This window comes from Aeromonas rivuli, from assembly GCF_020149575.1.
Classification (GTDB): domain Bacteria; phylum Pseudomonadota; class Gammaproteobacteria; order Enterobacterales; family Aeromonadaceae; genus Aeromonas; species Aeromonas rivuli.
In genome coordinates, this window is record NZ_CP079742.1 from 3,962,358 (window position 1) to 4,012,500 (window position 50,143).

At 61.1% G+C, this 50,143-nt stretch carries 43 protein-coding genes, 1 tRNA gene, 2 rRNA genes and 1 pseudogene (2 of these 47 only partly in view); 20 read left to right on the top strand and 27 right to left on the bottom strand.

Annotated elements, in window-relative coordinates:
* The 6 genes from KYK33_RS18205 to recC all read right to left on the bottom strand — a co-directional run.
* A protein-coding gene (locus tag KYK33_RS18205; RefSeq protein ID WP_224431424.1) for a sensor domain-containing diguanylate cyclase crosses the window boundary here: on the bottom strand, nt 1-355 show its start. 656 nt of this gene lie to the left of the window's left edge; 355 of the gene's 1,011 nt are visible here — the first part of the coding sequence; it begins with the start codon at nt 353-355; its stop codon lies off the left edge, out of view.
* A gap of 348 nt (nt 356-703) precedes the next feature.
* Nucleotides 704-1,417 (bottom strand): SIMPL domain-containing protein, encoded by a 714-nt coding sequence (locus KYK33_RS18210; protein ID WP_224431425.1) that lies wholly within the window; start codon nt 1,415-1,417, stop codon nt 704-706.
* Nucleotides 1,418-1,491: 74 nt separating this feature from the next.
* The gene (locus tag KYK33_RS18215) at nt 1,492-3,048 is read right to left on the bottom strand and encodes a hypothetical protein (RefSeq protein ID WP_224431426.1); all 1,557 of its coding nucleotides are present in this window, start codon (nt 3,046-3,048) and stop codon (nt 1,492-1,494) included.
* Between the two features lie 42 nt (nt 3,049-3,090).
* Nucleotides 3,091-5,130, bottom strand: coding sequence for an exodeoxyribonuclease V subunit alpha (gene recD, locus KYK33_RS18220; protein ID WP_224431427.1), 2,040 nt, complete (start codon nt 5,128-5,130; stop codon nt 3,091-3,093).
* A gap of 8 nt (nt 5,131-5,138) precedes the next feature.
* Nucleotides 5,139-8,741, bottom strand: coding sequence for an exodeoxyribonuclease V subunit beta (recB, locus tag KYK33_RS18225; RefSeq protein ID WP_224431428.1), 3,603 nt, complete (start codon nt 8,739-8,741; stop codon nt 5,139-5,141).
* Nucleotides 8,741-12,169, bottom strand: a complete 3,429-nt coding sequence (gene recC / locus KYK33_RS18230; protein WP_224431429.1) for an exodeoxyribonuclease V subunit gamma — start codon at nt 12,167-12,169, stop codon at nt 8,741-8,743. The genes recB and recC overlap by 1 nt, the downstream gene beginning before the upstream one ends.
* Here recC and KYK33_RS18235 point away from each other — a divergent pair.
* On the top strand, nt 12,168-12,401 hold the full coding sequence (locus KYK33_RS18235; protein ID WP_224431430.1) for a hypothetical protein: 234 nt from the start codon (nt 12,168-12,170) through the stop codon (nt 12,399-12,401). The two genes, recC and KYK33_RS18235, sit on opposite strands and share 2 nt — an antisense overlap.
* 12 nt (nt 12,402-12,413) lie before the next feature.
* Here the strand turns inward: KYK33_RS18235 and KYK33_RS18240 are convergent, their stop codons facing one another.
* The 3 genes from KYK33_RS18240 to KYK33_RS18250 all read right to left on the bottom strand — a co-directional run bounded on the left by KYK33_RS18240 (nt 12,414) and on the right by KYK33_RS18250 (nt 13,940).
* Nucleotides 12,414-12,806, bottom strand: coding sequence for a DoxX family protein (locus KYK33_RS18240; RefSeq protein ID WP_042044371.1), 393 nt, complete (start codon nt 12,804-12,806; stop codon nt 12,414-12,416).
* Between the two features lie 85 nt (nt 12,807-12,891).
* Complete coding sequence (locus KYK33_RS18245) at nt 12,892-13,578, bottom strand: pirin family protein (RefSeq protein ID WP_042044372.1); 687 nt, start codon at nt 13,576-13,578, stop codon at nt 12,892-12,894.
* 29 nt (nt 13,579-13,607) lie between these two features.
* Entirely contained in the window at nt 13,608-13,940 is a 333-nt protein-coding gene (locus KYK33_RS18250) for a hypothetical protein (protein ID WP_042044373.1), read from the bottom strand.
* 257 nt (nt 13,941-14,197) lie between these two features.
* On the opposite strand from KYK33_RS18250, the gene KYK33_RS18255 reads away from it, so the two are divergent.
* Both KYK33_RS18255 and KYK33_RS18260 read left to right on the top strand, forming a co-directional pair.
* On the top strand, nt 14,198-15,097 hold the full coding sequence (locus tag KYK33_RS18255) for a LysR family transcriptional regulator (protein ID WP_224431431.1): 900 nt from the start codon (nt 14,198-14,200) through the stop codon (nt 15,095-15,097).
* Between the two features lie 401 nt (nt 15,098-15,498).
* On the top strand, nt 15,499-16,263 hold the full coding sequence (locus KYK33_RS18260) for a helix-turn-helix domain-containing protein (RefSeq protein WP_042044375.1): 765 nt from the start codon (nt 15,499-15,501) through the stop codon (nt 16,261-16,263).
* Between the two features lie 285 nt (nt 16,264-16,548).
* On the opposite strand, the gene KYK33_RS18265 is transcribed toward KYK33_RS18260, so the two are convergent.
* On the bottom strand, nt 16,549-17,274 hold the full coding sequence (locus KYK33_RS18265; RefSeq protein ID WP_224431432.1) for a UTRA domain-containing protein: 726 nt from the start codon (nt 17,272-17,274) through the stop codon (nt 16,549-16,551).
* Nucleotides 17,275-17,461: 187 nt separating this feature from the next.
* On the opposite strand from KYK33_RS18265, the gene KYK33_RS18270 reads away from it, so the two are divergent.
* The 6 genes from KYK33_RS18270 (at nt 17,462) to KYK33_RS18295 (ending at nt 22,805) form a co-directional block, all read left to right on the top strand.
* The gene (locus KYK33_RS18270) at nt 17,462-18,523 is read left to right on the top strand and encodes an ABC transporter substrate-binding protein (protein ID WP_224431433.1); all 1,062 of its coding nucleotides are present in this window, start codon (nt 17,462-17,464) and stop codon (nt 18,521-18,523) included.
* Nucleotides 18,524-18,532: 9 nt separating this feature from the next.
* The gene (locus tag KYK33_RS18275; protein ID WP_224431434.1) at nt 18,533-19,366 is read left to right on the top strand and encodes an alkaline phosphatase family protein; all 834 of its coding nucleotides are present in this window, start codon (nt 18,533-18,535) and stop codon (nt 19,364-19,366) included.
* Nucleotides 19,366-20,265, top strand: a complete 900-nt coding sequence (locus KYK33_RS18280; RefSeq protein WP_224431435.1) for an ABC transporter permease — start codon at nt 19,366-19,368, stop codon at nt 20,263-20,265. Before KYK33_RS18275 ends, KYK33_RS18280 begins: the two co-directional genes overlap by 1 nt.
* Nucleotides 20,258-21,034: an ABC transporter permease gene (locus KYK33_RS18285; RefSeq protein WP_224431436.1), complete on the top strand. Its 777-nt coding sequence runs from the start codon at nt 20,258-20,260 to the stop codon at nt 21,032-21,034. Before KYK33_RS18280 ends, KYK33_RS18285 begins: the two co-directional genes overlap by 8 nt.
* A 6-nt stretch (nt 21,035-21,040) precedes the next feature.
* On the top strand, nt 21,041-22,048 hold the full coding sequence (locus tag KYK33_RS18290; RefSeq protein WP_224431437.1) for an ABC transporter ATP-binding protein: 1,008 nt from the start codon (nt 21,041-21,043) through the stop codon (nt 22,046-22,048).
* Nucleotides 22,049-22,133: 85 nt separating this feature from the next.
* Complete coding sequence (locus KYK33_RS18295; RefSeq protein WP_224431438.1) at nt 22,134-22,805, top strand: HAD family hydrolase; 672 nt, start codon at nt 22,134-22,136, stop codon at nt 22,803-22,805.
* Nucleotides 22,806-22,910: 105 nt separating this feature from the next.
* Here KYK33_RS18295 and KYK33_RS18300 read toward each other — a convergent pair whose 3' ends face one another.
* Nucleotides 22,911-24,494: a sensor domain-containing diguanylate cyclase gene (locus KYK33_RS18300; protein WP_396021368.1), complete on the bottom strand. Its 1,584-nt coding sequence runs from the start codon at nt 24,492-24,494 to the stop codon at nt 22,911-22,913.
* A 102-nt stretch (nt 24,495-24,596) separates the two neighbouring features.
* On the opposite strand from KYK33_RS18300, the gene KYK33_RS18305 reads away from it, so the two are divergent.
* The 3 genes and pseudogenes from KYK33_RS18305 to KYK33_RS20215 all read left to right on the top strand — a co-directional run.
* A complete protein-coding gene (locus KYK33_RS18305) occupies nt 24,597-25,037 on the top strand; it encodes a DUF2214 family protein (RefSeq protein ID WP_042044383.1) in 441 nt (146 codons plus the stop codon).
* 123 nt (nt 25,038-25,160) lie between these two features.
* A complete protein-coding gene (locus KYK33_RS18310; RefSeq protein WP_224431439.1) occupies nt 25,161-26,066 on the top strand; it encodes a DMT family transporter in 906 nt (301 codons plus the stop codon).
* A gap of 17 nt (nt 26,067-26,083) precedes the next feature.
* Nucleotides 26,084-26,182 (top strand): annotated as a pseudogene (locus tag KYK33_RS20215) (EamA family transporter); the annotation flags it as partial.
* A 45-nt stretch (nt 26,183-26,227) separates the two neighbouring features.
* Here the strand turns inward: KYK33_RS20215 and KYK33_RS18315 are convergent.
* Entirely contained in the window at nt 26,228-27,088 is an 861-nt protein-coding gene (locus KYK33_RS18315) for an AraC family transcriptional regulator (RefSeq protein WP_224431440.1), read from the bottom strand.
* Nucleotides 27,085-27,576 carry a GNAT family N-acetyltransferase gene (locus KYK33_RS18320; RefSeq protein WP_224431441.1) on the bottom strand — a complete coding sequence of 164 codons (492 nt, stop codon included), beginning with the start codon at nt 27,574-27,576 and terminating at the stop codon, nt 27,085-27,087. The genes KYK33_RS18315 and KYK33_RS18320 overlap by 4 nt, the downstream gene beginning before the upstream one ends.
* A 160-nt stretch (nt 27,577-27,736) precedes the next feature.
* Here KYK33_RS18320 and KYK33_RS18325 point away from each other — a divergent pair, with 160 nt between their 5' ends.
* The gene (locus KYK33_RS18325; RefSeq protein ID WP_224431442.1) at nt 27,737-29,185 is read left to right on the top strand and encodes a catalase; all 1,449 of its coding nucleotides are present in this window, start codon (nt 27,737-27,739) and stop codon (nt 29,183-29,185) included.
* 328 nt (nt 29,186-29,513) lie between these two features.
* Here the strand turns inward: KYK33_RS18325 and KYK33_RS18330 are convergent, their stop codons facing one another.
* Nucleotides 29,514-29,828 carry a DUF1496 domain-containing protein gene (locus KYK33_RS18330; protein WP_224431443.1) on the bottom strand — a complete coding sequence of 105 codons (315 nt, stop codon included), beginning with the start codon at nt 29,826-29,828 and terminating at the stop codon, nt 29,514-29,516.
* 211 nt (nt 29,829-30,039) lie between these two features.
* On the opposite strand from KYK33_RS18330, the gene KYK33_RS18335 reads away from it, so the two are divergent.
* Nucleotides 30,040-31,125: a hypothetical protein gene (locus KYK33_RS18335; protein WP_224431444.1), complete on the top strand. Its 1,086-nt coding sequence runs from the start codon at nt 30,040-30,042 to the stop codon at nt 31,123-31,125.
* Between the two features lie 70 nt (nt 31,126-31,195).
* The gene (locus KYK33_RS18340) at nt 31,196-31,978 is read left to right on the top strand and encodes a substrate-binding periplasmic protein (protein ID WP_224431445.1); all 783 of its coding nucleotides are present in this window, start codon (nt 31,196-31,198) and stop codon (nt 31,976-31,978) included.
* Nucleotides 31,979-32,057: 79 nt separating this feature from the next.
* Here KYK33_RS18340 and KYK33_RS18345 read toward each other — a convergent pair whose 3' ends face one another.
* On the bottom strand, nt 32,058-32,438 hold the full coding sequence (locus KYK33_RS18345; RefSeq protein WP_224431446.1) for a hypothetical protein: 381 nt from the start codon (nt 32,436-32,438) through the stop codon (nt 32,058-32,060).
* A gap of 184 nt (nt 32,439-32,622) precedes the next feature.
* On the opposite strand from KYK33_RS18345, the gene KYK33_RS18350 reads away from it, so the two are divergent.
* Both KYK33_RS18350 and ydiK read left to right on the top strand, forming a co-directional pair.
* Nucleotides 32,623-34,011, top strand: a complete 1,389-nt coding sequence (locus KYK33_RS18350; protein ID WP_224431447.1) for a phosphatase PAP2 family protein — start codon at nt 32,623-32,625, stop codon at nt 34,009-34,011.
* Entirely contained in the window at nt 34,001-35,092 is a 1,092-nt protein-coding gene (gene ydiK / locus KYK33_RS18355) for an AI-2E family transporter YdiK (RefSeq protein ID WP_224431448.1), read from the top strand. Before KYK33_RS18350 ends, ydiK begins: the two co-directional genes overlap by 11 nt.
* Before the next feature lie 320 nt (nt 35,093-35,412).
* Here the strand turns inward: ydiK and KYK33_RS18360 are convergent, their stop codons facing one another.
* The 5 genes from KYK33_RS18360 to KYK33_RS18380 form a co-directional block, all read right to left on the bottom strand.
* Nucleotides 35,413-35,826: a hypothetical protein gene (locus KYK33_RS18360; RefSeq protein ID WP_131245261.1), complete on the bottom strand. Its 414-nt coding sequence runs from the start codon at nt 35,824-35,826 to the stop codon at nt 35,413-35,415.
* Complete coding sequence (locus KYK33_RS18365; RefSeq protein ID WP_224431449.1) at nt 35,810-36,694, bottom strand: hypothetical protein; 885 nt, start codon at nt 36,692-36,694, stop codon at nt 35,810-35,812. Before KYK33_RS18365 ends, KYK33_RS18360 begins: the two co-directional genes overlap by 17 nt.
* 414 nt (nt 36,695-37,108) lie before the next feature.
* Entirely contained in the window at nt 37,109-38,233 is a 1,125-nt protein-coding gene (locus KYK33_RS18370) for an agmatine deiminase family protein (protein ID WP_224431450.1), read from the bottom strand.
* An 18-nt stretch (nt 38,234-38,251) separates the two neighbouring features.
* Nucleotides 38,252-39,364, bottom strand: coding sequence for an extracellular solute-binding protein (locus tag KYK33_RS18375; RefSeq protein WP_224431451.1), 1,113 nt, complete (start codon nt 39,362-39,364; stop codon nt 38,252-38,254).
* Nucleotides 39,365-39,371: 7 nt separating this feature from the next.
* Nucleotides 39,372-40,448, bottom strand: coding sequence for an agmatine deiminase family protein (locus KYK33_RS18380; RefSeq protein ID WP_224431452.1), 1,077 nt, complete (start codon nt 40,446-40,448; stop codon nt 39,372-39,374).
* Nucleotides 40,449-40,563: 115 nt separating this feature from the next.
* Between KYK33_RS18380 and KYK33_RS18385 the strand changes: the two genes are divergently transcribed.
* Nucleotides 40,564-41,463 carry a LysR substrate-binding domain-containing protein gene (locus KYK33_RS18385; RefSeq protein WP_224431453.1) on the top strand — a complete coding sequence of 300 codons (900 nt, stop codon included), beginning with the start codon at nt 40,564-40,566 and terminating at the stop codon, nt 41,461-41,463.
* A gap of 247 nt (nt 41,464-41,710) precedes the next feature.
* The gene (gene dhaR, locus KYK33_RS18390; RefSeq protein WP_224431454.1) at nt 41,711-43,612 is read left to right on the top strand and encodes a dihydroxyacetone kinase operon transcriptional regulator DhaR; all 1,902 of its coding nucleotides are present in this window, start codon (nt 41,711-41,713) and stop codon (nt 43,610-43,612) included.
* A gap of 95 nt (nt 43,613-43,707) precedes the next feature.
* On the opposite strand, the gene dhaM is transcribed toward dhaR, so the two are convergent.
* The 4 genes from dhaM to KYK33_RS18410 all read right to left on the bottom strand — a co-directional run bounded on the left by dhaM (nt 43,708) and on the right by KYK33_RS18410 (nt 47,723).
* Nucleotides 43,708-44,424, bottom strand: coding sequence for a dihydroxyacetone kinase phosphoryl donor subunit DhaM (dhaM, locus tag KYK33_RS18395; RefSeq protein ID WP_224431455.1), 717 nt, complete (start codon nt 44,422-44,424; stop codon nt 43,708-43,710).
* A 1-nt stretch (nt 44,425) separates the two neighbouring features.
* Nucleotides 44,426-45,055, bottom strand: a complete 630-nt coding sequence (gene dhaL, locus KYK33_RS18400) for a dihydroxyacetone kinase subunit DhaL (protein ID WP_224431456.1) — start codon at nt 45,053-45,055, stop codon at nt 44,426-44,428.
* A 9-nt stretch (nt 45,056-45,064) separates the two neighbouring features.
* Complete coding sequence (gene dhaK / locus KYK33_RS18405; RefSeq protein WP_224431457.1) at nt 45,065-46,135, bottom strand: dihydroxyacetone kinase subunit DhaK; 1,071 nt, start codon at nt 46,133-46,135, stop codon at nt 45,065-45,067.
* A 229-nt stretch (nt 46,136-46,364) separates the two neighbouring features.
* On the bottom strand, nt 46,365-47,723 hold the full coding sequence (locus tag KYK33_RS18410; RefSeq protein ID WP_042044403.1) for an NCS2 family permease: 1,359 nt from the start codon (nt 47,721-47,723) through the stop codon (nt 46,365-46,367).
* Nucleotides 47,724-47,925: 202 nt separating this feature from the next.
* On the opposite strand from KYK33_RS18410, the gene KYK33_RS18415 reads away from it, so the two are divergent.
* Nucleotides 47,926-48,258, top strand: a complete 333-nt coding sequence (locus tag KYK33_RS18415) for a cupin domain-containing protein (protein WP_042044404.1) — start codon at nt 47,926-47,928, stop codon at nt 48,256-48,258.
* 307 nt (nt 48,259-48,565) lie between these two features.
* On the opposite strand, the gene KYK33_RS18420 is transcribed toward KYK33_RS18415, so the two are convergent.
* The 3 genes from KYK33_RS18420 to KYK33_RS18430 all read right to left on the bottom strand — a co-directional run.
* Nucleotides 48,566-48,642: transfer RNA gene (locus tag KYK33_RS18420), tRNA-Asp, on the bottom strand.
* 97 nt (nt 48,643-48,739) lie between these two features.
* Nucleotides 48,740-48,854, bottom strand: a 5S ribosomal RNA gene (gene rrf / locus KYK33_RS18425).
* A gap of 125 nt (nt 48,855-48,979) precedes the next feature.
* A 23S ribosomal RNA gene (locus KYK33_RS18430) occupies nt 48,980-50,143 on the bottom strand; it runs 1,726 nt beyond the window's last position.

Sequence of the window (50,143 nt, forward strand, 5' to 3'; positions counted from 1 at the left end):
GGCGAGTGACAATATGGGCGCAGTCCTCTATCCAGAGATAATCCCCGCCACTGGTGCGGCAGCGGTACTCGATGCGATAGCAGGATGAACGTCCGCTCAGGTAGTCATCGAAGTGGAGCATGACCCGGGTCAGATCCTCGGGGTGGATCAGGGACTCCCAGGTCAATACGTCATTGTCCAGACTGTGGGGTTCATAGCCCAGCATCCGGTACCAACCCGAGTTGCGATAGACATAGCCTGTGTCTATGTGCCAATCCCAGATGCCATCACTGACCAGATCGATGATGGCTTGCACCACATCGTCCGTCACATCAGGCAGTTGTTGGTACTGCTGTCGATAGCTGTCCTCATTCATGATGCCATCCTTGCTCACACTCATGGGGCCACTTAGTGGGATCAAGTGTAGGGGCATCAGGGTGAAAAATACCTGCGCTGGCGCCCCGAATACTCAAAATCACACTTTTTTGGGACGGTGTGATTCGAACGGCACAGCGCGTGGAAAGCGGCTTCCCGGCCATCGACAGCGGGATGCGAGCCGCGATATGACGCTGGATAGACAACTGGCGTCATGATGACTCCCGACGCTCGCCATGCCCATGCATCCACTGAACCCATCAATTCAAGACTTCAACCCCATGCTTCAAGCCAGGGCGTCAGCTAGTCGAACACGAACCAGCCACGGCTGACTGGCGCCGGGCCGGGATCAGTCGGAGAGGTAATATTCCACCGTCGAGACCACTCGCACCTTCTTGATGTAGGGGGTGCTGGAGTCACGATTCTCCACGGTGAACTGGCCCTGATTGGCGGTACGGATCTTGCCGAGCCGGCTGTCGGAGTCCTTGGCAAACTTGTCGGCGACTTCCCGTGCCGAACGAGTCGCTTCCTCCACCATCAGCGGCTTGAGTTCGTTGAGCTTGGTGAAGATAAACTCGGTCTGCTGGTAATCCTGCCCCCCGAAGACGATGCCCTGCTGACCCAGTTCGGCGATGCCGTTCATCAATTGGCGGACGCGTTCCACCTGAGCGGATCGCACCGTGATGGTCTGGGCCGCGGTGTAACGGAAGGCGCCCGACTCGGCGCCACCATAGGGCTGAGCCAGCTTGTCGGTGACCGCGGGGGGCGCAATCAGTATCTCCTCCTCCGCCACCCCGTTGAGCTTGAGGTAGGCCAGCACGGCGGCGGCGCTCTTGCCCATCTCACTATAAAGAGCAGGCAACTCGTTGCTGGCCCCGGAGAAGCGGATCGGCCAGACCACGATATCGGCCTGCACCTCTTTCTCCGACAAGCCCTTCACCGACACCCGCCGCTCAAGTTCCTTGGCCTTGAGCAGGCTGCTGCCACCTATCCAGGCCATGCCAAGCAGCCCGACCAGCAGCAGGCTGCCGAGGGCGAGGGAAGATTTCACGCTCTGTTCCATAACAAACTCCGCATCAGTGGTGTCTTGTGACAAGACGTTCCCTAGTTGTATTGAAAAATGTAATTTGACAGTTTTTATGCTGCCTGCTCTGGTCGTGAATCTTTGGATGCTGTATTTTTAGCCTCTTCATTTTCCGCGCCATCTACATCAGAGTTCAGAACTGCATTAATTTTATCTGATTTATCGGCAACAATCTGATTTGCTTGATCATCTAGCTTTTTAGCAATGGCAGAGAAACCAGGTATTTTAGACAGTTTGGTTACAGCATCGGCAAGTTGTGCACTTTTATCGAGAGCATCCATAAGCGGGTGGTCTGATTTATCATAATTTGAAATCAACTTCCCTGGGTTTTCTGTGTTCACAGATACGATATTGAAGAGAAGCTTAACTCTGAGCTCCTCAGATATTGCCTGATCTTCTAACTCATCAATTTGGTGAGATAAACCCTCAAATGTCTTACTGACAACACCTTTATGAGTATATTCCTCAATTAGTCTCTTAGATAACTTATAACTTTTGTTCGTTGTATAGGCCAGCCACAATACAGGGATATACAATGGCAACATTGCGCTTAATAAATATGGAGTGTCTTTAATAATAACAATTAAGTTATCCCCACTGGATAACAGTCTATATGCATTTATAGCGAATGGAAGAAGTGATATTAACACAAGATAAAAAATTGACCAATTGAATGATTTCTCATGCTTTTGCTGTTCGATTATTTCTTTATCTATTTTTTCATTATATGCAGATGCAAGGCCCGCCGTCATAGCTTGAGGTAGCAATCTTTTTATGTTATGCAATACTTCATTATATGAATCATGGCAACCTGAGATGTATTTATCATAATTACCCTCAGCTTCTGACTTTAATTTAGATAGAAAATCACTAGTGTTAGACTTATGACTTTCAATATCTGTTGTCATTTTTGATAGTTCAGTTCGCAATTCTTTATATGTCTTATTTAATTTATCTAACAATCCCTCTACCCGCGTCTCTTCCTCACTTCCTTCCGCAGTACTGTCATAGCCAAATATTTCATCATGGATATTATCAATATCCCTTTTCAACATCGCACTTTGTGATAACAGCGACTTTATCTTCCCATGATTTGACTCACTATCTTTTCTATATTCCTGAATCGACTCAACAGTATTAACAAGCTCATCATGCTCCTGAATTATCTCTTTTATTTTATCGATAACTTCGGTTGACTCATCATAAGCTATTGTTAATCCATCATGCTTTAACGTTGCATCTTTCAGTAACGCCTTTAGATTATCATGGATATTTGAGGCTTGTAGATCAATATCAGTAACACGACCAAAAGCAGATTCTGCGTCTGCTTTAAACTTATCAATTAACCCTTTTGATTTCTCAGCCTCTTCCTTAGCTTCTTTAGCTCTATTTCTAAACTCAGAGGTTCTCTTGGATGCTTGTGTTGCATCCTTCAAGCTTTCAGGAATAGTCATTGCTAGCTTATTCAATTCTTCAGCATTAGCTTTTTTATCCATCTCCAATGTTATTTCAGAGATTTTCTTCCATATATAATCTTTCTCTCTGTTAAACTCTGCTTTATCCATCTCATTCCCCTTTAACCCCATAAATGACAATATTTCATTCTTCATAGCTTTACTCATTTAAAGCTTGGATATACCTACCATTTAAAATCACTCCCCCAACCTCTCCGCCAGTCCGGAATAGCGCTCGGTCTTTTTCCGCACGGCCTGAGCCAGCAGGGCGCGATCGCCGTAGAGATCGAGGTGCGCCTTGGCGCGGGTGATACCGGTATAGACCAGCTCGCGGGTCAGCAGGGGGCTGGGGCTGTCGGGCAGCACCAGCACCGTATGGGCAAACTCCGAGCCCTGGGATTTGTGGATGGTCATGGCGTAGACAGTCTCGTGGGGCGGCAATCGGCTTGGCAAGAGCGCGCGCAGGCTGCCGTCCGGCTGCTCGAACCACACCTTGAGGCGGCCGGTTTCGTCCGGCAGGCAGAGCCCCATGTCGCCGTTGTAGAGGCCGATGCCGTGGTCGTTGCGCACCACCATCACGGGGCGGCCCGCATACCAGTCGCCGTCGCGCTGGATCAGCCCCGCCCTGGAGAGGGCCAATTCGAGGCGCTCGTTGAGACCCAGCACCCCGAAGGGGCCGTCCCGCAGGGCGCAGAGGATCTGGAAGCCGTTGAACGCCTTGAACACGGCAGACGCCTCTTCTCCGGCGCGGGCGGCCTTCAGATAGCTGCCATAACCGGCCACCCCCTGGGCAATCAGGGCCTCGTAGGCCTCCCCCGCCCAAGGGTGCAGGCTGATGTCCTTGAATCCCGCACTCCAGACCGATTCCACCGCGGCGGCATCGCCGTCGTTGCAGGCCCGCGCCAGCTGGCCTATGCCGGAGTGCTGATCGAAGCGCCAGCTCTTGGAAAGCAAACAGAGGCTGTCGCGCACCGGTGCACCGGCAGGCGAACCCTGCAGGCGGTAGCCGGTCTGGCGGGAGAGCCAATCCGCCTGAGCGGGGCTGATGCCCTGTTCGATAAAGCTGCAGATATCCCCGAGCACGGCCCCCGCCTCTACCGAGGCGAGCTGATCCTTGTCGCCGAGCAGGATGAGGCGGGCGTGGCTCGGCAGCGCATCGAGCAGGCGCGCCATCATGGGCAGGTCGACCATGGAGGCCTCGTCCACCACCAGCAAGTCGAGGTGCAGCGGGTTGCCCGCGTGGTGGCGGAACTGGCTGCGCCCCGGGATCACCCCGAGCAGCCGGTGCAGGGTGCCCGCCTCTGTGGGGATGGCCTGGGCCCACTCCGGGGGCAAATCCAGCGCCTGCAAAGCAGAGCCAATGCTCTCGGTGAGGCGCGCCGCCGCCTTGCCGGTGGGGGCCACCAGCCGGATCGCCGGGGCCTTGCCTGCTTGCAGGCCTGTCTCCACCAGAATGGCCAGGAGCTTGGCCACAGTGGTGGTCTTGCCGGTACCGGGGCCGCCTGAGATCACCGCGAAGGGGCGCGCCGCCGCCGTGGCCGCCGCCAGCTTCTGGCCGTTGCAGCAGAGCGACTCGGGCACCAGGGTATCCAGCTTGCCAAGATCGCTCGCCGCCTGGGCGCTCCCCAGCAGCGCCTCTATGGCGGGCCAATCCACCTCGTCGGGGAACACCAGATCCAGATACTTCTCGACGAAGTGGCGGGCCGAGAAGTCGGGGGCGAGGCGGGCCTTGAGCAGTGCATCGAACACCAGCCCGTAGTCGCGGGCAAAGAGGCGCGACAGGGCCGGGGCTATCTCGGGCCATTCGGCACGTTCACTTAAGGCACGCAGGTGGCGAGCCACCCCCAGCTCAAAATCGTGGTAGCGGGTGAGGTAGAGGCGCCCGTGCCAGAGCCGCAGCGGCCAGCGCGGGGCAAGCCCGCCATTCTGCTCGGTGCCAACCAAGGGGCTTGCCGCAAAGAGGGTGGGCCAGCTCGCAGGATCCGCGAGATCCCCCAGCAGATCCCGGCTCTGATCCGGATCCAGTCCGAAAGGGCGCAGGGATCCGGCAGCGAGCATGTCAAGCGGCAGGCAGACATGGCCGCGCCCAAGCTCGAAGCAGGCGAGCGCGGCCCCCAGCACCAGCTCGGGGCCGCCGCCCAGATCGGCCACCAGTTTGGCAAATTGCAGATCCAGCTGGCGGATACGCCCCGCCAGCGCCAGGGCTTTCAGCCGTTCGATCATACCGTCGCTCTTCATCTCGCCCCTCATGCCTCTGCCTTGTTTGGTTTTTCTAAACGATGATCGTCAGGCATCACACCTTTACTAAACAACTTGTCGAGCCCCAGCACCAGTTCACGGCTCGGACGGGTATGGAATACCCCCCCTTGCGGCATGCCGCGCAGGAACAGATAGAAGACCCCGCCAAAGTGCTGGTCAAAGTCGTAGCCCGGCAGCCGCAACGAGAGCAGCCGGTGCAGCGCCAGGGAATAGAGCTGGTATTGCAGGTCGTAGCGATGATCACACATGGCCCGCTCCAGCGCCGGACGGCTGTAATCGGCCGGGCTCATGCCGAGGTGGTTGGATTTGTAGTCGAGCAGATACCAGCGCCCCTGCCACTCGAACACCAGATCGATAAAGCCCTTGAGCATCCCCTGCACAGTGGCGAAGCCCAGCGGCTTGTTGCCCCGCGACAGGGGGTCGTGCTGCTGGCAGAGGGCGGTGAGCGCCAGCGCCGTCACCCGCCCCATGGGCAGGAAGAACTCCAGCTCCACCTGCTTGCGATCGGGGGCCAGATCCCTCAGCCGCACCGGCTCGTCAAAGCCGGTATCCAGCGGGGTATCGAGCACCGCCTCCACCTGCTGTTGCAGCACCGGGGCCCAGCTCTCGTCAAAACCATCCTGCGCCAGCAGGGTGGCGATATGCTGTGCCAGCGGCTCACCAGCGGCGCTCTCGAAGTCTATGGTCTCGAACAGGCTGTGCAGCAGGGTGCCGGGGCGGGCCCCTTTCGGGAAGGTGAAGATGGAGGGCTGGGGCGCCTCCTCTTCCTGCGCAGCGGCAGCCGCCTCGGTCACTACCTCGTCATCGAAGCCGGGGTTCGCCAAGACCCCCTTGCCGTGGCCGTTCCCCTGGGCAGCCAGCCCGGAGTAGGAGCTGATCCACCAGTCCCGTTCGAGGGAACCGGTAAAGTGGCGCACCTGGGGCTCGCCCAGCTGCTCCTCCTCTGGCGGCAGCGGGGCCGGACGGGTGAGCGAGGGCTCACAGACCACCACCCCGGGCAGCGCCTGGGCAAGGTCGGTGAGGGCGGTCGCCAGGGTCTCGGCGTTCCCCTCTTCCCCCTTTTGCAGCAGGTAGCCGATGGCGGTGTGGTGCAGCTCTGTCTTCTCCGACTTGCCGTTGCCCGAGCGCACCGGCGCCAGCCCCAGCCAGGTGGCATAGACGCCCCGGGTCAGCGCCACGTAGAGCAGTCGCAAATCTTCGGCGAGGCGCTCCTTGTCCGCTTCGGCCAGCGAATGGTCGGCACCGGTCAGGTCGAGAATGGTGCGATTGCCCGCCTCATCCGCCTCGTGATAGAGGGGGGTCTCGGCGGTTCTGTGGCTGCAGATGAAGGGCAGGAACACCAGGGGGTACTCCAGCCCCTTGGATTTGTGGATGGTGACGATCTGCACCAGCTTGCGCTCGGATTCGAGCCGCAGTACTTGCTCAGCATCCTGGCCGCCCGGGCGGCTCACCGCCTCCCCCAGCCAGCGCAGCAGGGCGTATTCCCCGTCCAGCTCGCTGCTCACCTGTTGCAGCAGCTCGCCGAGATGGAGGAAGTTGGTCAGCCGCCGCTCGCCGTAGGGGCTCGCCAGCAGGGAGGAGGCGAGATTGCGGCGGTGCAGCAGGGCCCGCAGCATGGCCAGCACGCCGCGGCGATGCCAGATCTGCCGGTACTCCATAAACTCCTGCACCGCGCTCTCCCAGGCCCGCTCGTCCGAGGCCAGCGCATCGAGCGCCCGGGCATCCAGATCGAACAGCCCGGTCGCCAGCGCCGCCCGCAGGCTGCGCTCTTCGCTCGGGTTCTGGCAGGCGTGCAGGATCAGCAGTATCTCTCGCGCCTCCACCTGCTCCAGCACGCTCTCGCGGTTCGACAGATAGACAGACGCGATGGCGAGCCGTGCCAGCTCCTGCTGCACCAGCTTGCCCTCGGCGCCAGTGCGCACCAGCACGGCGATATCCCCGGCCTTCACCGCCTTGTCACCTATCTGTGCCTTGCCCTCGCGGGCCAGGGTCAGCAGGCGGTGGATCTCGGCGGCGGTGGCGCGGGCCATCTTGCTCTGGTAATCCCCCCGGTTGAAGGTGGGCTGGCCGCTCAGCTGCCAGCAGTGGAGCACGGGTGCGGTAACGCCACCCAGCAGCAGCGCCTTGCTCTTGCCCTGCGCCTCCACCGGCAGGAAGGGGATATCCGCCTCGTAGATAAAGGGATCCTTGGCCCGCTCGAACAGGCCATTGACCGCCCCCACCAGCGCACCGCTGGAACGGTAGTTGCGCCCCAGGGTGTAGTGGGCGCTCACATTTCGCCGCGCCTGGATGTAGGTAAAGATGTCGGCGCCGCGAAAGCCGTAGATGGCCTGCTTGGGGTCACCGATCATCAAGAGCGCCGTGTCTGTGTGACCGCCGTAAAGACGGTGGAAGATGCGGTACTGCTGGGGGTCTGTATCCTGAAATTCATCTATCATCGCCACCCGGTAGGTGGCGCGAATGCGATCGCAGAGCCGCTCGCCAAGGCTGGAGCCCAGCGCCCCGTCGAGATCCTTGAGCAGGTCATCGAAGGAGAGCTGATGGGCTTGGCGCTTGCTGGCCTGCATCCGGCTGCGCACCACCTTGGCGGCCCGTTGCAGGATCAGGTCGCGAATACCGGGGCGGCTCGCCAGCAGTTGGTCGATCTCGCTGAACAGCGGCAGGGTCGGCACTGCGCCCCCCTTCTTGAGGTTCTCCTCCAGCACGCGTTGGCCGAAGCGCTCCAGCTCCTTGGGAATGGCGTAGCCGCTTTGCTCGTCCTGCGCCCAGTCGCCTATCTTGGCGAGCCAGCCTTCGTAGTTCTTGCCGGTGTAGCGGCTTACTTGCCCATCCGTCTGGCGGCGGATCTCGTCCCCTTGCGCCAGCCATTCGCTCTTCACTGCCGCGATGCGACTCATGGCCGCCTGATGGCGGGCAGCGAGGGTCTCGTCCCCCAATGCCGGGTGTATCTCCAGCTCGCTGTTGTCGAGCCAGCCGTTCATCTCCCGCAGCAGGGCGGCGGGGCTAGGCCAGAGCGCGCGCACCGAGCTGGCGAGAGTTTTATCCACCGGATAGAACTCGGCGCGCCAGTAGTCGCTCACCGCCTGCAGCCGGAGCTGGCTGTCGTCGGTCAAAAATTCGGTCTCGAAGAGGGCGCCCGACTCGAAGGCGTTCTGCTTGAGCATCCGCTGGCAGAAGCCGTGGATGGTGAAGACCGCCGCCTCGTCCATCTGCCGCTCGGCGGCCAGCAGGCGGCGGGCCGCCAGTTCGTGATCCTCCACCTCGATCAGCAACTGGGCCAGCAAGTCATCCTTGCTCTCACCCCGCATAAAGGCGAGGCGCGCCTCGTGGATGCGACCGCGGATCCGCCCCCGCAGCTCGGCGGTGGCCGCCTCGGTAAAGGTCACCACCAGGATCTCGGTCACCGAGAGCGGCCGCTCGTGGGCACTGGATTGACCCACATCGGCGCCTTCTTCGATGAGCGGGCCGTGGCCCAGCAGCAGGCGCAGGTAGAGGCCGGCTATGGTGTAGGTCTTGCCGGTCCCGGCGGAGGCTTCGATCAGTCGTTCACCATGGAGGGGAAAACGCAGGGTATTGAGCGGGTTGGCCATTATTTCAGCTCCTCCAGGGTCTTGAGCAGCGGGGTCAGGTGTTCGCGGGACAGCGCCTGCAACTGCCCCAGCACGGCGTCATCCAGCTCGGGGAAGCAGCGGGCGACGTAAGGGTCTGCCCCTTCCCCATTGATCATCCAGCCGCCGTTGAAACGGGTGAGGGCCGCCTTGTCGGCCGCCTCCGGTTTGTCCGGATCCTTCTCGATCGCCCTGAGCCAATCCCAGGCGGTGTTGGGGAAGAAGGGCAGCGGCCGCTTCATCCCCTGGGCCCAGAGGGAGACCAGGGCCGCCAGCCTGGGCCGCGCCTCCTCGGCCGGAAGAGCTGGCAGCCGCAGACTCTGCTTGGCATCGAACAGCAGGGTGTCGCCGGGTGCGTCGCTCAGGGAGAGGCAGAGGTGCTGGATCCAGCCCAGCAGCAGATCCTTGCCGTTGAAGCTGCCGGGCTTGACCACCAGCAAGCGTCCCTTCTGGGTGTCGATCCACCCTTGCAGCTGGCCCTGTGCCAGCGAGATATCGATCTCCACCGCCCGTTTTTCTGCCTCATTGGCCGCAACCCAGGGTCTCAGCCGATCCGCAAGCTTGCCCATCTCGGCGTCCAGATCCTCCAGCAGCAGGCTGCCGAACCAGCCTTGCGGCAGCAGGCCGGTGAGCTGCAACCGCTCGCGCCGCACGGCACTGTCACCCTCCGCCAGATGGGCATCGAGCAGCAGGGCCTTGAGCTGGTAGTGCTGCAAGCCGTCCAGCTCGAACGGCTCGCTGTCCTCGATGTTGGCTTCGTTCAGTTCGAACCACACCTTGAGGCGACGGTTGAGGAAATACTTGGTGGGCTGCCGGTAGAAGCGCAGCAGCTCCGCCAGCTCCAGCCCTTGCTCCTTGCCCCATTCGGGGGGCAGCGGCAGCTCGCCGCTCTGGAAGTTGGCCGCGCCACGCACCGGATTGAGGGCAGGCAGCCAGTCGGCGGCATAGGTAAAGAGCCGCGAACCCGCCTCCGGATAGAAGTAGTTGCGGCTGTAGGGGGTGAGCGGGTGCGGCACTATCAGGTGCTGAAGCAGCCGCTTGCCGGAGGCTTCGTCGTCGAGCGCCTCATCCCCCGCCAGCACGAAGCCCTGGCGCACATAGTCGATCAGTTCCGCCAGCAGCACCGAGGGCACCTTGTCGCTGTTGTCCTGGGCGCTGAAGCCCTGATAGCTGATGTAGAGCCCCTGCTGGGCGCTCAGCAGCGCCTCGAGGAAGAGGTAGCGGTCATCGTCCCGGCGGGATCTATCACCTCGTCGCCCCGCCACCGCCATCAGATCGAAGCCCATGGGGGCCAGGGTGCGCGGGTAGACGCCGTCGTTCATCCCGAGCAGGCAGACCTGCTTGAAGGGGATGGAGCGCATCGGCATCAGGGTGCAGAAGTTGACCTGACCGGCGAGGAAACGCTGGCTGGAGCGGGACTCCCCCAGCACGCTGCCGAGGTAATCCTGCAACAGGTCGGCGGTGATGGGCTGCTCGAAGCGGGCCTCGCCAAGCTGGGTCTGCCAGTCGGCCAGCTGGCTGCGAATGAGCTGGAGCTGACGCTCTTCATCTTCGTCGGCCAGATAGAAGCGCTCCAGCAGCGCCAGCAGGCAGGCGTTCCACTCGGCCAGCGGCTGCGCCTGTTGCAGCCGGGGCAAAAATTCTGCCAGGGAGTCGACAAACCAGGCGAGCTTGCCGAGCGCCAGTCCCTGCTGACCCTCGATCTCTGGGTAGGGCAAGATACTGGCCAAGGGCCCCTGCTGACCCCCCATGTTGTCGGCACAAGACAAGATGCCAGCCACCGGCTCCCCATCCCCCATGGCAAAGCCGAGCAGCATGCGGCGCAGGCCAAACAGCCAGCTGTTGCCGGACATGGGCGGCAGATCGAAGCGGACGGGGTAGCCGTCATCCAGCCCCCAGCGGATGCCGGTCTCCTGCACCCAGACCCGCAGCTGGTTGAACTCGTCGTCATCCAGCTCGAAACGGCGCAGCACGGCGGGCACCTCCAGAATGGCCAGCAGCTCGCCGGCACCGAGGCGGGCGTTGGGCAGGTGCAGCAGGGCGAGGAAGCTTTGCAGCAGCGGGCTCTCCTGGCTGGCGGCCCGATCCGACACCGCGAACGGGATCTGGCCACGGGCACCACTCCTCTCTTTGCCAAAGACGGCCTGAATGTAGGGGCCGTAGCTGTTCACGTCCGGCATCATCACCACCACATCTTTCGGGGTGAGGGACGGGTCCTGCTCGAACAGCGCCAGCAGCCGGTCGTGCAGCACCTCGAGTTCCCGCATCGGGCCGTGGCAGGCGTGGATCTGCAGGGATCCATCCGCCGGGCTGATGGGGCTCTTGTGATGGCTGCTGTCGAGACTGAACTGACCGGCGCCCCGTTCTGCCAGCTCCAGCACATCTTTCTGGATGGCGCGCAGCAGGCTGACATTGCCCTGCTCATCCACCTCGTCGATATCGACGAAGGCCTCGATTTGCGGCACCTCCAGCTCCATCAGCTGATGCAGGTAGTCGCGCCCCAGCTTGCCCATGGAGGCGAGCAGCGGGTTGGCGGGCCCTTGCAGGGTCTCGATGTCGGTACCGGGCTTGAGCCTGGTTTCGAGGCGCGCCAGGGTTTTTCTGTCCAGCAGATCCCCCCAGTAGTAGCGGCAGGGGTTGGTGACGAACAGGTGCACCTCCACCTCGGGTCGGCTGCCGAGGGCCAGCAGGGCCTCCACATAGCGCGGTGGCAGCGCCGAGATGCCGAACACGAAGACCCGCTGGGGCAGCTTGCCCGGCAGATCCCGGGTGCGCGCCAACTCGTGGATAAACTCCTCGTAGAGGTTGGCTCTGTGGTAGCCGCTGGGCGCGAGGGCCAGGGTGCGGGCCACCAGCTCGCGCCACAGTTCGGGCTGCCAATCCTGACCGCTCACCCCGGCCAGCTCCTGGCTGTTGCCATCAACCAATCCCCCCCCCGCTTCCCAGCGGGCTATCCAGTCCGGCCGGTAGACCAGATACTGGTCGAACAGATCCGCTACCTTCTGGCAGAGCTGCCAGAGCCGCACCTGTTCGGGATCCTGGGCAGGATCCTCGTCATCTCCCCCCAGATAGGCGGCCAGCGGCGCGAAGGCGGGCCTGTCCAGCAGGGCGGGCAAAATGGTCATCAGCTGCCAGCTCATGGATCCCTTGTTGTAGGGGCTCTGGCGGGGCACATCTGCCAGCACCTGGGTGAACATCTCCCAGATGAAGCTGGCGGGCAGCGGGAAGTCGATATTGGCGGCGATGCCGAAGGCCTTGGCCAGTTCCAGCTTGAGCCACTGGGCCATGCCGGGGCTCTGCACCAGGATCTGCTCGTGCTCGAAGGGGTGAGAGAGGGGCGCCTGCCGGATATGGTTCACCAGCAACTCTTTGAGCAGATCCAGCTGATTGGAGTGGTAGAGGGTAAACATGGGCAAGTCCCGCCAATTAAAAAGAGGGGTGCGCGCAGGAAAAGATGAACAAATCCCGTCACTTCACCAGACATTGGATTGTCAGGGATCGGGGGGGAAGATGCAAAAGACCCTTGTAGCAGCAGAGCGGGCCGCCATCACACTACCGACATTGGCGGTGGCAAATCACGGACACAAAAAAGCCGGCGCTGCTGCGCCGGCTAAAAACATGGGAACTTTATGGAAAATATGACGTATCAGGGTATTACCAGCACTTGCCTAAACGGCCATCCACACTGAAGGCACCGGCACCCGCTGCCGCCAGGGCCAGGAAGCCACCAGCCACTGAAACGTTCTTCATAAACATCAACATCTGCATCTGCTCCGCAGGCTGGTAATGGAAGAGGAAGGCCGCCATCAGGGTAAAGCCGGCCATCAGCACGGCGATGCTACGGGTAAAGAGGCCCAGCATGATGGCGAGACCACCGCCCAGCTCCAGCAGGATCACCAGGGGCAACAGGGCACCGGGCACTCCCATGGCCTCCATATAACCTTGGGTGCCAGCGTAGCCGCCGATCTTGCCCCAGCCTGCGACCACAAACATCAGGGCCAGCAGAATACGACCAACCAGCAGTGCCACATCTCTCATCTTGTCCATCTTCAGATTCCTTTGATTACCAATTCACAGTGTTAATAGTGTAAGACCGATTTACTAACTCATTCATTTCGCCGAGATTTATTTATCAAGGCAGATCAAACAACAGAGCCTCGCTCCCTTGGGAGGCGCTCAGTGTCCAGTTATCTTCATCACGACTGAGTACCCCGTCGCCAGGCTGGGCAGCCAGACCGTTTGCGGTCAAGCTCCCTGAAATCATATGCAGGTAACCATGACGCCCTTGCAATGCCCATTTGAGGGTCTCCCCTTCGGCGAGTTGCAGTCGCCATACCCGGGCCTGCTGGCGAATGCTGAAGGATCCGGCCTCGCCATCCGGCGATGCCACCAACGTCATGCCTGGCTGGTTTTCTATCCGCTTCTGCTGATAACCGGGGGTCGTACCGAACTCGTTCGGCTCGATCCAGATCTGCAGCAGTTGCAGCGGTTCGCTCTGAGAGGGGTTGTATTCGCTGTGGCGAATGCCTGAACCCGCACTCATCAACTGGAAATCCCCAGCCGGGATCTGCTCGGCATGACCCAGGCTGTCCCTGTGTTCTATGGTGCCCTTGAGCACACAGGTGAGGATCTCCATGTTGGCGTGAGGGTGGGTGGCGAAACCGCCACCCGCTGCCACCATGTCGTCGTTGATGACCCGCAAGGCTGAGTGCCCCATCCACTCCGGGTCGTAGTAGTGACCGAAGGAAAAACTGTGGTGAGTATCGAGCCAGCCAAAATTGGCGTGACCTCGATCTGCTGCGGCTCTCAATTGCATCATGGTGTGCTCCTTACGCTATAAAGCTGTGGTTAACGCTGGCGACCATCACCCAGACCGAAGGGGATCCGGTACTCACTGGACTCGTCACCCAGGCTCACCGTCAGGTTGCCCTGGGTGCGACTCGGCAGTTTGACCCGCTGGGTGCCCATCAGATCGGCATGGACAGAGGCCAGCAGATCGCCGGACTCGTCACGCACCTCCAGCATGGGGTTGGACTTGCCGTCGATGACAGCGCTGGCTTGCCAGTTGACGAGCAGGGAGCCCGGGGTGGCGCTGAAATCAGCTGGCACGCTGGCCTGGGCCAGACCGGAACTCATCAGGCCTGCAACGGCCAACATCTTGATTACGTTTTTCATGTTCAATTCTCTCTTGGATTTTTATGTCATTGATAGGCCGTCAGGCCTGGGCCAATGCCTCCATGCAAGAGACTACGTCAAATATTATGTTGTTCTTTTACTGAAAGCTGACCTCCTCATTTTGAAGGGGTCACAGCCTGGAACTGCACTTATTTGGCCACTGAGCCATCCTGCTCAAGCGATGATTGAATATTAAACCTGTATGGCTTAAGTTGTTAGCGAGATAATCTGGCGATCATATTCAAAATATTTGAAGGTTACCCATGAGCAAAGAGCGCGCACTGACCCTGGAAGCCATTCGGGTGCTGGATGCCATAGAGAGACGGGGCAGCTTCGCCGCCGCCGCGGAGGAGTTGGGCAAGGTGCCCTCGGCACTGAGCTACACGGTGCAAAAACTGGAAGATGAACTGGATGCCATGCTGTTTGACCGCAGCGGCCATAGAACCAGGTTCACTCCGGCCGGTCGCATGCTGCTCGAACAGGGTCGCTTGCTATTGCAAGCGGCCGAGCATCTGGTGGGGGAGACCCGTGCTCTGGCGCGGGGTTGGGAGACCGACATCACCATAGCCGTGGATGCCCTGGTACCGGTGCAGGCGCTCTATCCGCTGGTGGATCGACTGGCCGAGTTGACCGATACCCGCTTGCGACTGCGGGCCGAGGTCTTGGCGGGGAGTTGGGAGAGTCTGGAAGATGGCCGTGCCGATCTGCTTATCTCTTCCCTCAATCCCGATCTCATGCTGACCGGCATCAAACACCAACTGCTGCAGGAGGAGGTGATGCTCTACGTCGCCCATCCGGATCACCCGCTGCATCAGGAGCCGGAGCCCCTGGCGGACGAGACCCTGCGTCGCTACCGCGCCATCGCCATCGCCGACTCGGCGCGGCGCAAACCCGCCCTCACCTATCGCCTGCTCGACAAGCAACCCAGACTCACCGTCAGCACCATGGCCGAGAAGCGCGATGCCCTGTTGGCGGGGATCGGGGTCGGCACCATGCCGCTGAACTGGATCGAGGAGGACATCAAGGCGGGGCGCCTCAAGGTGATAGGCCCCGAGTATCGCCATCAGGTGCAGGTCGTGCTGGCTTGGCGGCGGGACAGCATGGGCAAGGCCAAGAGCTGGCTGGTGCGGGAGATCCCCAAGCTGTTTATGGCCAAGGCGTAATGCGTCACAACTTGACGCCAGGGGCAAATTAGGGGAAAAGAAAAAAGCGGAACCCTGACGGGATCCGCTCAATTTGCCAGGAAAGAATAAAAACCTTTCGGTTTAAAAAAACCCTTAAATTGGAAGCAAACAATCGATTTCGCAACCAGGAAAGTCTCGAATTCGATTCGTGTTCGATTATGCGCGAACTGTTATTCCTCGCCAGCACTATGTTGCAGAGTTGAAGGATGTGCACCGCCCGGTGTCATTTTCTGCAACCTTTGCCCCAAACTGGTCAGATCATCCCGCTTATTTCGGCCGCTTGCTTTCTCCTGGTTTTTTAAAGTGGCAATATCTGAGCCCGAACCATGGAAAAGGTACACTTTTTGGCGGTTCATCAAATGCACATAAAGGAATGACGCATGACCTATAGCCAGACCCTGGCCATTAACATTCTCGACACCCTCAAGAAGACGCTGATCGACAAGGGGATCCGTTATCAGACCCTGGCGGAGGCGATGAATGTCTCCATCGCGACCATCAAACGGATGATGAACAAGCCATCACTGCCCTTTGATACCCTGTTGGAGATCTGCCATCTGGTGGGTCTGTCATTCGAAGAGCTGCTCGAACGCACTCAGGAGGCCCAGAGCCGCCGCGCCGTCTTCACCCAGGAACAAGATGAGTCCTTCCACAACGAGCCCGGCCTCTACGCCTTCCTCGCCAACATCTTCTGGCGTGACAAGACCCTCATCGACCTGAAGCGGGAGTACGGCCTGACCGACGCCTCCTGCTACCTCTATCTACGCAAGCTGGAGAAGCTTGGCATCCTGCAGCTCGGCATCGACAACAGCTTCCATTTCCTCATCAGCGAGCGGATCAACTTCGAGCAGCACAGCCGCTTCGCCCGCCAGCAGGCACGCCAGGCCATGTCGGTCCTGGGTGATTACCTAGTGGAAAACATGCACAAACAGAACAACTACATGGCGCTCTGTCAGCTGCATCTGGACGAGAGCGAGGCGTTCGCCCTGATCGAGCGGATGAAGGAGTACTGGCATCAGGAGCTCAAGCTCAACCGCCCCGCCATCGGCCAACGGGAAGACACCAAGACCTACACCATGTCGCTGCAGCTGGCGGACTGCGGTTACCAGAGCTTCGACGATCTCATCCCCAACATCGACGGATGAGGCTTAGCGCAGACCTCGCCCTGCGGGGGGAGGTCTATTTCCCTCAAACGCCAGCGATCAGCCATAGCTGACAGGACGGGTATCCAGCGCGATGCAGATTGCCATAGCGCTGACGCCAGTGCTCAACCAGCGATCAGCCATAGCTGACAGGACGGGTATCCAGCGCGATGCAGATTGTCATAGCGCTGACGCCAGTGCTCAACCAGCGATCAGCCATGGCGGACAGGCCTGGTATCCAGCGCGATGCAGATTGCCATGGCGCTGACGCCAGTGCTCAACCAGCGATCAGCCACGGCTAACAGGACGGGTATCCAGCGCGATGCAGATTGCATCGGGACGCCAGTGCTCTATATCACAGTCGATCAAGGCGCCCGCTTGGTCATAGTTGACCCGCACCAACCGCAGCACGGGGCTGCCCTGGGCCAGGTTGAGCACCCGCGCAATCTCTCCCCGTGCCGCCACCGGTGTCACCTCCAGCCGTGCGCCCCCCTGCCCCATGCCATATTCGCGCAGATAGAGCTCGGTGAGCGACCCCGCCAGCGGTTGACTCTCGATACCAGGAAAACGGGTCGCCAGCAGATGATGGCTGACGTGGAGCACGGGGCGGCCATCGATGAGGCGCTGACGGCGGATCCCGAACAGCGGGGTGAAGGGGGTGATGGCCATCCAGCGACAGAGATCGCTGCTGGCCAGTTCGCTGCCCTGACCGAGCAAGCGGGTCTCGGCGCTGCGCTGCTGCTCGGCGATCCACTGATGAAAGTGGGTGTGACGAACCGGGTCATAGACGAGCCTGGGGGGCGCCACGAACCAGCCGCGCCGCTCGGCCCGGTAGATGATCCCCTCGGCCTCCAGGGTCGAGAGCGCCTCCTTGACCGTGATGCGGGTGGTGGCGAAGCGCTCGCTCAAGGCTCGCTCGGCGGGCAATTGCTGGCCCGCCGTCAGTTGCCCACTCGCGATGTAGCGGTGCAGCGTCTGGCAAATTTGTTCACTCTTGGTGAGCAGTCTGGTCACGAGCCTGTCCTGGCATAGTCCAACGAATCGAATGCCACGCTTATATCCCGCCCAGATGAAGCTGCCATGACAGTGGCTCAGGCAAGAAAATGTCATCCAATCGCCACAAAAGCGCCCCGCCACCGTCACATTCCCCCCCTAGCATCGTCCTCGAACCTTAACTGACCTAGTCCAGAGGGATGGGATGATGAAAACCTTGATCGCAAGTGCACTGGCCATCGCGGCCATCAGTCAGCCGTTTTTTGCAACCAATAGCTATGCCGCCGAAAATATCGCGGATCTGGAAAAGGCCGCCCGTGGCGAAGGCCAGCTCAACAGCATCGGCATGCCCGACAGCTGGGCGAACTGGAAAGACACCTGGCAGCAGATCGGCAGCGTCTACGGCATCAAGCATCAGGATACCGACATGAGCTCGGCCCAGGAGATCGCCAAGTTCGCCGCCGAGAAGGCCAATGCCACCGCCGACATCGGTGACGTGGGCGGCGCCTTCGGCCCGGTTGCGGTCAAGCAGGGGGTTACCCAGCCCTACAAACCCTCCACCTGGGCAGACATTCCCAACTGGGCCAAGGATGCGGACGGTCACTGGATGCTGGCCTATACCGGCACCATCGCCTTCCTGATCAACAAGGATCTGGTCAAGGCCGCCCCCACCAGCTGGCAATCCCTGCTGGGTGGCGACTACAAGGTGACCCTGGGTGACGTGGGCGTCGCCTCTCAGGCCAACAACGGCGTGCTGGCGGCGGCCTATGCCACCGGCGGCAGCGAGAAGAACCTCAAGCCTGCGCTGGATCTGTTCGGCCAGCTGGCCAAGCAGGGTCGCCTCTCCCTGAACGACCCGACCATCGCCAACATCGAGAAGGGCGAAGTGGAAGTGGGGGTGCTGTGGGACTTCAACGCCCTGAACTACCGCGACCAGATCGACCCCAACAAGTTTGAGGTGGTGATCCCGAGCGACGGCTCCGTCATCGCCGGTTACACCACCATCATCAACAAGTGGGCCAAGAATCCCAACGCCGCCAAGCTGGCCCGTGAATACATCCTCTCCGATGCCGGTCAAATCAACCTGGCCCGTGGCTACGCCCGCCCCATCCGCAGCAATGTGACCCTGCCGGATGACGTGAAAGCCAAGCTGCTGCCCGCCGAGCAGTATGCCAATGCCAAGCCGGTGCAGGATCATGCAGCCTGGGAGCAGAGCTCCAAGGCCCTGCCGCGCCAGTGGCAAGAAACCGTCATGATCAACATGCAGTAAGGGGATCCAGTGCAACACAAGGTGATAGTGGTACTTGTGGATGGCCTGGCAGCAGAGGTAGCCCATTGCATGGGCTACCTTTTCGGCATGGTGGAGGCGGGACGGGGCCTGCATACGACCCTGAGCTCTGCCCTGCCCTCACTCTCCCGGCCCCTCTACGAGTGCATCCTGACCGGCGTGCCGCCGGTGGCAAGCGGCATCACCCACAACGGGGTGAGTCGCCTCAGCCAGCATGACTCCATCTTCCATCTGGCCCGCGCGGCAGGCAAAGGCACAGCAGCGGCGGCCTATTACTGGGTGAGCGAGCTTTACAACCAGAGCCCCTGGCTGGGGTTGCGGGATCGCTATACCCATGACGAGCAACTGCCCATCCAGCACGGCTGCTTCTACTGGGATGACAACTACCCCGACAGCCATCTGCTGATGGATGGCGAGTGGCTCAGAACCCAACATGATCCCGATTTTCTGCTGATCCACCCCATGGGAGTGGATGACGCCGGCCACAAGTTTGGCCTCGATTCACGCCAGTACCGCAATCAGGCGCGCCGGATGGACAGCCTGTTGGCCGATCTGCTGCCCCTGTGGCTAGGAGAGGGGTATCAGGTGGTGATCACCTCGGATCACGGCATGAACGAGGATCTCAGCCACGGCGGCACTCTGCCCGAAGAGCGCACCGTGCCGCTCTGGCTGTTTGGTGATGCCTTCGTCGAACACTGGCCGGATGGGGTGGTGATCGCCCAGACCCAGCTCTGCGCCCTGATGGCCGACCTGCTGAGGGTTCCTCACGACAAGCCGGTGGCTCCCCCGCTGCTCAAGGCGGCCTTTATGCGCGAGGTGCACTGATGATGCCTGCAACCACCGAGATCCTGCTGGATCAACCCGCAGCAACCCGGCGCCAGGCGCGCCGCCACTGGCTGCCCGCCCTGGTGCTGCTGCCCTTTGTCCTCTTGATGATCCTGTTCCAGCTCGCCCCCATGGTCTGGGTGCTGGTGGGCAGTTTTCAAACCCCCGATGGCTGGGGCCTCGCCCATTACCGGGAGATTTTGAGCTCCCCCTTCTACCTGCAATCCTTCACCAACTCCTTACGCATCGCCGGCATCGCCAGTCTAGGGGGGCTTGCCATCGGCACCCTGGGGGCGGCGGCGCTGCGCCACAGCGGCGAGCGGGTCAAACGGCTGCTGCTGGCCTTTGTCACCATGACCGGCAACTTCAGCGGGGTGCCGCTGGCGTTCGCCTTCATCATCATTCTCGGCATCAACGGTGCCGTCACCCTGTTGCTGAAATCCTGGGGGCTGATCGACGGCTTCAACCTCTACTCGGGGTCTGGCCTTATCCTCATCTACACCTACTTCCAGATCCCCCTCGCCCTGCTGCTGCTCTATCCGGCCTTCGATGCGCTGCAGGATGAGTGGCCCCAGGCCGCCGCCCTGCTTGGCGCCAGCAAGAGGCAGTATGTGTGGCACGTGGCGCTGCCGGTGCTCACCCCCGCCCTGCTCGGCACCCTGATCATCCTGTTTGCCAATGCGGTGGGGGCCTATGCCTCCGCCTACGCCCTCACCACGGGCAACTTCAATCTGGTGACCATACGGGTGGCGAGCCTGGTCTCCGGCGACATCTTCCTCGAGCCCAATCTGGCGGCGGCGCTGGCGGTGATCCTGATGGTGCTGCTGGGGGTGGTGACGGCCGCCAACCAGTGGCTGCTGAAAAAGAGCTATGTGAACAAGGGGAACCAGCATGCGTGACCTGAAACCGAGCTGGCCACGCTGGGTGCTGGGAGCGCTGGTCGCCACCCTGCTGCTGCCGCTGCTGGCCACTTTTCTCTACTCCATCTCCACCCGCTGGGGGGCGACCCTGCTGCCGGATGGCTTCACCCTCGACTGGTATCTCAAGCTGTGGGGTGACCCGCGCTTTCTGGCGGCCTTTGGCCGAAGCCTGCTGGTCTGCTTCGCCACCCTGCTGCTGGGGACCCTGGTGCTGGTGCCCACCGTACTGGTGGTGGCCTACTACTTCCCCAGGCTGGATCCCTGGATGAACCTGCTGATCCTGCTGCCCTTCGCGGTGCCGCCCGTGGTCTCGTCGGTGGGGTTGCTGCAGATCTACGCCGACGGCCCGCTGCCCATTATCGGCACGCCGTGGATCCTGATCGGCACCTGGTTCACCGTCGTGTTGCCCTTTATGTACCGGGCGCTGGCCAACAGCCTGCAAGGGGTACCGCTCAGGGATCTGATGGATGCTGCCCATCTGCTGGGGGCGAGCAGCGCCCGTGCCTTTCTGCTGGTGGTGATCCCCTGCCTGCGCAAGGGGCTGCTGGCGGCGCTGTTTCTCTCCCTCTCCTTCCTGCTCGGTGAGTTCGTGTTTGCCAACATGCTGGTGGGCACCCGCTACGAGACCCTGCAGGTCTATCTCTACAACATGAGGTCCACCTCGGGCCACTTCACCAGTGCGTTGGTGATGAGCTACTTCCTGCTGACCCTGCTGCTCACCTGGGCGGCCAACAGATTTCATCGGTGATCCAAGATGTTTCATTTAGAAGTCAATCAGTTGCACAAATCCTACGGCGACACCAAGGTGTTCGAGGGGATCGAATTCGGCATCCGCAAGGGGGAGCTGGTGACCCTGCTCGGCCCCTCCGGCTGCGGAAAGTCCACCCTGTTGCGGGCGCTGGCGGGACTCACCCCGGTGGATGGCGGTCAGGTGCGGGTCGCCGGGGAAGACATTACCTGGCAGGCGCCCCAGAAGCGGGGCATCGGCATGGTGTTCCAGAGCTATGCGCTCTTCCCCAACATGACGGTGTGGGACAACGTCGCCTTCGGCCTCAAGATGAAGCCCCAGCCGGGGCGGGAGCTGGCGGCCAGCGTGAAAGAGGCTCTGGCGCTGGTGGAGCTGACCGGCTTCGAGCGCCGCTATCCGGGGGAGCTCTCCGGCGGTCAGCGCCAGCGGGTGGCACTGGCGCGCGCCTTGGTGGTACGGCCACGGATCCTGCTGCTGGACGAGCCGCTCTCGGCGCTGGATGCCCGCATCCGCCGCAGCCTGCGCCAGCAGATCCGCGAGATCCAGCAGCGCCTCGAGCTCACCACCATCTTCGTCACCCACGATCAGGAGGAGGCGCTGACCCTGTCGGATCGGGTGTTCCTGATGAACAAGGGGTCCATCGTCCAGAGCGGCACGCCTGAGCAGATCTACACCCAGCCCGCCGATGAGTTCGTGGCGAGCTTTATCGGCCATTACAACCTGCTGGCTCCCGAACAGGCCAACAAGTGGCTGGGGGGAACACGCAGCACCAAGCTGGCACTGCGTCCCGAGGCCATTGCGCTATTGCCTCAGGAGGCCTGCCCTCCCGAGCCCCATCTGCCGGGAGTGATACGCCACCAGCAGTTGCTCGGCAACATCATCCGCTATCAGGTGGCGTGCGAGGCCGGGTTGCTGACGGTGGACGTCCTCAACCGCTCGGCCCGGGATCTGCTGCCGGTCGGCAGCGCCGTCACCCTGGCGGTGGCCCGGGATCAACTGTGTGAGGTAGCATAAGCCGAGGGTTTGCATGCTCTTTTCAGCGGTGGCGCGGCCAGGGTGCCGCCCCGCCAGCCCCCCGTATTCATAGCAAGGAGCCGAGATGGCACTGGCACTGTTTGATTTGGACGAGACCCTGATTGCCGGGGATTCCGCCAGCCTCTGGCTGGAGTACATGGTAGCCGAGGAGCTTGCCCCGGCGGGCATGGTGGCCGAGGAGCAGGCCATGATGTCCCTCTACCATCAGGGCAAGTTGGACATGCACCAATACATGGCCTTCACCCTGCAACCCCTGGCGGGCAAATCCAGAGCCTGGCTCGATGGCCAGTGCCAGCACTTTGCCGAGCAGGTGTTGCGCGAGCGGATCTATCCCCAAGGGCTGGCCCGCATCGACTGGCATCGAAAACAGGGGGATACCCTGGTGCTGATCTCCGCCTCCGGCGAGCATCTGGTCGCCCCCATGGCGCGCATGTTGGGCATGGATCACTGCATCGCCATCCTGCTCGACGAAGAGGAAGGCCTGCTGACCGGCCAGACCCGGGGTACCCTGAGCTTTCGAGAGGGCAAGGTGGCGCGCATCAACCAGCTGTTTGGCGGGCTTGACGACCCCTGGCAGGAGAGTTTTGGTTACAGCGACTCCCACAACGATCTGCCCATGCTGCAGGCTGTGACTCATCCCCATGGGGTCAATCCTGCCCCCCGCCTTCGCCAAGCCGCCGAGCAGGCGGGTTGGCCCTGCCTGCAGTGGCAACTCGCCGAGACAAAGGTGCCGTAACGGACAGGGGCAGAGACAGCCTGACGCCCCATGAAAAAGGAGAGGAGGCCAGCGCTCTCCTCTCCTTGTTCCATCCAGCAGCCGGCGAAAACAGCCTGGCCCTGACTATACCTGCCTGAGCAGGGGTTCGGGGTCAGAGGCCGGCTCTCCCGCTTGATAGCAGCGATTCTTGCCCGCCCGCTTGGCGCGATAGACCTCGGCATCCGCCGCGACGATCAACTCCTTGGCCTCCCGGGCCTGGCCACTGGCCACCAGACCGCCGCTCAGGGTGACCCGCAACCCGGGTTCACGCCACGTCAGGCTGGCTACCCGCTCACGAAACTCGTCGAGCAGGGCGAAGATCATGCGCTGATCCTCCCCCGTCAGCAGGGCCACCAGCTCCTCGCCACCATAGCGACAGACCCAGCCCCGCTCGCCCAACTGCTCCATGGCCAGGGTGGCAACCCGCTTGAGCACCATGTCCCCGGTGTGGTGACCAAAGGTGTCGTTGACCCCTTTGAAGTCGTCGAGGTCGAACATGGCGAGGAAGAAGGGCTCCCTCTCGCTCAGCAATTCAGCCAACTGGTCATCGAAGAAACGGCGGTTGTAGAGGCCGGTCAGCTTGTCGAGGTTCGCCAGCTGGCGTACTTCATGAAGATCCTGACTGGTTGCGGCCAGCTCGGCATAGATATGTTTCAGCTCCTGTATGCTGCCCACCTGGGTCGCAGAGGGATCATGCCGGCTGTAGCGGATCATCCGGGCAATCTCGTTGAGCATGCGCCTGAAATAGCGGGTCCAGACGATGGCCAGTACCAGGTAGAGCACGGAGGCCAGCACCACCATGAGCTGCACGTTGAGGGAGGCGCGGGCCACCGTCTGATTCAGGCTGGCCGCAGGCTTGACACTGACCAGCACCCACCCCTGCTCCGGCAAGTGGCTGTAGGAGACAAACTGGCGATTTTCTTCGTCGAAGAAGAGCCCCCTGTCGTCGGTAAAGCGCCTGAGCCAACCGGGATGGGGCATCATCTTGAACAGCTGCTTGGGATCAGGGTGGGCCAGCTGGCGACCCGAGGCACTGATGATGCTCTGATAGCCATCTTCACCGGGCCGATTGAGCAGGAGTGAAAGGGGCTGCAACTGGGAGTCGATTGCAAAGACACCCAGGATCTTGCCCTGCTCGTCGGTGAGCGTCTTCGCGATGGAGATCAGCAAATTTCCCGTGGTGTAATCGTAATAGGGTTCGGTCCAGACCCGCTGACCCGGGTGCGCCAAGGCCAGTTGATACCAGGGCCGGGTACGGGGGTCATAGTCAGGGTTATGATCCCAGTCCGGGTAGCTGAGCACCAGGCGCCGCTCGGTGCCGAGGTAGATGGCGATAATATCCGAGGCCAACCCCTTGTAGAGCTGCCAGTCATGGCGGTAGCTGTGGGTGTTGCCGAGTTCACTGCCGCTGACATCCCCGGCCTTCACTTGGTCATAGATAAGGGTAAACTGTCGTTCCAGCTCGGCCAGGTAGGGCTCAACCAGGCTCTCACGCAGCTGGCTGTTATTGGCGCTGAGCCGCTGCTCCAGCTCCTGCTGCAGGCTACGGGCCATGTGCAGATAGTAAATGCCCCCCAACACCAGCACGGGAATAAAGAGCACAAGCAGGCCCAGCCGCATGCGGCTCACCAGAGACCAGTACTTTTTGGTGGTAGGAGACTTGCTCAAGCTTGACTCCGGTGACAGGGAAATTTGAGCCAGATTAACAGCCCGTCACGACGGCGTCCAAAGGAAGAGAGAGATGTGCACTGACCCACAACCTGCGCTGCCATGCTGACTCACGACAACTGGATCGCGGTGCATTTTTGCGCCCTGATCCTGCTCACCGGCGCCCTCACCTCCGAGTATTTTCTGTTCAGGCGCGGCATGTCCATCGAGCAGGTGCGCAAGTTGCTGATCGCCGATGGTCTGGCGGCGCTGGCCCTGCTGCTGCTGTTCATCAGTGGCCTGATGCAACTCTACGCAGAGCCTCAGGGCCCAATCGCACTGCTGCAATTGCCCAGCTACCGGCTCAAACTGGTGCTCTTCATGCTGATGGCGCTGAGTTTCGGCTATCCGAGCCGCCTCTTCTATCGCTGGCGCCAATCCCTGCGGCGGGGCAGGGCTCCCATGGTGTCGACGCAACAGCAGCTGTGGGTGATCTGGATACTGCGCATCGACCTGTTACTGCTGATGCTGATCCCGCTGCTGGCCCATAGCTCCAGCTCCTGACCCATTCAATACTCGCAGCCAGTCACAGGGGCCTGTCTGAGCTCGGCCAAGACAAACGCCATGGCTGTCGGTATGGTGGCACAGGAAGGAAGTTCAACTTTTTGATTTCAGGGATGAAACCTTATGCGTTCTAACATGATGTTGCTGATGGCCGCCGCCATCTGGGGGCTGGGCTTCGTCGCCCAGCGGCTGGGCATGGATCACATGGGGCCTTACACCTTCAATGGCCTGCGCTTCCTGCTCGGGGCCCTCTCGCTCCTGCCCCTGCTCTGGTGGCTAAAATCCCGTCAACCGACGCAACCTCGCGCTGAGGATAACCCGCGCCTGCTGCTGATCGGCGGCACCCTGGCGGGGGGCGTGCTGTTTTGCGCCGCCTCCCTGCAACAGGTGGGCCTGCTCTATACCACGGCCGCCAAGGCAGGCTTCATCACCGGTCTCTACATCATATTGGTGCCGGTGCTCGGCTTGGCGCTGCGCCACAAGACGGGGGCCAACACCTGGGTCGGCGCCCTCATCGCCATGGTCGGGCTCTATGTGCTCAGCGTGACCGATGATTTCACCATCGGCTATGGCGACCTGCTGCAGGTGATCGGCGCCCTGTTCTGGGCCATTCACCTGCTGGTGCTGGATCACTACTCGAACCGGGTCGCCCCTATCCGTCTGGCCGGGGTGCAATTCGTGGTGTGCGGCCTGCTCAGTCTTGGCACGGCTTTCGTCATCGAAACCCCGACCCTGAGCGGTGCCGTGGCGGGTTGGCAGGCCCTGCTCTACGCGGGGCTGGTCTCGGTCGGCATCGGCTACACCCTGCAGGTGGTCGGCCAGCGCGGTGCCCATCCGGCCCACGCCGCCATCATTCTCAGCCTGGAGACAGTGTTCGCCGCCATCGGTGGTGTGCTGCTGCTCGGCGAGATCCTCGATGAACGCGCCGTCATCGGCTGCATCCTGATGCTGATCGGTATGCTTCTCTCCCAGATCAGACTGCGCTGGTGGTGGAAATCCCGCCGGGACAAGGTGCCCAGCCAGTCTTGACGAGCGCGTCATCATCGGTCGGTTGCAACCTGATGCTGGCGGGCATGCTCATCTACAAGATCCGGCTGCGCTGGTGGTGGAAATCCCGCCGGGACAAGATGCCCAGCCAGTCCTGAATGCAACGAGGCGCCCGTGGGCGCCTCGTTGCTGTCGGGAGCGGTCTAGCCCCTGACGCTGGAGCAGAAGCTGACATCGTCCTGCAGGGGATCGTTGCTCACGCTGTGATAGAGCTCGAAGCAGGGGCCGCTGCCAAACTCCAGCCCGGCGGACACTATGTCGCCTATGTGTTCCTGCCAGCGCGGCCCGTACTGGTTGCGATCCGTGATGAGGTAGCGGGACTGGGCGTAGCGCCCGGCGGGGATAAGCTGGGTTTCCACCTCCCCCGTCCCCTGGGTCCCCACCGGCACCGTGACACCTATGTCGGTGCGACACTGGGCCGGCGGTGTCACTTGCGGGTTGTCATGGTAGATGAAGATCCACTCCCCCCCTTCCAGAGCGCGGGGCGCGGCCCACTGGTGCAGGCGGTTGCAGACGGCGTCATAGCCTTCGCCATAGGGGCCTGTGACCCGGATATAGGCCAGGGTGCGGGCATCCATCTCGACGGTTTTCATGGTGTTGCTCCTTGCTGATGAGTGGCCTTCAGCATAAGGGAGGGGGTCGTTCCATGCGTGTCCATCCTTGCGCTCATGGTGTCCGTTCTTGCCCTTGTCACGGCGAAACTCCCCCGGGGTGCAGCCATAGTGACGGCGAAACGCCTTGGCAAAGGCCTGGGAGCTGGCGAGCCCCGCCCCCAGGGCGATGGCGGTGACGCTGGCATCCGTGTAGCAGAGCTGCCAGGCCGCCCGCTGCATGCGCAGCCGCCGGCACATCTCCCCCGGCGCCTCCCCCACCACTGCGGTGAACACCCGGTGGAAGTGATAGAGGGAGAGGCAGGCGCGGCTCGCCAGCTCCTCGATGGAGAGATCCGGCTCCTGCTCCAGCGCCCGCAGCACGGGAGTCAGGCGCTCGCGATAGTCGATCATGACAGACGGACCCGCCCCATATGCAGGGCATCGACGAAGCGCCCTTCACGAAACGCATAGGCGGGTGAGCAACCTTCCTGCTCGAAGCCGAACTTGCGGTAGAGCGCGATGGCGGCCGCGTTGTCGCTGTAGACCGTCAGCTCGAGCCGCTGCAGGTTGAGCCAGTTGTCCGCCAGATCCACCGCCGCCCCCAGCAGGGCCGAGCCCACCCCGCGGCCGGCCCAGTCATCCCGGACCCCCATGCCGATGCCAGCCACATGGCGACGACGTGGATTCGGCTCGAGCCAGAGCCCCAGATCGCCGACCAGTAGCTCATCCACTATGGCCACCAGGCCGTAGCCGCTACGCTCGGCCAACCGTTTCTGCCACATGGCCAGGGTCGGATAGGGCATCTGCAGGGTGCCTGCCTGAGCCTTTGGCATGGCATAGAGATCCCGCAACCCCTGGGCATCCCCGACCTCAGCCTGACGAATCCTGATATCAACCATCCCCTCTCCTCCCTGATCCGTGAACGTCCGTCCAAAATAGCGCCCTTTGTGTCCGTAGCCAACTCCATTAGGGCCACCTATCAAACACTTAGAGCTGACCGATTGGCCCCGCTCGCGCCCCTTGCCGTATCGTGCCTCCATCATCACAAGGAGATGCCCCATGACTGACAAGACTCTGCACAGCGCCAACGGTGCCCCCGTCGTCGACAACAACAACAGCCTCACCGCCGGCCCCCGCGGCCCGGTGCTGATGCAAGACATCTGGTTGATGGAGAAACTCGCCCACTTCGACCGCGAGCGTATTCCCGAGCGAGTGGTTCACGCTAAGGGCTCCGGCGCCTACGGCACCTTTACCCTGACCCACGACATCAGCCAATTCAGCAAGGCGGATCTCTTCAACACAGTCGGCAAGCAGACCCCTGTCTTCCTGCGCTTCTCCACAGTGGCCGGTGAGAAGGGCGCCGCCGATGCCGAGCGCGACGTGCGCGGCTTCGCCCTCAAGTTCTATACCGAGCAGGGCAATTGGGATCTGGTGGGTAACAACACCCCCGTCTTCTTCATTCGCGATCCCCTGAAATTCCCCGACTTCATCCACACCCAGAAGCGGGATCCGCGCACCAACCTGCGCAGCGCCACCGCCGCCTGGGACTTCTGGTCACGCCACCCGGAATCCCTGCATCAGGTCACCATCTTGTTCAGCGATCGCGGCATCCCCAAGAGCCTGCGGGAGATGAACGGCTACGGCAGCCACACCTTCAGCTTTATCAACTCGGCCGATGAGCGCTTCTGGGTCAAGTTCCACTTCAAGACAGAGCAGGGCCACAGCTTCTACACAGATGAAGAGGCGGCCGATGTCGTCGGGCAGGATAGGGAGACCAGCCAGGCGGATCTGTTCAACGCCATAGAGCGGGGCGACTTCCCGCGCTGGAAGGTCTATGTGCAGGTGATGCCGGAGGCCGAAGCCCAGACTTACAAAATCCACCCGTTCGACCTTACCAAGGTGTGGCCGCACAGCGACTATCCGCTGATCCCGGTCGGCGTGCTGGAGCTCAACCAGAACCCGGACAACTACTTCGCCCACGTGGAGCAGGCCGCCTTCACCCCGGCCAACGTGGTGCCCGGTATCGGCTTCTCGCCGGATCGCATGCTGCAGGGGCGGCTGTTCTCCTACGGTGACACCCAGCGCTATCGCCTCGGCGTCAACCACGGCCTGCTGCCGGTCAACGCCCCGCGCTGCCCCTTCCACCACGGCGCCCATCGTGATGGCGCCATGCGCGCGGACAGCAACGGTGGCGCCAGCCCCAACTACCAGCCGAACCGCTTCGGCACCCAGCAGCCGAGCGAGCAGCACGAACCGGCCCTGAGTCTGGAAGGGGCCGCCCTGCACCATGACTTCCGTGACCATGACAGCGACTACTACAGCCAGCCGGGCAACCTGTTCCGCATCATGGACGAGGGGCAGCGTGCTCGCCTCGCCGCCAACCTGGCGCGCTCTCTCATCCATGTGGAGGATGACGCCATAGTCGCGGCCCAGCTCAAACACTTCGAGCAGGCCGATCCCGAATACGCCAAGCGGGTCGAGCTGGCCCTGGCCGCCCTGCAACGCTGAGCCGCAGGCAGCAAAGTAAAAACGGGGCCTGCAGGCCCCGCTTCCATCAATGACGCCCAATATTCAGCGCCCATGCCACCGAGAGATAAATAAAAAACGGGAACCCTGGGGTTCCCGTTTCTCATCAATCTGTCTCAATCCCGAACGGACCGCGCTTCGCGCTCTTCCCGCTCCCTGACCAACAGGCGTTTGTACCACCAACTATTGCGACGACGTTGAATATTAGAAGAGCGACGAGCCATAGTCTTGGGTCCCATGCCAATTGTGAGCGAGGGCACATTATGCGATAGCCATCCCGCCCCTGTCTTTAACTGGATCAAGAAAAGCCTCAGCGAGGGGTCTGAATGCGCTCAATCTGTGCATCGGGTAGCGCCTCGTCACTCGGCTGCTGTTGCACGGAGCGCCAAGCCAGCGGGCCATTGCTCTCCTGACTGTTGATGGGGGCACAGACCAGCCAGGATCCCCCCTGCTCAAGCTGGGCGCCAAGGGAATACTTCTGATCCGCAAACCAGCAGACTCGCTCCGGCAATGAGCCCAGTGGCAGCAGCAGATCCGTGCCCACCCGGGTCGAATGGCGCAAGGGCTCGGCCACCGCCACTGTACTCAGGCCCCACAGGGCCAGCATGATGCCGACTGATTTCATAACGACTCCTTGGTTACCCCTTGCAGGCGACCAGAACGGGGGAAAACTTGATTAATAAGTAGTGGGCCAGCTGGTATTCCGGAACCATTATGGTAGCCTGCCAGCGCCCCGCTTGCCTGTACAGGAAGTGGCCGCCACAACCCCTGGAAACCTGGCCATGACGAGGCCTAGATTACCTTAGTTATCAAATCGTTATCTGGATTTTCTCCTAATGCGTATCATGACCTTCCTCAAGGCCGCTTGCCTGAGCCTGATGTTATCCGCCTGTGTCGCCCCCCTGCTGCTGATGGGCCCCTCCAGCCAGCTGATGTGGGCCCTCCTCAAACCCCTGGTTGGCTTCGATCCCAATGAGGTCAACCTGTTCGAACAGCCCCTCATCAAGGACAGGATGACGGCCCTGCTCGGCCCCAACTATGACACCACCGTTGCCCTGCTCAAGACCGCTGGCGAGCTGCAGCAAGAGGGTCCGCTCTTCTATGTGGTATCCCGCTATACCCCGGTGCCCGACATGGCTCAGAAGGCAGGTCTGGTCTGGAACTCGGACACCAACCAGATGGCGGTCAAGCTGCTCAAGGGGGATGTGGTCGAGGTCTTTGGCGAACAACTGGGTCAGATGACGCCAAGCTGGCCGAGCGAGATGGATGGCTGGCAGCATACCAGTGCAAATGCCCTCAAGGGGGCCATGACCGGCTCCGCCAGTGCGGCGCTCGATGGTGCCGTGCAGGGTGCCAGCAAGTCGGTAACAGAGAGCGCCAACAAGGCCATCAGTGATCAGACCAAGGCGGTCACCGACAGCGCCAACAAGGCCATCAGTGATCAGAGCAAAGCCGTCACCGACAGCGCCAGCAAGGCCGTCAGCGATCAGAGCAAAGCCATCACCGACAGCGCCAACAAGGCCATCAGCGATCAGACCAAGGCGGTCACCGACAGTGCCAACAAGGCCGTCAGCGATCAGAGCAAAACCATCACCGACAGCGCCAGCAAGGCCGTCAGCGAGCAGAGCAAAGCCGTCACCGGCAGCGCCAGCAAGGCCGTCAGCGATCAAACCAAGGCCGTGACCGACAGCGCCAGCAAGGCCGTCAGCGATCAGAGCAAAGCCGTCACCGACAGTGCCAGCAAGGCCATCAGTGAGCAGAGCAACGCCGTCACCGGCAGTGCCAGCAAGGCCGTCAGTGAGCAGAGCAACGCCGTGACCGACAGCGCCAGCAAGGCCGTCAGCGGTGCGCTGCCGACTCAGGATCCCCAGGCTGCTGCCCGCGCGGCCGCCGAAGCCGAGCTGGAAAACCTGTTGAAATGATGCTGCCTGGCACTCACCCCCAGAGCACAGCGCCCGGATCTACACTCTTCGTCAAGGAACTGGCGCGGGGATGACGCTCATGATGCAACTGTTTGCCTCACTCGGGCTGCTGGCCGCCTTGGCTGGCACGCCAGCCGCGGCGCTGACTTACTATTCCGAGCAGAATCTGCCCTTCAATGGCGTCGATGAACAGGGCCGCAGTAGCGGTTTCAGCATAGAGTTATTGCGCTTGATGTGGCAGGAGCTGGGGCAAGAGGAAGCGCCCATCCAATTCTTGCCCTGGTCCAAGGCCTGGTATCTGCTGACTCAGCAGCCCGATGCCGTCCTGCTCACCACGGCCCATACCTTGCCCCGCTCCCACCACCTGCAATGGGTCTGCCCCATCAGCCGCTCGCGCATCGTGTTGATGGCCAGGGCCGATCACCTGCCCCGGATCCGCCACAGGGCCGACCTGCTCACCCTGAAGATAGGAGCCATGCAGGCCGATGTGGGCGAGCAGTTACTGCTCAACCGCGGCATGCCACCGGCCCAGCTGATGACGGTGCCGCGCATGGATCTGGTGGTACGCCAGTTGTTGCTTGCCCGCACCGATCTGGTCGCAGGTAACGAGACCATGTTGCGCTATCAGATCCGCCAGCTTGGCTATGAGCCACGGCAGTTCGTCACAGTGGCCGTATTGGCCGAGCAGGATAACTGCTTCGCCTTCAATCCCGCCGTGGATCCGGCCGAAGTGGCACTGTTGCAACAAGCCCTCGACCGGGTGCGCCAGGGTCCGGCTTTTCAAGCCCTGCAGGCCCGCTACGAAGATATGCTGAACCCGAGCACCCATGAACGACTGCCGGAAATAGAGTGAGGTACGCTCAATCCGGCCGCCAACCCACCATAAGCGAAGAGGCCACCCCAGGGTGGCCTCTTCGTTGCACCGACCAGGGTTATTTGTAGAGGTTGTCCTGCTCGTTATCCTTGTTGGCCGCAGCTCCGCTGTGCTCGATGGCGGTACGGATCAGATCCACCCCGGCGCGGATGATGAGCACCCCCATGTTGACCAGCTTGACGCAGACCCACATGAAAGTGATCAGCAGTATCAGCTTGAGCACCGTCTGGAATGCCTCCAGGAAGTTCTGCTCCAGCTGGCCGGTCAAGCCATTGGCACTGCTCATCAGCCAGGTGTAGACCTCGCGCACGAAGGGGATACGACTTGGCATCTCTAGTACATCCAGCGCCGCTGGCAGAGCCTGGCAGATGACAATACTGCCGAACAGTACCAGGATGACGCCGAGGCCGATGCCGAGATAGAAGCCGAACTGTTTCATATGAGATCCCAAGAGTTGCTGCATGGAGAGTGAGGATAGCTGCCAATAGTAGGCACAGCCGCGCCCCAGAGCAATCTCGGCGGGAGAAACCCCAAGGATCCCAGGCCTGTTTCGCAACGGAAGTCGTTGCCCAAGCCACTGATTTCTGTGACGCTTCTCATACCGCCCCTGGAAACGGACTCCCATGCTCAGATACCCTTGTTGCCTGCTGCTCGCCCTCATGCTCGCGACGCCCCTTTGGGCCGCCCAATCCAAAGCACGGGGAGCCGTGTGCGTCATCAAACAGCAGGAGAGGGTGCTGCTGGTGCAAGACAGAGTCTCGTCCCGCTACAGCCTGACGGGCGGCTATATCGATCCCGGCGAGACGCCGCCTCAGGCGGCCCTGCGCGAGCTGTTCGAGGAGACAGGCCTGGCGGGGCGCATCATCGCCCCCCTTGGTCGCTGGCAATCGGCAGACATCTTTGCCTGCCAGACCCTGACCCCCATAGTGGCGCAGCAAGGTTCGGGGGCCGTCTCCCTGCTGCATGCCCCCAATCGGGATGGGGAGGTGCTCAGCGCCCTGCTGATCCCCCCCAGTGCCCTGCCCCATGAACTGAGGCGCTTTCCGGCCCAGCTCGACTGGTTGATCCCGCAACTCCCCCGGATCCCTGATAGCGAGGTGAGTTGGCGAACCGATTTCAGTGCCGAGGCCAATGCGCTGCACCGTCAGGAACTGCCGCTGATCCGCCAGCTGCAAGCGCTGCTTGGCCCACACAACCTCTGGCTCCAGCTCGCCAACCTCGCCGGATCTGCGCCCTTCATGCTGTTACTGGTGCCTCTGCTGCTGCCCCTGCTCGGCTGGCACAGAGCCCTGCAGTTGCTGTTTGTCATGCTGTGGCTGAGTCTGCTGGTGCAACTCACCAAGATGGGCATCGGCTGGCCACGCCCCTTCAACTTCCAGCCCGAACTCGCCCTGCGCGCCGTGTCCGGTTTTGGCATGCCGAGCGGCCACTCGGCCACGGCCATGCTCGGCTGGGGCCTGCTGCTAGGCTGGGCCTGGCCGGGACGGCGCTGGCTGGCGATATGCCTGGCCCTGCTGCTGGCAAGCGCCACCGGCCTTGCCCGCGTCTGGCTCGGAGTGCATTTTATCTCGGACGTGGTGGCCGGCATGCTGCTTGGCCTCGGCCTGCTGCTGTTGTTCCCCTGGTTGCAGCCCCTTGCCTCGCGCCAGCTCCCCTGGCTGCTACTCGCCAGCCTGGCCGGTGTCGCCGCTGCCGTGCTGCAATCCCCCGCCCTCGCCGCCATCGGCATTCTCAGCCTGACACTGCTGCTCGGCAGTCGATACGGGGTCGAACGGAGCAGGCGCCGCCCCTGGCTGACCGGCTTTGTCGCCCTGGCGGGTTGCCTGCTGCTGGGACTACTCAGCGCAAGCTTGCCACTGTTGATCACCAGTTCCCTGTTGATCCTGACCGGACAAGGGATACTCTATGGACTCTTGGGACTCTGGTTGAGCTCGGGCCTCTGGTGGCTGATCTCCCTGACCGACGACCACAATCGGGGTGCAACCCCACGCAAGGAATACAATGATTATTAAGAAACCGGATCTGGCCAAGCTCACCCTAGGAGTCTTGTTTCTCAGCATCTTGATCGCGTCCTGCTTCCTGGTGCTACGCCCCTTCCTGCCTGCCTTGGTGTGGGCCACCATGATCACCATAGCCACCTGGCCGCTGATGCTGATGATGCAGCGCCTGCTGTGGGGAAAACGGACTCTGGCGGCCTTCGTCATGACCCTGATACTGCTGCTGATCTTCGTGATCCCGCTGTTCATGACCCTGGCCAATGTGGCGGAGAAGGCCCCCATGCTGATCGATCTGGCCACCACCATCAGCAAATCCCCGCCCCCCGAGCTGCTCTGGCTCCAGCAGATACCGCTGGCAGGGGACAAACTCTTTGAGCTGTGGCAGCAGATCCTGGCCAGCGGTGGTCAGGTACTGTTCGCCAAATTGGCACCCTATTTCGGCCAGACCGCCCGCTGGCTCGCCTCCCAAGCCGGTAACCTGGGGCTCTTGTTCGTCCACTTCCTGCTGACCGTGGGGATCTGCGGCCTGCTCTATCACTCGGGGGAAACTGTCGCTGTCGGCATCCGTCGCTTCGCCCACAGGCTGGCCGGTGAGCGGGGAGACAACGCCACTGTGCTGGCCTCCCAGGCCATCCGCGCCGTGGCCATGGGGGTGGTGGTGACCGCCCTGGTACAATCCTCGGTGGCCGGGATAGGCCTGCTGATTGCCGGCATTCCCTACGTCATGATCCTGGTGGTGTTGATGTTCCTGCTGATCGTCGCCCAGATCGGCCCCTTCCCGGTGCTGCTGGCCAGCGTCGGTTACCTCTACTGGAGCGGCGATACTACCTGGGGCACCTTCCTGCTGGTCTGGTCGCTGCTGGCGGGCACCATGGACAACTTCCTGCGCCCCTTCCTCATCAAGCGCGGCGCGGATCTGCCCCTGATCCTGATCCTGGTTGGCGTCATCGGCGGCCTGCTGGCGATGGGGATCATCGGCCTGTTCATCGGCCCAGTGGTGCTGGCGGTGGGCTACACCCTGCTCGATGCCTGGATCAAGGAAGGTGATCTGCAGCCAGAGGCGGCCGCCATCGCGGCGCCTCCCAAGGCCGAGTGAGGGTTCGGTAACAAGACGATTCAGCCATAAACTGCTGATGCAAAGAGCCGCCCATAATGGCGGCTCTGTTATTTGTGGTGATTGGATTATGGCGATCGTGTCAGGCTAGCTGATCCGCGCCAACCTGCATTCACCGCATATTAGCGTCCCATGTAGGTTCGATTAGCGAAGCGTAATCGGACGAACGAGATGCCGCTGTCCCGGTTTTATCCGTGAGTCAGCGGCACCTGTCAGAGGGGAAATACGGGTGGCCGTTATCGCGGGGGGAATTGATTTACGCGAACGTCCGATTACGCCTTACGGCTAATCGAACCCACGGGCTATGCTTTCTCTGTTGCAGACTCAATATAATTTACAGCCGATCCGATTACAAAGTGACAAGCAGTAGCCAGCCCAAACAGTATTATTTGAGTTTTTCCTAATACTTCGTTGGGAATAACTAGCATTAAAATATTTATGACCACATTTACTACTAAACCAAATGCAATGAGTACAGTTAAATAAAAGTTAACCGCTGAAGTTTTCTTTGGCTTATTAGTTTTAGCTAATGCTGTAGCAAGCTTAACGATTAACTGTCCATATACGATAGTTGCTGCAATACCCCAATCGGGTAGCATATAAAAAGATCCATTAGCACCTTGTGCACTTCGCACAATCAGAATTATGACAAAAGGTAGTATTACGAAGATGTAGTCAGCAATTAAAGCAAGAACATTACTATTTGCTGTCTTCACGAGACTTCTCCGCTTCTTCAATACGAATTTGCAGCTCTTTTCCTTTTACGACTCGCTCAACATGTAAGACTCGGTGCAATTTATTAATATATGTTTTTGAGCCTTTTAATCTAATCGCTTGGTAGCCAACATAAGCAATCAATGCATCTCCTGGGTCTAAGTGTCCCATGTTGCAACTTTGATAGCGCTCCAACCATTCCTTGTGCTCAATGGGAGCTGAAAATGAAAGATTTCTTTCTACACTTTTGAAATCCCACTGAGAATCACCTAAAAATACGGGTTTTTTGACTAGTAAGGTTTCAATTTTTTTTACTTCAATGCTATCTGTACCGAATAATTCATCAACGTCCTTTTCAAACCTAACTTTCGTATTTAGATATGTAACGTTATTATCCTTAGGTGTACGAATATCGACTGTTTCCCCATCAGCAAGTAACTCTGCAGCCTTGCAAAGGTTTTTTATATCCTTGGCATACTGATAACGATCAATATTAACCTGATTAGGGAATTCTACAGCGCCAAGAGCTATAATCTCATTCTCAACACCTTCTACTACATTACCAATAAGTTCCTCGCTATCTACACTGTCTAGGTCAACCATTGAATTGGCAATATATCTAGGTATAGAAGCCAAAGCATTGGCAACCTTTTCAAAACCAGAAGTACATTTGATAATGCTTTTAAGTGAACTTATTTGAATGCCAGCAAGCTCATAAGTAAAATTAAGGTCGGCATCTATTGATTTACCAACTGTAAACGTTAGTTTTTCAAACGCAGTAACGTAGGCTGCCATCGCTAGAAATACTCGCTCCGGCTTACCTGTGGAGGGCTTATAATCAAGCCGGATTTCAAACGAACTTTCGTACAACCTTATTCTCCTCACGATGTAATAAAGAAGTAGTTATAACAGTGATTAGATGGAAGTCGGTAAGAATAATCTTATAACCGCCATACAACCCCAAACTACGCTCATAACTGCTACGAAAACTCATTTTAAATCATGATATTACCGGTCAACCGCTGAGTCTATTCACTCAGCATCCTCTTTTGGCTCTATTTTTGGCCATCTGGCAAAAATACACTTAAGGCGCGGCAATGGAAAGCACCATCCCGTCTCAACTTCTTGAATAATTCGGGAGTGTGATCGAGGTGACACCCCATATGGCGTAGTGGCCAAGATACAGGGCTGCGGTGAGTCAGGGGCTAGTGGTCAACGGAAATGGGCGTGGAGCAATAACCCGGGGCGTGGCAACGCCCCGGGTTATCAGTGTGTCGATGAGGGTCAGGCGGGTTGGTGGAGGGTGATGCAGTGAATGCCGCCGCCCCCCGCCGCCACCGGGTCTATGTTGACGGCCACCACCTTGCGCCCCGGGTAGAGGCGGGCCAGCAGATCCTGGCAATAGCGGTCGGCCGCCTTGTCGCCGAACTCGGGGACTATGACGGCGCCGTTGATGGGCAGGTAGTTGATGTAACCGGCGGCAAAGTCCGGGCTACGGCTGAATTTATTGTCCCGCCCACCGAGCGGGGGCGGCAGCTGATGCAGTTCCAGCTTGTTGCCATCGGCGTCCGTCGCCTGCTGCAAGATGGCCAGATGCTGGCGGGTCACCTTGTAGTCGTAGGAATCAGGATCGTTGTCCATGTTGATCACCACCACCCCGGGGCGCACGAAGCGGGCGTAGAAGTCGACGTGGGCATCGGTGATATCCTTGCCCTTGATGCCCGGCAGCCAGATGATCTTGCGCAGCCCCAGGTTGGTTTTCAGCTCTGCCTCCAGCTGCGTCTTGGTCAGGCCCGGGTTGCGGTTGCTGTTGAGCCAGCTGCTCTCGGTCATGATGGCGGTGCCGTTGCCATCCACCTCTATGCCCCCGCCTTCGCCAATCAGCTTGCTCTGCAGATAGTGGGCATCCGCCTGCCGACTCACCAGGGAGGCGACCCTGGCATCATAGTCATGCTCCTGTTTGTCACCCCAACCGTTGAAGTTGAAGTCCACCAGCGCGAGCTCCCCCTGCTCGTCCTGCACGAAGACACCGCCGGTATCCCGCAGCCAGATGTCATCCAGCTCGGCTGGGATGAAGTGGGTGTTGTGCTCGCCACAGAGCTGACGGGCCAGACCCTCTTCCTCCCCATGGCAGAGCACGTTCACCTCGGTATGGGGGGTCATGGCCTTGACCAGCCGGCCTATGGTGGCCTGCACATCCTGGTAGTTACGGCCCCAGATCTCGCGATTGGCACCGAAGGCGACCCAGACCCGAGTCTGGGCTGCAGCCTCGTCCGGCATCTGGTAGTGACCGGCGGCGCTGACCGACGAGGCCCCGGTGGCGGCAGCCTGGGCCCGTGGCAGGCCAGTCAGTCCGGCCAGCGCCCCTATGGCAACCAGCTGTTTCAATACTTGGCGTCGGGATGGCATCTCTTTACTCCTTCAGATTCAGAGGCTGCTCTTGAAACGAGTCCAGGCTCGCATCCGGGCTCGCATCTGGGATTGTGCAATGTCCTGGCCTGGAATGAGTCGCCCGTAGCTGGCCTCATCCAGATAAATATCCGGGTTGGCTGTCATGGTGGCATCCACCATGGATCTTGCCTTGGCACTGGCGGTTGGATAACCGGTGCTGTTGGTGATAGCGGCCATGTTGGCCGGGCGCATCACGAAATTGATAAAGGCATAGGCATACTCAGGATGGGGTGCATCCACCGGGATCGCCATGGTATCCATCCAAACGGTGCTCCCCTCCTTCGGCAGCCGGTATTCAAAGTCGCTGCGCTTGCCCGCCTCGACGACGGCCCGTCTGGCCTGGGTCATGTCGCCGCTGTAGCCCAGCGACAGGCAGATGTCACCATTCACCAGCTGGGTCACCGGCTGGGACTGAAATTTGCGCACATAGGGTTTGAGCCCCTTGAGCAGCGCCAGCGCGGCATCCAGATCCTCGGCCTTGCCGCTGTGGGGATCCCGCCCCAGATAGTGCAGCACCACAGCCAGCACCTCGTCGGGGGAGTCGATGATGGAGATGCCGCAGTCGGCAAATTTTGCCGCCAGTTCTGGCTTGAACAGCAGGTCGAGACTGCCCACCGGGGCATCCGCCATCCGCTGCCGGATCATGGCTGCGTTATAGGTGAGCCCTATGGTGCCCCAGGTGTAGGGCACCACCGCATCCCGTGAATGGGGATAGGCCTGCTGCAGCCGCCGCAAACCGGGCTCGATATCAGCCAAATGCTGCAGCCTGCTTTTGTCGAGCGGTTGCAGGCTGCCCGCCCGCATCAGCCGCTCCGCCACCGTATCGCCGGGAAAGATGAGGTCATAACCGCTGCGACCGGCCATCAGCTTGGCCTCCAGGGTCTCGCTGCTGTCCATGACGTCATAGATGACCCGGATCCCTGTCTCTCTGGTAAAGGCGCTGAGGGTATCGGGGGCGAAGTAGTCGGCCCAGTTGTAGAGCCGCAGCACCTTCTCCTCCCCTGTTGCTGCATCGGCCTCCCCGGCCTCGGCCGCAAGACTCAGCAGCAGGGCCAGGCAGCCCATCCACCCGAGTGTCTTCCTGATCATGATGTGGTTACTCCCCTGTGATTGGCCGCCGCCAGCCCCGCAGCGGCCAGGCGGGCTGCTGTTGGGTGATGCAGTGGATGCCGCCGCCGCCGTGTGCCAGCCGGTTGATCGAGACCGGCACCACAGCCCTGTGCGGGAAGGCGCCTTGCAGCACAGCCGCCGCCTCACGGTCGCTCGCCACCCCGTAGGCGGGCATGATGACGGCGCCGTTGGCGAGGTAGAAGTTGGTGTAGGAGGCGCAAAACACCTCGGCCTCCCTGTCTATGGCCTCGCTCGCATCGTACAGATCCTGCAGCTCGAAGGCGCGCCCCCTGGCATCCGTGGCCAGGGCCAGGGCGCGGCGATTCTCCCGCACCACAAGGCCGTAGGTCGAGGCGGCATCCCGGGTCGCATCCACCAGCAGCTGGCCGGGGCGACTGAAGGCGCAGACCCCGTCCACATGGCCATCGGTCATGTCGCCGGTGACGTGGTCGGGATCCCCCGGCAGCCAGATGGTCTTCTCGATACCGAGCAAGCGACCGAAGATCTGCTCGATCTCACCCTTGCTGATGCCCGGGTTGCGGTTGCTGTTGAGCAGCACGGATTCAGTGGTGATCAGGGTGCCTTCGCCGTCCACATGGATGGCGCCCCCCTCGTTGGCCAGAAAGCTGCCGATACACTCCAGCTCCAGGCTGTTGAGGATGCGGCGGGCCAGCCCTTCGTCCAGCTGATGGACCGACTTGCCGCCCCAGGCGTTGAAGCGCCAGCTTACCCCGGCGCTACCCAGTTCGGGGTGGCAGATGAAGGTGGGGCCGGAGTCGCGGCACCAGCTGTCATCCACTGCAATGGGGATCAGAGTCACACTCTGGTCACAGAGCGCGCGTGCCTCGGCCAGCGCGGAAGGGTCGACCACCAGCCTGACCGGCTCGAACCGGACGATGGCGTTGACCACCCGGGCGAAGTCCTGCTGTACCTCGGCCAGGGTGACGCCCCAGCCGGATTCCCACAGCGCCTTGTTATGGGGCCAGACCATCCAGGTCGCGGCGTGCTGGCACCATTCGGCGGGCATGAACCAGCCCTTTGCCACTATTCCCTGTTCCCGCATATTCCCTCTCTGATTAGGTACTATTAAGGTTGCTGACGATGGGAATAGACTATTCCCACATAACACGGCGAACAAACGATCGATTTTCAGTACAAGTGATAAGTGGAGCTAATCAATGATGTTCAAACACTGGCCCCCGCTCAACGTGCTGCGGGGCTTTGAGGCGGCGGCTCGCCTCGGCAGTTTTCATCAGGCGGCCCAGGAGCTGCACCTCACCCAGTCCGCCATCAGCCAGCAGATCCGCTCCCTGGAGGAGCTGCTCGGCCAACCGCTGTTTCACCGGCAGGGGCGCTCGGTCGCCCTGACCGATGCGGGACAGGATCTGCTGGAGACCACCCAGAGCGTGCTGCTGCAACTGGCAGTGGGGATCCAGCGCCTCGAGCAGTACCGCAAGCCGAACCAGCTGGTGCTCAACACCAGCACCGCCATCGCCCGCCACTGGCTGCTGCCCCGACTGGGGGCGTTTCATCGCCAGCACCCCGACATCGATCTCTGGCTGTTCACCAGCGACGAGGTGCCCGATCTGGCCGAACAGACCATAGATCTCGCCCTGCGCTGGGATCTCGCGCCGCAGGCCGAGTGTCGCCATCAGCCGCTGCTGGCGGACAGGTTGCTGCCGGTGGCCGCGCCTACGGTGCTGGCTCAACCGGCGGCACAGCGCACTACCCTCCATGGGGAGCGAGAGCTGGACTGGCACCACTGGACGCTCAAAGGGGGGGAGGATCTGCAACTGCAGACCCGAGGGCTCAACTTCTCCGATCCCGGCCTGCTGCTGGAGGCGGCAAGCGCCGGGCTCGGGGTGGCGCTGGTGAGCGAACGGCTCTCCCAACCGGCCAGGGAGCAGGGGCAGTTGCTGCCGCTCTCCGCTTGCAGGGTCAAGGGGCCCCAGTGGAGCCTGCTTATCCACCAGGAGAGCGAAGGGATGCCGGAGTGCCGCGCCTTCTGCCACTGGCTCGGCCAACAATTTGCCGAGGGGGCGTCAGGCGGGAATGAGGATGCCATTGCCGCCCTCTGAGGCAGGTCACTGAATCTGGCGGACGGGCATGGTTAAATGGTCGGCCTCTCTCTATGCCGGATATTGCATGTGACCCTGCCTTCTGACCGTCTGCCACCCCAGCCCTTGTCTGACTATGGGTATGCCCTCTGGCTGCACTCTTGCCGGACAGGACAGTGACAATGCTATCTGACCGTTTTCCACCCCAGCCCTGGCCAGAACATCTATATGCCCTCTGGCTGCGCGCTTGCCGGATAGGGCAGTGACAATGCCATCTGACCGTCTGCCACCCCAGCCCTGCCCTGACTATCTGCTGGCCTCCTGGCTGCGCTGCGCCCACCAGACCAGCGCCACCCTCTGGCACCCGCCCCACAGCGCCAAGGGGCAGACCTTGCAGAGCCTGCGCCAGCGCAAGCGGGACTTGCTCACCACAGGCGAGATGGCCCTCGAGGATCTCTACGAATTCATGGAGGGGCGCCCCTGCGCCCTGCTGCTCACCGACGAGAGCGGCTGCCTGCTGGCCCGCACCGGCCATCCCGACACCCTGCGCGAGCTGGCTGCGCTGGGGTTTGGCCCCGGTGCTTTTTTTAGCGAGGGGCGCATCGGCACCAATGCCATCAATCTGGCGGCGCTGGAGGGAGTGCCGCTCTGCGTCAGCGGCCTCCAGCACTTCAACCAGACCCTGCACCCCTGGCACAGCTGCGCCAGCCCGGTCTACAACAGCAACGGCCGCCAGGTCGCCATCATGGCCCTGGTCTGCCGGGTGGAGGAGGCAACGGTCGGGGATCTGGCGCTCACCGTCAGCGCCGGTCGCGAGCTGGCCCACCTGCTGCAGATGGAGCGCCTGATGCAGGAGTCCCAGCACCATCTGAGCGAGCTTTACGCTTTGCTGGACGGCATGGATGACGGCGTGCTGGCCTGGGATCCGCAAGGCAGGCTGCGCTACCTCAACGCGCTGGCGGCCGACCGACTGCGGCTAGATCCGGCGCTCTGCCTCGGTCAGCCCCTGGAGCAGCACCTGCTGCTGCCCCAGCGATTGCAGCTGGCCATCAAGGGGCAGACGCCGCTCAGTCATGTGGAGGTGACCCTGGAGCGGCTCGGGGTGCACTCCGGGGAGTTCATCAATGCGCTGATAAGCCTCAAGCCGCTGCCGGGGCCTGAGGGAGTCAGCTTTATCGCCCTGCTTCACCCGGTTGACCGGCTGCGGGCCATCCACCAGCTGCGCCAGACGGTGCCCGAGCTGTCGGCGCTGGTGGGGGAATCGAGCGCCATGCGCAAACTGCTGCGCCACGCCAGACAGGCGGCCCAGAGTCAGGGGCCGATCCTGCTGCGCGGTGAAGAGGAGGTGGGCAAGGCCCAGCTGGCGGAGGCCATCCACTTTGGCAGCGAACGGGCCGCCGGGCCCCTCATTACTCTCAACTGTCAGGCGCTGCCGAGGGAGCGGATGGCGCTGGAGCTGATGGGCTCCGACGAGGCGGGGCAGGAGCGGGCGGGCAAGTTCGAGCTGGCCCACGGCGGCACCCTGGTGCTGGAGCAGGTGGAGTGCCTCTCTGCTCCCATGCAGGCGGCGCTGCTGCAACTGCTCAAGACCGGCCGCATCCAGCGCTTCGATTCGGCCCGCGTGCTGCCGCTCAAGGTGCGGATCATCGCCACCAGTAGCGCCCCGCTGGAGCAACGGGTGCAGGAGGGGCAGTTTGGTCGCCAGCTGCTCTATGCCTTGCAAGCGTGCGAGCTGTGGCTGCCGGGGCTGCGGGAGCGCACCGCCGATCTGCCGGGCCTTATCAGCCAGCAACTAGGGGCACAGGGGCGCGAGCCGGTGCGCCAGTTCAGCCCGGCGGCCCTCGACTGTCTGCTCGCCTACCCCTGGCCCGGCAATCTGGGGGAACTGCGCAGCGCGGTCGAGCATGCGCTGCTCCACGCCAGTCAGGGGCAGATCCCGCCGGAGGTGCTGCCCGCCGCCATTCGTCACGGCCATCAGCTGGTGGCGAATGAGGTGGTTGGACAACCGCTGCTCACGTTGGCGGAGTTGGAGCGCCGAGCCATCTTGCGCAGCGCCCACGCCTGCAAGGGGCAGGTGAGCCAGATGGCCCGGCAACTGGGCATCAGTCGCACCACCCTGTGGCGGAGGCTGAAGCTGCTCGGCATGGATCCCGCCGACTATCACGGCTGACGGTGGCTCGGGTCGCGATTCGTCCCGCTAACAACCGGCAGAGAGAGCAAAAAAAGGCCCCGCGGTGGCGGGGCCTTGATAAAGCTATGGGAGCCTCAGTCGCCGAAGCGTTCCGCTGCCAGCTGCTGGAAGCAGGTCAATGCGGCGATGGCATCCTCCCCGCGCGCCAGCAGGGTGAGTCTGTCGCCCTGACGCACATTGAGCATGGCGAGCCGGGTCAGGCTGCGGGGGTTGGCCTCTTTATCCCCCTTTTGCAGCTTGAGTTCAGCGGCAAAGGGCTTGAGGGCGGCCACCAGTCGGGCGGCGGGGCGCACATGCAGGCCGTGGGGGTTATCCACCACCACCTCGCATCGCAGCCAGCCGTCGTCGGCTGCCGGTGCCGTCTCAGTGGCGGCCTGCGCCGCGCTGGCGGGCAGCATCGCCTGTTTCGGGCCCAGCGCGCCGAGCGCCTCGGCGGCCACCTCATCCAGCGTCAGGCCGGAACCGGCCGCCACCACGGCGGCCAGGGTGCCTTCGACCAGCGGAGCGGGGCAGAGCCGCACCCGGGCGCTCAACTCGGCAGGCAACAGCTCGAGGGCGGTCTCGGCGCTCAAGAGAGCGCTGCCGAGATCCATCAGCACCAGCACGCCGCTGCCGTCATCCGCTTCTTCGATCGCACTCATCACCGCGATGGCATCTGTGCCTATGGGGTGGTCGGGATCATCGACCCCGGCCGCCAGCAGCAATCTGGCTGGGCTACCCAACTGGTCGGCCAGCGCTTTCAATCCGGCCGCAAGCTGGGCGCTGTGAGAGACAACGACGATGCCTATCATGTTACAACCTCGCTCTGTCACGCAGGGCGGTCAGCAGCAGCAGGGTCGAGGTGGCCCCGGCATCCTGATGGCCTATGCTGCGCTCGCCGAGATAGCTGGCGCGCCCCTTGCGGGCCTGCATCTGTATGGTGGCCTCGGTGCCGGCGGCGGCAGCCGCGACTGCCTTGTCCAGCGCATCATTGAGCGACAGCGCTTGCTGCTGTGCCTGTTGCAGGGCGGCCAGCGCCGGCCACCAGGCATCGCACATTGTCTTGTCCCCCGGCTCGGCACGGCCGCGGGAGACTATCCCCTCCACCCCGTCACTCAGCATTTTGCACAGCTGGCTGAGGCTGAGGCTCTGACAGGCGTCGGTACTGGCCGCCGCCCGGATGAAGAAGGTGCCGTAGAGGGGGCCGCTGGCGCCGCCGACCGAGGAGAGCAATGTCATGCCGGTGGTCTTCAATACCTGGCCGATATCCTTGTCCGCCACCGCGGGCAGCTTCTCGGCCACCTTGGCGAAGCCGCGCTGTATGTTGAGGCCGTGGTCGCCATCACCGATGTCGGTATCCAGCGCGGTGAGATGCTCCCTCGCATTGGTAAACAGAGGCTCGCAGTCGAGCAGCCAGTTGACGATTTGATGCTTGCTTAACATGGGTTTTCCTTAGCAGCCGCGACGCAGGGCGGGGGTATTGACGGGGGCATCCCACAGGCTCATCAGCTCGTCATCCATCTTGAGCAGGGTGATGGAGATGCCGGTCATGTCGAGGGCGGTACAGTAGGGGCCAATCAGGTTGCGCACCAGATGGATGCCCGCCTCTTCACAGCGGCTGGCGAGACGCCCATAGACGCCGTACAACTCGGAGAGAGGGGTGCCTCCCAGGCTGTTGACCAGGGCGATGACCCGATCGCCCGCATTCAGCGGCTCGATGAAGCTGTGCTCTTCCTGCCAGTTGCCGGAGGCTCTGTCCCAGTGGCGCAGGGTACGGCCATAGGGGCTGTTGTCAGCAAGCTCTTCGAACATGTCGTCCACCAGGGTATTGAGGTCGGTGAAGGGGCGGCGCGCTATGCCCGGTTCGCCGTGGATACCCACGCCGAACTCCATCTCGTTGTCCGCCAGGGTGAAGGAGGGCTTGCCAGCGGCAGGCACTGTGCAGGCGTGCATGGCAACGCCTATGGTGCGGCTCTGGTTGTTGATGCGACGGGCCAGCGCTTCGCAACGGGTCAAGTCATAGCCCGCCTCGGCAGCGGCCCCCACCAGTTTTTCGCACAGCACCGTGGTGGCAACGCCACGACGACCGGCGGTATAGAGGCTGTCTTTCACCGCCACATCGTCATCGATCAGCGAGAAGCCGACTTTGACCCCGTCACCGTGCAGCAGCTCGACCGCGGTTTCGAAGTTGAGCACGTCGCCGGTGTAGTTCTTCACCAGGAACAGCACGCCCGCGCCGCCATCAACGGCCTGACCGCACTCGTACATCTGATCCGGGGTTGGCGAGGTAAAAATCTCGCCGGGGCAGGCGCCATCCAGCATCCCCTTGCCCACCAGACCGCCGTGCATCGGCTCGTGGCCGCTGCCACCGCCGGAGACCAGCGCCACCTTGCCCATCACGGGGGCATCGGCGCGGGTGATGTAGTGGGGTTCGATACGTACCTTGAGCTCGGGGTGAGCGGCTGCCATCCCCATCAGTTGTTCACGGACCACGGCATCGACGGCATTGATCAGCTTCTTCATGGCTCACTCCTTGGCTTGCCACCGCACGGGTAGGCAGATGGTTGATGAAGCCAGTCTAACGGGATATATCGGGAGAAAAATGACGGCCTGTTCGGTTCGGATTTGAAACAGCAGAAGGGGGCTTGGCGTTTCAACCTGAAACGGCGCGGGGCAAACGGGCGGGAAACTGTTAACGGCCTCACAACCATGAAAAAGGGCCCCGCAGGGCCCTTCGCTATCACCGGAAGCCTTAGATGGCCCAGCCACCGGCATAGAAGATCACCAGCGCCACGGCGATGATGACGGTGCCGACGTTGAGTTTCTTCCACTCGGCAGCAAACAGACGACCCACGACCAGCGCCACGAAGCCCAGCATGATGCCGGTGACTATGTTGCAGGTCAGCACGATAAAGACGGCGCACAGCATGCCGGCGAGAGCATCGACCGAATCGCTGAAGTCCAGCTTGGTGACGTTGCCCAGCATCAGCAGACCGACGTACATCAGGGCCGGTGCTGTGGCGTAGGCCGGTACCAGATAGCTCAGCGGGGAGAGGAAGATCATCAGCAGGAAGAGCACGCCAACCAGTGCAGCGGTCAGACCTGTTTTGCCGCCGGCTGCGGTACCTGCGGCGGATTCGATGTAGACGGCGGCCGGAGCACCACCCACGACGCCAGCGACCATGCTGCTGACGGAGTCGGCAGTCAGGGCCTTGCCGCCGCTGATGATGTGGCCACGTTCGTTGATGAGGCCCGCCTGACCGGCCACGGCACGTATGGTGCCGGTGGCGTCAAACACGGCGGTCATCACCAGCGCTAGCACGGTCGGAATGACCACCGGATTGAGGGCGCCCAGCAGATCCATGCTGCCCACCAGAGAGCCCTTCTCGCCGGTCAGGCTCGGCATGGCGAAGAAGCCCTGCCAGGTCACTTTCGGGTCGAAGATGAGGCCGAGGATGGAGATGGCGATGATCACCATCAGGATGCCGCCCGGCACCTTGCGACGCTCCAGACCGAAGATGGCGGCCAGACCCAGCACCGTCATGATGACAGGGAAGGAGGTCACTTCACCGAGTTGCACCGGCAGACCGGCCCCTTCGTTCTTGATCACCATGCCGACGCCGTTGGTGGCGATCAGCAGCAGGAACAGACCTATACCTATGCCGGTGCCGTGAGCGATGCCGGAGGGGAGGTTATCCAGGATCCACTGGCGCACGCCGGTGACGCTGATCAGGGTAAACAGCACACCCATCAGGAAGATGGCGCCCAGCGCGACCGGAATGCTCAGTCCCTGACCCAGAACCAGACTGAAGGCGGTAAAGGCGGTGAGGGAGATGGCGCAACCTATGGCCATCGGCAGCTTGGCCCACAGGCCCATCAGCAGGGAGCCGAAGGCGGCGATCAAGCAGGTCGCCACGAAGACGGGGCCCTGCTCAAAACCGGCGGCACCCAGCATGTTCGGCACCACTATGACGCTGTACACCATGGCGAGGAAGGTGGTCATCCCGGCCAACAGCTCCTGGCGTACACTGCTGCCGCGCTCGGAGATGGAGAAGTAGGAGTCGAGAAATCCGCTCTTGCCGGTGCGGGCCGTCATTTCTTGCGTTGCCATAACTCATCCTGAAAAGTGTGAAGGAAATCGTTTGCGTAGATGGCGCGCAAAATAGCAAGAATTTAGCGAAATTGCAGCGTGTAAGGTCGTATTTCCCCGATTTTTTCGATCGCAGGTCTCATTGAGGGCCACATTTGACGAGTCGCCGAGTGTCGCCAGCTTCTACACTTCGAGGGAACCCACTTCAGCCGGAGACAGGCTCATGCACACAGGAAACCTGCTTGCTCACATTCCCTCTCCCTTGCCCACAGAGCTGTTCAGCGACTTGGTCAGTACCAATCACTTCCGTATCGAGCGCATTGTCTCCCTGGGGCAGCACACCCCACCCGGTGAATGGTTCGATCAGGATGAGCATGAATGGGTACTGGTGGTGCAGGGGGAAGCTATCTTGCTCTTTCTCGAACCGGAAGCTGGGGCCCAGGAGCGCGTCCATCTGGGACCTGGGGACTACATCAACATCCCGGCGCACCTTCAGCACAGGGTGGAGTGGACTCATCCTACCGAGACCACCGTCTGGCTCTGCATCTACTACTAGAGGAATCTCCACGCCGCTGTGACAAAGCACAACGAGAAAAGCCCAATCGACAGATTGGGCTTCTTGGACTCAGATGCTGAATTTGCATAGCATAAGGGCCTTCCCATGAGGGAAGGCCTTTCAAATTAGTGGCGGAGCGGACGGGGAGACGGACACGGTCCGGCTCAAGCACAAGGTGCCACAGGCAGGGACCGAGTTGCCAGTGGCAAGTCGCAGCCCTGTCTGTGGTACCTTGTTTCCTTACTCCCGTTCGCGAATATCCAAAAGCAAAAAGGCCTTCCCGTGAGGGAAGGCCTTTTCTATTTATTGGCGGAGCGGACGGGACTCGAACCCGCGACCCCCGGCGTGACAGGCCGGTATTCTAACCAACTGAACTACCGCTCCGCAATTTGGCTAGCGCTTTGCTAAATCTTCTGCCGTTTCAGCGAGGTGTCATCCTCTCGGCCAACATCGTACTGCGTACAATGTCGTCTAATTAGGAGCCTGGCAGTGTCCTACTCTCGCATGGCGAATGCCACACTACCATCGGCGCTACCGCGTTTCACTTCTGAGTTCGGCATGGGATCAGGTGGGTCCACGGCGCTATGGCCGCCAGGCAAAAAACTTCATCCGGAAAGCTGACGTGAGTAACGACTGATTGGCTATTGCCTGGTCGCTATCACTGAATTAGGTAAGTAGTCTCGCACTTGCTACAAGTCTCAGAACACTTCTTGGGTGTTGTATGGTTAAGCCTCACGGGTAATTAGTATGGGTTAGCTCAACACGTCGCCGCGCTTACACACCCCACCTATCAACGTTGTGGTCTCCAACGGCCCTTTAGGACCCTCAAGGGGTCAGGGATGACTCATCTCAGGGCTCGCTTCCCGCTTAGATGCTTTCAGCGGTTATCGATTCCGAACTTAGCTACCGGGCAGTGCCACTGGCGTGACAACCCGAACACCAGAGGTTCGTTCACTCCGGTCCTCTCGTACTAGGAGCAACTCCCTTCAATCATCCAACGCCCACGGCAGATAGGGACCGAACTGTCTCACGACGTTCTGAACCCAGCTCGCGTACCACTTTAAATGGCGAACAGCCATACCCTTGGGACCGACTTCAGCCCCAGGATGTGATGAGCCGACATCGAGGTGCCAAACACCGCCGTCGATATGAACTCTTGGGCGGTATCAGCCTGTTATCCCCGGAGTACCTTTTATCCGTTGAGCGATGGCCCTTCCATTCAGAACCACCGGATCACTATGACCTACTTTCGTACCTGCTCGACCTGTCCGTCTCGCAGTTAAGCTGGCTTATGCCATTGCACTAACCTCCTGATGTCCGACCAGGATTAGCCAACCTTCGTGCTCCTCCGTTACTCTTTGGGAGGAGACCGCCCCAGTCAAACTACCCACCAGGCACTGTCCGCGAGCCCGATTCAGGGCCCTGCGTTAGAACATCAAACATACAAGGGTGGTATTTCAAGGACGGCTCCACGACAACTAGCGTCATCGCTTCAAAGCCTCCCACCTATCCTACACATGTAGGTTCAATGTTCAGTGCCAAGCTGTAGTAAAGGTTCACGGGGTCTTTCCGTCTAGCCGCGGGTACACCGCATCTTCACGGCGAATTCGATTTCACTGAGTCTCGGGTGGAGACAGCATGGCCATGGTTACACCATTCGTGCAGGTCGGAACTTACCCGACAAGGAATTTCGCTACCTTAGGACCGTTATAGTTACGGCCGCCGTTTACCGGGGCTTCGATCAAGAGCTTCGCTTGCGCTAACCCCATCAATTAACCTTCCGGCACCGGGCAGGTGTCACACCCTATACGTCCACTTTCGTGTTTGCAGAGTGCTGTGTTTTTGATAAACAGTCCCAGCCATCTGGTCACTGCGACTCCCAACT

Excerpts from the sequence above, each read along its gene's own strand:
- KYK33_RS18210 (WP_224431425.1), bottom strand. The coding sequence starts at position 1,417 with ATGGAACAGAGCGTGAAATCTTCCCTCGCCCTCGGCAGCCTGCTGCTG.
- KYK33_RS18215 (WP_224431426.1), bottom strand. The coding sequence starts at position 3,048 with ATGAAGAATGAAATATTGTCATTTATGGGGTTAAAGGGGAATGAGATG.
- recD (WP_224431427.1), bottom strand. The coding sequence starts at position 5,130 with ATGAAGAGCGACGGTATGATCGAACGGCTGAAAGCCCTGGCGCTGGCG.
- recB (WP_224431428.1), bottom strand. The coding sequence starts at position 8,741 with ATGGCCAACCCGCTCAATACCCTGCGTTTTCCCCTCCATGGTGAACGA.
- KYK33_RS18235 (WP_224431430.1), top strand. The coding sequence starts at position 12,168 with ATGGGCAAGTCCCGCCAATTAAAAAGAGGGGTGCGCGCAGGAAAAGAT.
- recC (WP_224431429.1), bottom strand. The coding sequence starts at position 12,169 with ATGTTTACCCTCTACCACTCCAATCAGCTGGATCTGCTCAAAGAGTTG.
- KYK33_RS18240 (WP_042044371.1), bottom strand. The coding sequence starts at position 12,806 with ATGGACAAGATGAGAGATGTGGCACTGCTGGTTGGTCGTATTCTGCTG.
- KYK33_RS18245 (WP_042044372.1), bottom strand. The coding sequence starts at position 13,578 with ATGATGCAATTGAGAGCCGCAGCAGATCGAGGTCACGCCAATTTTGGC.
- KYK33_RS18255 (WP_224431431.1), top strand. The coding sequence starts at position 14,198 with ATGAGCAAAGAGCGCGCACTGACCCTGGAAGCCATTCGGGTGCTGGAT.
- KYK33_RS18260 (WP_042044375.1), top strand. The coding sequence starts at position 15,499 with ATGACCTATAGCCAGACCCTGGCCATTAACATTCTCGACACCCTCAAG.
- KYK33_RS18270 (WP_224431433.1), top strand. The coding sequence starts at position 17,462 with ATGAAAACCTTGATCGCAAGTGCACTGGCCATCGCGGCCATCAGTCAG.
- KYK33_RS18280 (WP_224431435.1), top strand. The coding sequence starts at position 19,366 with ATGATGCCTGCAACCACCGAGATCCTGCTGGATCAACCCGCAGCAACC.
- KYK33_RS18285 (WP_224431436.1), top strand. The coding sequence starts at position 20,258 with ATGCGTGACCTGAAACCGAGCTGGCCACGCTGGGTGCTGGGAGCGCTG.
- KYK33_RS18290 (WP_224431437.1), top strand. The coding sequence starts at position 21,041 with ATGTTTCATTTAGAAGTCAATCAGTTGCACAAATCCTACGGCGACACC.
- KYK33_RS18295 (WP_224431438.1), top strand. The coding sequence starts at position 22,134 with ATGGCACTGGCACTGTTTGATTTGGACGAGACCCTGATTGCCGGGGAT.
- KYK33_RS18305 (WP_042044383.1), top strand. The coding sequence starts at position 24,597 with ATGCTGACTCACGACAACTGGATCGCGGTGCATTTTTGCGCCCTGATC.
- KYK33_RS18310 (WP_224431439.1), top strand. The coding sequence starts at position 25,161 with ATGCGTTCTAACATGATGTTGCTGATGGCCGCCGCCATCTGGGGGCTG.
- KYK33_RS18315 (WP_224431440.1), bottom strand. The coding sequence starts at position 27,088 with ATGATCGACTATCGCGAGCGCCTGACTCCCGTGCTGCGGGCGCTGGAG.
- KYK33_RS18320 (WP_224431441.1), bottom strand. The coding sequence starts at position 27,576 with ATGGTTGATATCAGGATTCGTCAGGCTGAGGTCGGGGATGCCCAGGGG.
- KYK33_RS18325 (WP_224431442.1), top strand. The coding sequence starts at position 27,737 with ATGACTGACAAGACTCTGCACAGCGCCAACGGTGCCCCCGTCGTCGAC.
- KYK33_RS18330 (WP_224431443.1), bottom strand. The coding sequence starts at position 29,828 with ATGAAATCAGTCGGCATCATGCTGGCCCTGTGGGGCCTGAGTACAGTG.
- KYK33_RS18335 (WP_224431444.1), top strand. The coding sequence starts at position 30,040 with ATGCGTATCATGACCTTCCTCAAGGCCGCTTGCCTGAGCCTGATGTTA.
- KYK33_RS18340 (WP_224431445.1), top strand. The coding sequence starts at position 31,196 with ATGACGCTCATGATGCAACTGTTTGCCTCACTCGGGCTGCTGGCCGCC.
- KYK33_RS18345 (WP_224431446.1), bottom strand. The coding sequence starts at position 32,438 with ATGAAACAGTTCGGCTTCTATCTCGGCATCGGCCTCGGCGTCATCCTG.
- KYK33_RS18350 (WP_224431447.1), top strand. The coding sequence starts at position 32,623 with ATGCTCAGATACCCTTGTTGCCTGCTGCTCGCCCTCATGCTCGCGACG.
- ydiK (WP_224431448.1), top strand. The coding sequence starts at position 34,001 with ATGATTATTAAGAAACCGGATCTGGCCAAGCTCACCCTAGGAGTCTTG.
- KYK33_RS18370 (WP_224431450.1), bottom strand. The coding sequence starts at position 38,233 with ATGCCATCCCGACGCCAAGTATTGAAACAGCTGGTTGCCATAGGGGCG.
- KYK33_RS18375 (WP_224431451.1), bottom strand. The coding sequence starts at position 39,364 with ATGATCAGGAAGACACTCGGGTGGATGGGCTGCCTGGCCCTGCTGCTG.
- KYK33_RS18380 (WP_224431452.1), bottom strand. The coding sequence starts at position 40,448 with ATGCGGGAACAGGGAATAGTGGCAAAGGGCTGGTTCATGCCCGCCGAA.
- KYK33_RS18385 (WP_224431453.1), top strand. The coding sequence starts at position 40,564 with ATGATGTTCAAACACTGGCCCCCGCTCAACGTGCTGCGGGGCTTTGAG.
- dhaR (WP_224431454.1), top strand. The coding sequence starts at position 41,711 with ATGCCATCTGACCGTCTGCCACCCCAGCCCTGCCCTGACTATCTGCTG.
- dhaM (WP_224431455.1), bottom strand. The coding sequence starts at position 44,424 with ATGATAGGCATCGTCGTTGTCTCTCACAGCGCCCAGCTTGCGGCCGGA.
- dhaL (WP_224431456.1), bottom strand. The coding sequence starts at position 45,055 with ATGTTAAGCAAGCATCAAATCGTCAACTGGCTGCTCGACTGCGAGCCT.
- dhaK (WP_224431457.1), bottom strand. The coding sequence starts at position 46,135 with ATGAAGAAGCTGATCAATGCCGTCGATGCCGTGGTCCGTGAACAACTG.
- KYK33_RS18410 (WP_042044403.1), bottom strand. The coding sequence starts at position 47,723 with ATGGCAACGCAAGAAATGACGGCCCGCACCGGCAAGAGCGGATTTCTC.
- KYK33_RS18415 (WP_042044404.1), top strand. The coding sequence starts at position 47,926 with ATGCACACAGGAAACCTGCTTGCTCACATTCCCTCTCCCTTGCCCACA.